This window comes from Pseudomonas monsensis (assembly GCF_014268495.2).
GTDB classification, from domain to species: Bacteria; Pseudomonadota; Gammaproteobacteria; order Pseudomonadales; family Pseudomonadaceae; genus Aquipseudomonas; species Aquipseudomonas monsensis.
This window is the reverse complement of sequence record NZ_CP077087.1, coordinates 1,574,006-1,629,640: the sequence shown is the minus strand read 5'-3', so window position 1 is coordinate 1,629,640 and position 55,635 is coordinate 1,574,006. Positions and strand designations below refer to the sequence as shown.

The 55,635-nt window shown below is 60.2% G+C and carries 61 protein-coding genes and 2 tRNA genes (2 of these 63 only partly in view); 16 read left to right on the top strand and 47 right to left on the bottom strand.

What is annotated here, in order from left to right:
* The 5 genes from HV782_RS07030 to HV782_RS07010 all read left to right on the top strand — a co-directional run.
* Positions 1-7, top strand: a tRNA-Met gene (locus tag HV782_RS07030); it begins 70 nt to the left of the window's first position.
* 221 nt (positions 8-228) lie between these two features.
* A tRNA-Met gene (locus HV782_RS07025) sits at positions 229-305 on the top strand.
* A gap of 279 nt (positions 306-584) precedes the next feature.
* Positions 585-3,224: a bifunctional lysylphosphatidylglycerol flippase/synthetase MprF gene (mprF, locus tag HV782_RS07020; RefSeq protein ID WP_186745210.1), complete on the top strand. Its 2,640-nt coding sequence runs from the start codon at positions 585-587 to the stop codon at positions 3,222-3,224.
* Positions 3,224-4,516, top strand: a complete 1,293-nt coding sequence (locus tag HV782_RS07015) for a virulence factor family protein (RefSeq protein WP_007964390.1) — start codon at positions 3,224-3,226, stop codon at positions 4,514-4,516. Before mprF ends, HV782_RS07015 begins: the two co-directional genes overlap by 1 nt.
* Positions 4,517-5,039: 523 nt before the next feature.
* A complete protein-coding gene (locus tag HV782_RS07010; protein ID WP_123465205.1) occupies positions 5,040-5,363 on the top strand; it encodes a DUF3077 domain-containing protein in 324 nt (107 codons plus the stop codon).
* A gap of 112 nt (positions 5,364-5,475) precedes the next feature.
* Here the strand turns inward: HV782_RS07010 and HV782_RS07005 are convergent, their stop codons facing one another.
* Complete coding sequence (locus HV782_RS07005) at positions 5,476-7,317, bottom strand: potassium transporter Kup (protein ID WP_409202020.1); 1,842 nt, start codon at positions 7,315-7,317, stop codon at positions 5,476-5,478.
* Between the two features lie 350 nt (positions 7,318-7,667).
* Between HV782_RS07005 and rimO the strand changes: the two genes are divergently transcribed.
* The 6 genes from rimO to tsaA all read left to right on the top strand — a co-directional run bounded on the left by rimO (position 7,668) and on the right by tsaA (position 13,060).
* On the top strand, positions 7,668-9,005 hold the full coding sequence (gene rimO / locus HV782_RS07000) for a 30S ribosomal protein S12 methylthiotransferase RimO (RefSeq protein WP_003222282.1): 1,338 nt from the start codon (positions 7,668-7,670) through the stop codon (positions 9,003-9,005).
* Positions 9,006-9,333: 328 nt separating this feature from the next.
* A complete protein-coding gene (locus HV782_RS06995) occupies positions 9,334-9,807 on the top strand; it encodes a GNAT family N-acetyltransferase (protein WP_186745208.1) in 474 nt (157 codons plus the stop codon).
* A gap of 189 nt (positions 9,808-9,996) precedes the next feature.
* Complete coding sequence (locus tag HV782_RS06990; protein WP_128613564.1) at positions 9,997-10,707, top strand: rRNA pseudouridine synthase; 711 nt, start codon at positions 9,997-9,999, stop codon at positions 10,705-10,707.
* A 72-nt stretch (positions 10,708-10,779) separates the two neighbouring features.
* On the top strand, positions 10,780-11,247 hold the full coding sequence (locus HV782_RS06985) for a YehS family protein (protein WP_123465197.1): 468 nt from the start codon (positions 10,780-10,782) through the stop codon (positions 11,245-11,247).
* 175 nt (positions 11,248-11,422) lie between these two features.
* The gene (locus HV782_RS06980) at positions 11,423-12,193 is read left to right on the top strand and encodes an SDR family oxidoreductase (protein WP_128613565.1); all 771 of its coding nucleotides are present in this window, start codon (positions 11,423-11,425) and stop codon (positions 12,191-12,193) included.
* A gap of 168 nt (positions 12,194-12,361) precedes the next feature.
* The gene (gene tsaA / locus HV782_RS06975) at positions 12,362-13,060 is read left to right on the top strand and encodes a tRNA (N6-threonylcarbamoyladenosine(37)-N6)-methyltransferase TrmO (protein WP_186745206.1); all 699 of its coding nucleotides are present in this window, start codon (positions 12,362-12,364) and stop codon (positions 13,058-13,060) included.
* Between the two features lie 87 nt (positions 13,061-13,147).
* Here the strand turns inward: tsaA and fpr are convergent, their stop codons facing one another.
* Positions 13,148-13,927: a ferredoxin-NADP reductase gene (fpr, locus tag HV782_RS06970; protein ID WP_003222277.1), complete on the bottom strand. Its 780-nt coding sequence runs from the start codon at positions 13,925-13,927 to the stop codon at positions 13,148-13,150.
* Between the two features lie 135 nt (positions 13,928-14,062).
* Between fpr and HV782_RS06965 the strand changes: the two genes are divergently transcribed.
* Entirely contained in the window at positions 14,063-14,989 is a 927-nt protein-coding gene (locus tag HV782_RS06965) for a LysR family transcriptional regulator (protein WP_186745204.1), read from the top strand.
* On the opposite strand, the gene HV782_RS06960 is transcribed toward HV782_RS06965, so the two are convergent.
* From HV782_RS06960 to HV782_RS06950, 3 genes are all read right to left on the bottom strand, one after another.
* The gene (locus HV782_RS06960; protein ID WP_042607041.1) at positions 14,986-15,348 is read right to left on the bottom strand and encodes a diacylglycerol kinase; all 363 of its coding nucleotides are present in this window, start codon (positions 15,346-15,348) and stop codon (positions 14,986-14,988) included. The genes HV782_RS06965 and HV782_RS06960 overlap by 4 nt on opposite strands.
* 76 nt (positions 15,349-15,424) lie before the next feature.
* On the bottom strand, positions 15,425-16,072 hold the full coding sequence (gene erdR / locus HV782_RS06955) for a response regulator transcription factor ErdR (protein ID WP_123465189.1): 648 nt from the start codon (positions 16,070-16,072) through the stop codon (positions 15,425-15,427).
* A 223-nt stretch (positions 16,073-16,295) separates the two neighbouring features.
* Complete coding sequence (locus tag HV782_RS06950) at positions 16,296-17,042, bottom strand: tRNA-uridine aminocarboxypropyltransferase (protein WP_123465187.1); 747 nt, start codon at positions 17,040-17,042, stop codon at positions 16,296-16,298.
* A gap of 189 nt (positions 17,043-17,231) precedes the next feature.
* Between HV782_RS06950 and HV782_RS06945 the strand changes: the two genes are divergently transcribed.
* Positions 17,232-17,657, top strand: coding sequence for a PA3611 family quorum-sensing-regulated virulence factor (locus HV782_RS06945; RefSeq protein WP_123465185.1), 426 nt, complete (start codon positions 17,232-17,234; stop codon positions 17,655-17,657).
* Here HV782_RS06945 and HV782_RS06940 read toward each other — a convergent pair whose 3' ends face one another.
* Positions 17,658-17,852 (bottom strand): hypothetical protein, encoded by a 195-nt coding sequence (locus tag HV782_RS06940; RefSeq protein WP_186745202.1) that lies wholly within the window; start codon positions 17,850-17,852, stop codon positions 17,658-17,660.
* Between the two features lie 351 nt (positions 17,853-18,203).
* On the opposite strand from HV782_RS06940, the gene HV782_RS06935 reads away from it, so the two are divergent.
* Positions 18,204-19,322 carry an LOG family protein gene (locus tag HV782_RS06935; RefSeq protein ID WP_123465181.1) on the top strand — a complete coding sequence of 373 codons (1,119 nt, stop codon included), beginning with the start codon at positions 18,204-18,206 and terminating at the stop codon, positions 19,320-19,322.
* Positions 19,323-19,378: 56 nt separating this feature from the next.
* Here the strand turns inward: HV782_RS06935 and recX are convergent, their stop codons facing one another.
* From recX to HV782_RS06745, 38 genes are all read right to left on the bottom strand, one after another.
* Positions 19,379-19,849 carry a recombination regulator RecX gene (recX, locus tag HV782_RS06930; RefSeq protein ID WP_123465179.1) on the bottom strand — a complete coding sequence of 157 codons (471 nt, stop codon included), beginning with the start codon at positions 19,847-19,849 and terminating at the stop codon, positions 19,379-19,381.
* Positions 19,850-19,857: 8 nt separating this feature from the next.
* Positions 19,858-20,916, bottom strand: a complete 1,059-nt coding sequence (gene recA / locus HV782_RS06925) for a recombinase RecA (RefSeq protein WP_003222269.1) — start codon at positions 20,914-20,916, stop codon at positions 19,858-19,860.
* Between the two features lie 83 nt (positions 20,917-20,999).
* The gene (locus HV782_RS06920) at positions 21,000-21,500 is read right to left on the bottom strand and encodes a CinA family protein (protein ID WP_123465177.1); all 501 of its coding nucleotides are present in this window, start codon (positions 21,498-21,500) and stop codon (positions 21,000-21,002) included.
* 68 nt (positions 21,501-21,568) lie between these two features.
* Positions 21,569-22,087 (bottom strand): lysis system i-spanin subunit Rz, encoded by a 519-nt coding sequence (locus HV782_RS06915; RefSeq protein ID WP_186745200.1) that lies wholly within the window; start codon positions 22,085-22,087, stop codon positions 21,569-21,571.
* Positions 22,066-22,632, bottom strand: a complete 567-nt coding sequence (locus HV782_RS06910; RefSeq protein WP_186745198.1) for a glycoside hydrolase family 19 protein — start codon at positions 22,630-22,632, stop codon at positions 22,066-22,068. Before HV782_RS06910 ends, HV782_RS06915 begins: the two co-directional genes overlap by 22 nt.
* A 75-nt stretch (positions 22,633-22,707) precedes the next feature.
* Positions 22,708-23,856: a phage tail protein gene (locus HV782_RS28540; RefSeq protein WP_128615425.1), complete on the bottom strand. Its 1,149-nt coding sequence runs from the start codon at positions 23,854-23,856 to the stop codon at positions 22,708-22,710.
* A 10-nt stretch (positions 23,857-23,866) separates the two neighbouring features.
* On the bottom strand, positions 23,867-24,466 hold the full coding sequence (locus HV782_RS06900; protein WP_123465170.1) for a YmfQ family protein: 600 nt from the start codon (positions 24,464-24,466) through the stop codon (positions 23,867-23,869).
* The gene (locus HV782_RS06895; RefSeq protein WP_186745195.1) at positions 24,454-25,497 is read right to left on the bottom strand and encodes a baseplate J/gp47 family protein; all 1,044 of its coding nucleotides are present in this window, start codon (positions 25,495-25,497) and stop codon (positions 24,454-24,456) included. Before HV782_RS06895 ends, HV782_RS06900 begins: the two co-directional genes overlap by 13 nt.
* On the bottom strand, positions 25,487-25,885 hold the full coding sequence (locus HV782_RS06890) for a phage GP46 family protein (protein ID WP_123465166.1): 399 nt from the start codon (positions 25,883-25,885) through the stop codon (positions 25,487-25,489). Before HV782_RS06890 ends, HV782_RS06895 begins: the two co-directional genes overlap by 11 nt.
* Positions 25,885-26,394, bottom strand: coding sequence for a phage baseplate assembly protein V (locus HV782_RS06885; protein ID WP_123465164.1), 510 nt, complete (start codon positions 26,392-26,394; stop codon positions 25,885-25,887). The genes HV782_RS06890 and HV782_RS06885 overlap by 1 nt, the downstream gene beginning before the upstream one ends.
* Positions 26,395-26,552: 158 nt before the next feature.
* On the bottom strand, positions 26,553-27,596 hold the full coding sequence (locus tag HV782_RS06880) for a phage baseplate assembly protein (RefSeq protein WP_186745193.1): 1,044 nt from the start codon (positions 27,594-27,596) through the stop codon (positions 26,553-26,555).
* Between the two features lie 3 nt (positions 27,597-27,599).
* Positions 27,600-28,838: a DNA circularization protein gene (locus tag HV782_RS06875; RefSeq protein ID WP_186745191.1), complete on the bottom strand. Its 1,239-nt coding sequence runs from the start codon at positions 28,836-28,838 to the stop codon at positions 27,600-27,602.
* Positions 28,825-30,405, bottom strand: coding sequence for a phage tail tape measure protein (locus HV782_RS06870; protein WP_186745188.1), 1,581 nt, complete (start codon positions 30,403-30,405; stop codon positions 28,825-28,827). The genes HV782_RS06875 and HV782_RS06870 overlap by 14 nt, the downstream gene beginning before the upstream one ends.
* A 130-nt stretch (positions 30,406-30,535) precedes the next feature.
* Positions 30,536-30,832 (bottom strand): phage tail assembly protein, encoded by a 297-nt coding sequence (locus HV782_RS06865; protein WP_007908778.1) that lies wholly within the window; start codon positions 30,830-30,832, stop codon positions 30,536-30,538.
* Positions 30,829-31,176 (bottom strand): phage tail tube protein, encoded by a 348-nt coding sequence (locus HV782_RS06860; RefSeq protein WP_007908779.1) that lies wholly within the window; start codon positions 31,174-31,176, stop codon positions 30,829-30,831. The genes HV782_RS06865 and HV782_RS06860 overlap by 4 nt, the downstream gene beginning before the upstream one ends.
* A gap of 67 nt (positions 31,177-31,243) precedes the next feature.
* Entirely contained in the window at positions 31,244-32,740 is a 1,497-nt protein-coding gene (locus HV782_RS06855; protein WP_186745186.1) for a phage tail sheath subtilisin-like domain-containing protein, read from the bottom strand.
* Positions 32,740-32,922: a DUF2635 domain-containing protein gene (locus tag HV782_RS06850; protein WP_123465154.1), complete on the bottom strand. Its 183-nt coding sequence runs from the start codon at positions 32,920-32,922 to the stop codon at positions 32,740-32,742. The genes HV782_RS06855 and HV782_RS06850 overlap by 1 nt, the downstream gene beginning before the upstream one ends.
* Entirely contained in the window at positions 32,919-33,503 is a 585-nt protein-coding gene (locus HV782_RS06845; RefSeq protein WP_186745183.1) for a phage tail terminator protein, read from the bottom strand. The genes HV782_RS06850 and HV782_RS06845 overlap by 4 nt, the downstream gene beginning before the upstream one ends.
* 154 nt (positions 33,504-33,657) lie before the next feature.
* A complete protein-coding gene (locus HV782_RS06840; protein WP_186745181.1) occupies positions 33,658-34,686 on the bottom strand; it encodes a phage late control D family protein in 1,029 nt (342 codons plus the stop codon).
* 9 nt (positions 34,687-34,695) lie between these two features.
* Positions 34,696-34,908 (bottom strand): tail protein X, encoded by a 213-nt coding sequence (locus HV782_RS06835; protein ID WP_007964330.1) that lies wholly within the window; start codon positions 34,906-34,908, stop codon positions 34,696-34,698.
* Positions 34,901-35,284, bottom strand: a complete 384-nt coding sequence (locus tag HV782_RS06830) for a phage tail protein (protein ID WP_186745179.1) — start codon at positions 35,282-35,284, stop codon at positions 34,901-34,903. The genes HV782_RS06835 and HV782_RS06830 overlap by 8 nt, the downstream gene beginning before the upstream one ends.
* Positions 35,281-37,746, bottom strand: coding sequence for a phage tail tape measure protein (locus HV782_RS06825; RefSeq protein ID WP_186745176.1), 2,466 nt, complete (start codon positions 37,744-37,746; stop codon positions 35,281-35,283). The genes HV782_RS06830 and HV782_RS06825 overlap by 4 nt, the downstream gene beginning before the upstream one ends.
* Before the next feature lie 128 nt (positions 37,747-37,874).
* On the bottom strand, positions 37,875-38,456 hold the full coding sequence (locus HV782_RS06820; protein WP_128614953.1) for a phage tail assembly protein: 582 nt from the start codon (positions 38,454-38,456) through the stop codon (positions 37,875-37,877).
* A 151-nt stretch (positions 38,457-38,607) separates the two neighbouring features.
* Positions 38,608-39,114, bottom strand: coding sequence for a phage major tail tube protein (locus HV782_RS06815; protein ID WP_160056265.1), 507 nt, complete (start codon positions 39,112-39,114; stop codon positions 38,608-38,610).
* A complete protein-coding gene (locus tag HV782_RS06810) occupies positions 39,114-40,280 on the bottom strand; it encodes a phage tail sheath protein (protein WP_186745166.1) in 1,167 nt (388 codons plus the stop codon). Before HV782_RS06810 ends, HV782_RS06815 begins: the two co-directional genes overlap by 1 nt.
* A 2-nt stretch (positions 40,281-40,282) precedes the next feature.
* A complete protein-coding gene (locus HV782_RS06805) occupies positions 40,283-40,468 on the bottom strand; it encodes a hypothetical protein (RefSeq protein WP_047291936.1) in 186 nt (61 codons plus the stop codon).
* 102 nt (positions 40,469-40,570) lie between these two features.
* A complete protein-coding gene (locus HV782_RS06800) occupies positions 40,571-40,999 on the bottom strand; it encodes a phage tail assembly chaperone (protein ID WP_186745163.1) in 429 nt (142 codons plus the stop codon).
* A 15-nt stretch (positions 41,000-41,014) separates the two neighbouring features.
* A complete protein-coding gene (locus tag HV782_RS06795; protein ID WP_186745161.1) occupies positions 41,015-42,928 on the bottom strand; it encodes a phage tail-collar fiber domain-containing protein in 1,914 nt (637 codons plus the stop codon).
* Complete coding sequence (locus HV782_RS06790; protein WP_123465136.1) at positions 42,929-43,564, bottom strand: phage tail protein I; 636 nt, start codon at positions 43,562-43,564, stop codon at positions 42,929-42,931.
* On the bottom strand, positions 43,561-44,556 hold the full coding sequence (locus HV782_RS06785) for a baseplate J/gp47 family protein (RefSeq protein WP_128614651.1): 996 nt from the start codon (positions 44,554-44,556) through the stop codon (positions 43,561-43,563). The genes HV782_RS06790 and HV782_RS06785 overlap by 4 nt, the downstream gene beginning before the upstream one ends.
* Positions 44,553-44,885, bottom strand: coding sequence for a phage baseplate protein (locus HV782_RS06780; protein ID WP_123465132.1), 333 nt, complete (start codon positions 44,883-44,885; stop codon positions 44,553-44,555). Before HV782_RS06780 ends, HV782_RS06785 begins: the two co-directional genes overlap by 4 nt.
* A 15-nt stretch (positions 44,886-44,900) precedes the next feature.
* Entirely contained in the window at positions 44,901-45,509 is a 609-nt protein-coding gene (locus HV782_RS06775) for a phage baseplate assembly protein V (protein WP_123465130.1), read from the bottom strand.
* A gap of 1 nt (position 45,510) precedes the next feature.
* Positions 45,511-46,032, bottom strand: a complete 522-nt coding sequence (locus HV782_RS06770) for a hypothetical protein (protein ID WP_186745159.1) — start codon at positions 46,030-46,032, stop codon at positions 45,511-45,513.
* 70 nt (positions 46,033-46,102) lie between these two features.
* Entirely contained in the window at positions 46,103-46,441 is a 339-nt protein-coding gene (locus tag HV782_RS06765) for a phage holin family protein (protein WP_011332709.1), read from the bottom strand.
* A gap of 144 nt (positions 46,442-46,585) precedes the next feature.
* Complete coding sequence (locus tag HV782_RS06760) at positions 46,586-47,026, bottom strand: tail fiber assembly protein (RefSeq protein ID WP_225931062.1); 441 nt, start codon at positions 47,024-47,026, stop codon at positions 46,586-46,588.
* Positions 47,027-47,176: 150 nt separating this feature from the next.
* Positions 47,177-47,593 carry a tail fiber assembly protein gene (locus HV782_RS06755; protein ID WP_186745157.1) on the bottom strand — a complete coding sequence of 139 codons (417 nt, stop codon included), beginning with the start codon at positions 47,591-47,593 and terminating at the stop codon, positions 47,177-47,179.
* Between the two features lie 131 nt (positions 47,594-47,724).
* Positions 47,725-48,150 (bottom strand): tail fiber assembly protein, encoded by a 426-nt coding sequence (locus HV782_RS06750; RefSeq protein ID WP_186745147.1) that lies wholly within the window; start codon positions 48,148-48,150, stop codon positions 47,725-47,727.
* 538 nt (positions 48,151-48,688) lie between these two features.
* Complete coding sequence (locus tag HV782_RS06745; RefSeq protein WP_047291917.1) at positions 48,689-49,423, bottom strand: LexA family transcriptional regulator; 735 nt, start codon at positions 49,421-49,423, stop codon at positions 48,689-48,691.
* A 208-nt stretch (positions 49,424-49,631) separates the two neighbouring features.
* Here HV782_RS06745 and mutS point away from each other — a divergent pair, with 208 nt between their 5' ends.
* The gene (mutS, locus tag HV782_RS06740) at positions 49,632-52,214 is read left to right on the top strand and encodes a DNA mismatch repair protein MutS (protein WP_186745137.1); all 2,583 of its coding nucleotides are present in this window, start codon (positions 49,632-49,634) and stop codon (positions 52,212-52,214) included.
* A gap of 163 nt (positions 52,215-52,377) precedes the next feature.
* Positions 52,378-52,701, top strand: a complete 324-nt coding sequence (gene fdxA / locus HV782_RS06735) for a ferredoxin FdxA (protein ID WP_123465120.1) — start codon at positions 52,378-52,380, stop codon at positions 52,699-52,701.
* 537 nt (positions 52,702-53,238) lie between these two features.
* Here fdxA and rpoS read toward each other — a convergent pair.
* From rpoS to HV782_RS06720, 3 genes are all read right to left on the bottom strand, one after another.
* The gene (gene rpoS, locus HV782_RS06730) at positions 53,239-54,249 is read right to left on the bottom strand and encodes an RNA polymerase sigma factor RpoS (RefSeq protein WP_016985073.1); all 1,011 of its coding nucleotides are present in this window, start codon (positions 54,247-54,249) and stop codon (positions 53,239-53,241) included.
* 106 nt (positions 54,250-54,355) lie between these two features.
* The gene (locus HV782_RS06725; RefSeq protein WP_186745135.1) at positions 54,356-55,237 is read right to left on the bottom strand and encodes a peptidoglycan DD-metalloendopeptidase family protein; all 882 of its coding nucleotides are present in this window, start codon (positions 55,235-55,237) and stop codon (positions 54,356-54,358) included.
* Between the two features lie 212 nt (positions 55,238-55,449).
* Positions 55,450-55,635 carry the 3' end of a protein-L-isoaspartate(D-aspartate) O-methyltransferase gene (locus tag HV782_RS06720; protein ID WP_169841266.1) on the bottom strand. Its footprint extends 450 nt past the window's final position, so only the last 186 of its 636 coding nucleotides appear in the window; its start codon lies beyond the right edge, outside the window; it ends in the stop codon at positions 55,450-55,452.

Sequence of the window (55,635 nt, the reverse complement as noted above, 5' to 3'; positions counted from 1 at the left end):
GCAACCAAACATCAAAAAAGGCTACTCGAAAGAGTGGCCTTTTTTGTGCGCGTGTGTTTTTTTGCAGATCGACCTGCCCACAATGCTGCAGGCAAACAGGAATTCGTTGTATTTCCGAAACTTAACCCATGACCTGCGACCGTTTGCCGCGATTTCACGCTTATTTGACCCTTTTCGGGATTAGCGGTTGACACTCAGCCGTTCGCCTGTAGAATGCCGCCACACAGACGCGGGATGGAGCAGTCTGGTAGCTCGTCGGGCTCATAACCCGAAGGTCGTCGGTTCAAATCCGGCTCCCGCAACCAAACATCAAAAAAGGCTACTCGAAAGAGTGGCCTTTTTTGTATCTGTTGAAAAAGTCCTTTCGCAACAATGATCTGTCACTGTGCAGTGAATCGTCCAGGATCATCAGACCCGCCCACTTGCGACTATGCTTTGCGTCGCGGGCAAGCAGTCTGCAATCCATGACTGCCCTCGCCGATACCCGGTGAGAGGCGTAGTATTTTGTGATTATTTTTTTCTACAGGGATTGGTAACTTGGCTGGATACCCCCATCCTGTCGCGCACAATCCAAGAGGTGATTGATGCGCGCCAACTCGTCTGATCCACAAGACACCGTCACAGCGGAAAATCCGATCAAACCCGAGCGTTTGCGCTTGCTGGATCGGCTGAGCAAATACCGTCAACCCATCGGTCTGGCGGTCACGCTGCTGCTGTTTACGATTGCGCTGATTGCCTGTCGTCATCTGCTCGTCGAACTCGATCTCGACGCGCTGCACGACTCGATTCTCGACGTGCCGAAACCGGCCCTGCTCGGTGCATTCGGTGCCACCGTCGTCGGTTTCATCATTCTGCTGGGCTACGAATGGTCGGCCAGCCGCTACGCCGGGGTCACCTTGCCACCGCGCACACTGGCGCTGGGCGGCTTCACCGCGTTTGCGATCGGCAATGCCATCGGCCTGTCGCTGCTGTCCGGCGGCTCGGTGCGCTACCGTTTATACGCACGACTGGGACTGGGGGCGTCGGAAGTCGCGCACATGACCCTGTTTGCCAGTCTGTCGCTGGGCTGCGCGTTGCCGCCGCTGGCTGCGCTCGCCACGCTGAGCGACCTGCCCGCCGCGTCCCAGGCGCTGGGATTGTCGCAAGGCCTGCTCGGCACCGTCGCGGTGACCGTGTTGCTGGCTGGCGCCATTCTCGCAATCGGCATCTATCGTCGGCGCCTGCCGGAACAACCCTACCGCGACAACCTGTTGGTCAAGGCTGGCCGCCGCACACTGCGCCTGCCGGGCCGTCGCCTGACGTTCCTGCAACTGGTCATCACCGCGCTCGACGTGGCTGCCGCTGCCACCGTTCTGTACCTGTTGCTGCCGGAAGCACCGCCGTTTGGCGCTTTCCTGCTGGTGTACCTGCTGGCCTTGGCGGCGGGTGTACTCAGCCATGTCCCGGGTGGCGTGGGGGTGTTCGAAGCGATTCTGCTCGCCGCCTTCGCCGATAAACTCGGCGCCGCGCCTCTGGCTGCTGCGCTGCTGCTGTATCGGCTGATCTACGTGGTGCTGCCGCTGCTGGTGGCCTGCGTTCTGCTGCTGATCAACGAAGGTCAGCGCCTGTTCCAGACCCAGACCATGCGCGCCGCGTCTGGCCTGGCCGCGCCGATTCTGGCAGTACTGGTGTTCCTGTCCGGCGTCGTGCTGCTGTTCTCCGGCGCCACACCGGAAATCGACACTCGCCTTGAACACATCGGTTTCCTGATCCCGCATCGCCTGGTCGACGCCTCGCACTTCGGCGCCAGCCTGATCGGCGTGCTCTGCCTGTTGCTGGCCCAGGGCCTGCGTCGGCGCCTGTCGGCCGCGTGGATGCTGACCACCATTCTGTTGCTGGTGGGCGCCCTGCTCTCGCTGCTCAAAGGCTTCGACTGGGAAGAAGCGACGCTGATGACGCTGACGGCGGCCCTGCTCGGGGTGTTCCGTCGCTCCTTCTATCGTCCGAGCCGCCTGACCGAACTGCCCTTCTCGCCGCTGTATCTGGTGTCCAGCCTCTGCGTGCTGGGCGCCTCGACCTGGCTGCTGCTGTTCGCCTATCAGGACGTGCCGTACAGCCATCAGCTGTGGTGGCAATTCACCCTCGACGCTGACGCCCCACGGGGTCTGCGTTCGCTGCTCGGTGCCGCCGTGCTGTTGCTGGTGATTTCCCTGACCTGGCTGTTGCGCACCGCACGTCCGGTCATTCATCTGCCGACACCGGACGAACTCGATCGCGCAGCAAAGATCCTCATGGCTTCGGCGCAACCTGACGGCGGCCTCGCGCTGACCGGTGACAAGGCGCTGCTGTTCCACCCCAACGACGAGGCGTTCCTGATGTACGCGCGTCGTGGTCGCAGCCTGGTGGCGCTATACGACCCGATCGGTCCTGGTCAGCAACGCGCTGAAATGATCTGGCAGTTCCGTGACCTGTGCGACATCCATCACACACGGCCGGTGTTCTATCAGGTGCGCGCAGAAAACCTGCCCTACTACATGGACATCGGCCTGACCGCGATCAAGCTCGGCGAAGAGGCCCGCGTCAATCTGCAGCGCTTTGACCTGGAAGCCAAGGGCAAGGAAATGAAGGATCTGCGCTACACCTGGAACCGTGGCACCCGCGATGGCCTGTCGCTGGAAATCCATGAGCCGGGTCAGGCGCCGATGGACGAGCTGAAAGTGATTTCCGATGCGTGGCTGACCGGCAAGAACGTGCGTGAGAAAGGTTTCTCCCTCGGCCGTTTCAGCGACGATTACCTGAAGCATTTCCGCATTGCGGTGATTCGCTTCGAAGGCCGTCCGGTGGCGTTCGCCAACTTGCTCGAGACTTACAGCCACGACCTGGCCAGCCTCGACCTGATGCGCGCGCACCCGGATGCCCCGAAGCTGACCATGGAATTCATGATGGTCGGCCTGATTCAACACTATAAGAGTCACGGATACGCGCGCTTCAGCCTGGGCATGGTGCCGTTGTCAGGGTTGCAACCCCGGCGCGGTGCACCGCTGACCCAGCGTCTGGGCTCGATGGTTTTCCGCCGTGGTGAGCAGTTGTACAACTTCCAAGGCTTGCGCCGCTTCAAAGACAAGTTCCAGCCTGACTGGGAACCCCGTTATATGGCCGTGCCCGCGGGACTTGATCCGCTGGTGGCGCTGGCCGACACTGCCGCCCTGATCGCGGGCGGCTTGACTGGATTGGTGAAACGCTGATGATTCAACGCTCCCTGAAGTACATCCTGGCCGCATTGATTGTGCTGGCCGTGATTGCCGGCGGCGGTTACTGGTACCTCAAACGTCCGGCACCCCAACCGACCCTGCAACCGCTGACGGCCGCCGACGGCACCGTCATGACCCGCGTGATCCCGGGCACCCAGCCCAAGGCGCAGGTGCTGGTGGCGGTCAATGACGACCAGAAGCTGACCGACAACCAACTGAGCACCCTGAGCCGCAGCGCCTCGGCGCAGATCGTTCAGGTGATTCTGCCCAAGGACTGCCTGCAACAGAGCCGCGCCCTGCAGACCGGCCTGCGCGAACTGAACGGCCCCGCTACGCTGGTCAGCGGTATCGGCCCTGGCGCCGTGCTGGCGTGGCGCTGGTTGTCCGAGCAGAAGGACGACAAGGCCCAGGCCATCTCGGTTGACCTGGCGCTGGAAAAACCCGGCTGCACCCACCTGTTGCCAAAATCTGCGGCTCACGGCCACTGGCTGGTGGCGTGGAACGACAACCCGGACGACACCAGCGCCGGTTTCGTGCGCGATCAACCAAACGCCGAAACCAGCATCAGCGACTACGACATCAACCTGCCGCAAGTGCTGAACAACGAACTGCGCAAGATCCTCGTCGGCGGCGACAAGGCAAACGGCGGCCTGGCGATTCCGGTGGTGGAAGTGCCGGCAGGCCAGGCGAAAGACACCGTGACCCTGTTCCTCTCCGGTGACGGCGGCTGGCGCGACCTCGACCGCGATGTGGCCGGCGAGATGGCCAAGATCGGCTACCCGGTGGTCGGCATCGACACCCTGCGCTACTACTGGCAGCACAAGAGCCCGGAGCAAAGCGCGCTGGACCTGACCGAACTGATGCAGCACTACCGGCAGAAATGGGGCACCAAGCGCTTCATCCTGACCGGTTACTCGTTCGGTGCCGATGTCCTGCCGGCGATCTACAACCGCCTGCCGGACACCGAGCAACAGCGCGTCGACGCAATCATCCTGCTGGCCTTCGCCCGCACCGGCAGCTTCGAAATCGAAGTCGAAGGCTGGCTCGGCAACGCCGGCAAGGAAGCCGCCACCGGCCCGGAAATGGCCAAGCTGCCGGCCGCCAAAGTGGTGTGCATCTATGGCGCCGAAGAAACCGATGAAAGCGGCTGCACCGACAAGACTGCCGTCGGCGAAGCGGTGAAATTGCCCGGCGGCCACCACTTCGACGAGAACTACCCGGCGCTGGCCAAGCGTCTGGTGGACTTGATCGAGAAGCGTCAGAGCAAGGATCAGCCGGCAGAGTGATTTGAGCCGGCGACACGAAAAGCCCCCGCAGCCTTACGGTTGCGGGGGCTTTTTGCATACCGCCGAACACCCAAAAACCAATGTCTGAGCGGGCTTGCTCACGAATGAGGTGGATCAACCGGCAGATGCGTAAATCTGACATTGCGCCTTCGCGAGCAAGCCCGCCCCCACTGGGTTCATTTCGTGCCTGACGTTTAGATTCGCTTGCACCTGGTCTCGCAATATCGGATGGCGCCCACAGACCTTGTAGGCAAACTCCGAATCTCATATTTGAACGGCTAGCTGCACTATTGGGCTGTTTTTCGACGGGATACTCTGCGGACGTCGCTGGCTCATTCAGCGATCAGGTGTGGTAACCCGGAGCAACCAGCGCGACAGCGCGTCCATCAAGTCATGGCAGCTGCGCGTGGGACGCCTGCGGGCGTGCCCCTTTCCTCGGTTCCCGGTTTATCACCCTGCGTACAGCTGCCTCCCTTTCGCGAGGTAACGAAAGTCGCGGCACTTCGAACCAAGGAGTAACACGATGACCGAAACTGATCTGTACGGACTCGCACACCTTAAAACCATCGGCTTCACCCCCTTCCTCTACCACTCGGATCAAGCGTTTTTCAACGTCCGCTCCGGCATCCCGATCATTGATGCCTTGTCCCAATCCTCCGACTTGCTATACCTCGCCAAATCCTTCGCCGAGGACGCGGCCTTCATCAAAGACACCGACCGCCATGCCTGGGCTGCGCATTACCTGACGGTGATGGGCAAGGCTTTGCTGGATGATGTGATTCAGACACTGATGCCACGATCTGTGCGGGCCAATGCCGAATCTGAAGACATGCCTGATCGCAGGTAACACCACGGCCCTTTGTGAGAACGGGGTCTTCGGTGAATGTGGGGTTTATACAAAGCCACAAAAAAGCCCCCGCCAGCCACAAGGCTGACGGGGGCTATCAGTAGATGCAGAGCTACATCTCGACCTGCGTCCCCAGTTCAATCACCCGGTTCAACGGCAGATTGAAGAAGCGCAAGTTGCCATTGGCATTCTTCAACATGAACGCAAACAGCGCTTCACGCCAGCGGGCCATGCCTTCGAGTTTCGAGGCGATCACCGTTTCGCGGCTGAGGAAATAGGTGGTGCGCATCGGGCTGAAGTCCAGGTCATCCAGATGGCACAACTTCAGTGCCAGCGGCACGTCCGGCTCATCGGTGAAGCCGAAGTGCAGGATCACCCGGAAGAAGCCTTCGCCGTGGGCCTCGACCTCGAAGCGGCGCGATGGCGGCACACGCGGGATGTCTTCGTAGACCACTGTCAACAGCACCACTTGCTCGTGCAGCACCTGGTTATGCAGCAGGTTGTGCAACAGCGCGTGCGGCACGGCGTCGGAGCGTGCGGTGAGGAACACCGCAGTGCCCTGCACGCGGTGCGGCGGTTGCACGCGGATGCTGCTGATGAAGATCGGCAGCGGCAGCGCGCCTTCGTCGAGACGATCGACCAGCAGCTCCTTGCCGCGTTTCCAGGTGGTCATCAGGACGAACAGCACGATCCCCGCGAGTACCGGGAACGCACCGCCCTGAATGATCTTCGGCACGTTGGCCGCGAAGAACATGCCATCGACCAGCAGGAAGCCGAGCAGAATCGGCACGGCCAGCAGCGGTGGCCATTTCCACAGCAGCAGGATCACCGCCGCCACCAGAATGCTGGTGATCAGCATGGTGCCGGTCACCGCCACTCCGTAGGCAGACGCCAGTGCGCCGGAGGATTCGAAACCGATCACCAGCAGGATCACGCCGACCATCAGCGCCCAGTTCACCGCACCGATGTAGATCTGCCCCTGTTCGGCACTGGAGGTGTGCTGAATGTGCATGCGCGGGATGTAGCCGAGTTGAATCGCCTGGCGGGTCAGCGAGAACGCACCGGAAATCACCGCTTGCGAAGCGATCACCGTGGCCAGGGTGGCCAGCACCACCAACGGCACCAGCGCCCAGTTCGGCGCCAGCAGGTAGAACGGGTTACGCGCCGCTTCCGGGTTCTCCAGCAGCAAGGCGCCCTGGCCGAAGTAGTTCAGCACCAGCGCCGGCAGCACCAGCGCCAGCCAGGCGCGGGCAATCGGCTTGCGACCGAAGTGGCCCATGTCGGCGTACAAAGCTTCGGCGCCGGTCAATGCCAGCACCACCGCGCCGAGAATCGCCACCCCCATGCCCGGATGCACTATGAAGAACCGCACACCCCAGATCGGGTTCAGCGCATTCAGCACTTCAGGGTGTCTGACGATCCCGCTGACACCCAGACCGCCCAGCACCAGAAACCACGCCACCATCACCGGACCAAACAGCTTGCCGATGCGATCGGTGCCATGCTTCTGGATCAGAAACAACCCGACCAGCACCACCAGTGCCATCGGCACCACCCAGCGCTCCAGACCATCAAACGCCAATTCCAGACCCTCGACCGCCGACAACACGGAAATGGCCGGGGTAATCATGCTGTCGCCGTAAAACAGCGCGGCACCGATCAACCCCAGAATCACCAGCACCGCCTGCAATTTCGGGTAGCGGCTCGATGCACGTCGCGCCAGGGCAGTCAGCGCCATGATCCCGCCTTCACCCTGGTTGTCGGCGCGCAGTACGAACAACACGTACTTGATCGTGACTACCCAGATCAGCGACCAGAAAATCAACGCCAGAATCCCGAAGACTCCGTCGTGATTGACCGGCACCCCATAATGACCGGCGAACACTTCTTTGAGGGTGTACAACGGGCTCGTGCCGATGTCGCCGTAAACCACCCCGACTGCCGCGACCAGCATGCTCAGCGGTTTTGCAGCCGAATGCTCGGCGCCCGCCGCCTGACTACTTGCCTGACCCATCCAACACTCCTACTTCTCAGAACCGGCTTCTTTGAATGAAGCACTATGCTTTGTGGTGCAGCATGCGCTGTTTTACCCGTTGTTACAGACGTTTTGTTGACTGTAAAAAATTGGTAAAGCTCAACGGCGCGAAGCATAGCGCAGCACTCGTCGTATTTCTCTGCATAAAGCTGGTCAAGTGCGTTGCTCACCGCTAGAATTGCGCACTTTTTGATCAGAGGCGCCGTTCAAGCGCCCATCCGTCGGCTTCCACACCAGGCAAGCGACGTCACAAAACACCGAGGTTAGACATGTCCACCACTCCTGCGCCGGCCAATCCCAAGGTTGGCTTCGTATCTCTGGGTTGCCCGAAAGCACTGGTCGACTCCGAGCGCATCCTGACCCAGCTGCGCATGGAAGGCTATGACGTGGTGTCCACCTATCAGGACGCCGATGTCGTGGTGGTCAACACCTGCGGTTTCATCGACTCGGCCAAGGCTGAATCGCTGGAAGTGATCGGTGAAGCGATCAAGGAAAACGGCAAGGTGATCGTCACCGGTTGCATGGGCGTGGAAGAAGGCAATATCCGCGACGTACACCCGAGCGTGCTGGCCGTGACCGGTCCGCAGCAGTACGAGCAAGTGGTCAATGCCGTGCACGAAGTCGTGCCGCCGCGTCAGGATCACAATCCGCTGATCGACCTGGTGCCGCCGCAAGGCATCAAGCTGACGCCGCGCCACTACGCCTACCTGAAAATTTCCGAAGGCTGCAACCACAGCTGCAGCTTCTGCATCATCCCGTCGATGCGCGGCAAACTGGTCAGCCGTCCGGTCGGCGACGTGCTCGACGAAGCCCAGCGTCTGGTCAAGTCCGGCGTCAAAGAGCTGCTGGTGATCTCGCAAGACACCAGCGCCTACGGCGTTGATGTGAAATACCGCACCGGTTTCTGGAACGGCGCGCCGGTGAAAACCCGCATGACCGAACTCTGTGAAGCGCTGAGCACCCTCGGCGTCTGGGTGCGTCTGCACTACGTTTACCCGTACCCGCACGTTGACGAGCTGATCCCGCTGATGGCCGCCGGCAAGATCCTGCCGTACCTGGACATCCCGTTCCAGCACGCCAGCCCGAAAGTGCTGAAGGCAATGAAACGCCCGGCGTTCGAAGACAAGACTCTGGCGCGGATCAAGAACTGGCGCGAAATCTGCCCGGACCTGATTATCCGTTCGACCTTCATCGTCGGCTTCCCGGGCGAAACCGAAGAAGACTTCCAGTACCTGTTGAACTGGCTGACCGAAGCCCAGCTCGACCGTGTCGGCTGCTTCCAGTATTCGCCGGTAGACGGCGCACCCGCCAACGATCTGGACCTGGAAGTGGTCCCGGACGACGTCAAGCAGGATCGTTGGGAGCGCTTCATGGCGCACCAGCAAGCGATCAGCTCGGCACGCCTGCAGATGCGCATCGGCCGCGAGATCGAAGTGCTGGTGGACGAAGTCGACGAGCAAGGCGCAGTGGGCCGCTGCTTCTTCGACGCCCCGGAAATCGACGGCAACGTGTTCATCGACAACGGCAGCAACCTCAAGCCGGGCGACAAGGTCTGGTGCAAAGTGACTGACGCTGACGAATACGATTTGTGGGCTGAGCAGATCTGATCTGAACGTCAAAAGCCCCTCACCCTAGCCCTCTCCCAGAGGGAGAGGGGACTGATCGAGGTGCTCTTCAGAATGACAGCGACTTGAAATATCGAGTTGAACTCAGGTTTTGAACAGCATGAAGATCAGCTCCCTTCCCCCTCGCCCCCTCTGGGGGAGAGGGTTGGGGTGAGGGGGAGAGATCTTGCTGGCCACAGAAATCGCCAGCCAGACAGCGCAACAAATACACAAAGCCCCGCTCTTTTTTACGAGATGCGGGGCTTTTTTACGGCTATCGTTTGCTGGGGGAAGGACTCCCGCTTATCCACATTAGAAGAGGCAGACGGGCATGCGTCAGCATTCGGTCATCCATACGCCGAAACTCAGCGATTATCAGGAACTGACCCGGGTCTGGGAGGCCTCGGTCCGCGCGACCCATGATTTTCTGCCGGACAGCTACATCGAGCTGCTGCGCAATCTGGTGCTGACCCGCTACCTCGATGCGGTGATGCTGATCTGCACCAAGGACGCTCAGCAGCGCATCACCGGGTTCGCCGGGGTCGCGGCGGGCAAGATCGAGATGCTGTTCATTGATCCCGCCCATCGGGGCCAGGGCCTGGGCAAAAAACTGCTCACCTACGCCATGCAACACCTGAACGCCGATGAACTCGACGTCAACGAACAGAACCCGCAGGCGCAGGGCTTTTACTTCAAGCAGGGCTTCGAAGTGATCGGCCGCTCGGAAGTCGATGGCATGGGCCAGCCGTATCCGTTGTTGCATATGCGTTTGCGCCAGAACCAGCAGCGCTCCAGTAACGGCTGACACACCATGGCCCCCTGTGGGAGCTGGCTTGCCAGCGATGGCATCACCTCGGTGCATCTGTCAGACCGAGGCGTCTGCATCGCTGGCAAGCCAGCTCCCACAGGGAATACGAACAGCCTGTAAATGGAACCGGACTTAACCGGCACCACACAGGTACAATGCCCACCCCTTTTTTGTTACGGCCCTGTCATGACTGACCCGATTCGCCTCTCCAAACGCCTCATCGAACTGGTGGGTTGCTCCCGCCGCGAGGCCGAGCTGTTCATCGAGGGCGGCTGGGTCACCGTGGACGGCGAAGTCATCGACGAGCCGCAATTCAAGGTGGGCGACCAGAAAGTCGAGCTCGACAAGGACGCCAAGGCCACCGCGCCGGAGCCGGTGACGATTCTGCTGAACGTGCCGGCGGGCATGGATGTCGACACCGCCATGCAATCGCTGAGCGCCGAGACCCTCAGCGAGGAGCACCGCTATGGCAAACGCCCGTTGCGCGGACATTTCCTGCGCCTGACCGCCAGCGCCGACCTGCAGCCCAAGGCCAGCGGCCTGCTGGTGTTCACCCAGGACTGGAAGATCCTGCGCAAGCTCACTGCCGATGCGGCCAAGATCGAGCAGGAATACGTGGTCGAAGTCGAAGGTGACATGGTCGCCCACGGCCTCAACCGCTTGCAGCACGGACTGACTCACAAGGGCAAGGAGCTGCCGCCGGTCAAGGCCAGCTGGCAGAACGAAAACCGCCTGCGCTTCGCTATGAAGAATCCGCAGCCGGGGATCATTGCCCAGTTCTGCGAAGCGGTGGGCCTGAAGGTCATCGGCATCCGCCGCATCCGCATTGGCGGCGTCTCGATCGGCAAAGTCCCGGTCGGCCAGTGGCGCTATCTGTCCGGCAAAGAGAAGTTCTAAGGCTTCCGCTGCCGCCACACATTCCGGCAGTACGCCCGCGTGCTGCCCACAACGCTTATCAGGAATACCGACATGGTTCATAACGACGTACTGCGCAGCGTGCGCTACATGCTCGACATCAGCGACAAGAAAGTGGTCGAGATCATCAAACTCGGCGGCATGGACGTCACCCTTGCCGACGTGGTGACCTGGCTCGACAAGAAAGAAGAAGACGAAGAAGGTTTCGTGCGTTGCCCGGACGAGGTCATCGCGCACTTCCTCGACGGTCTGGTGATCTTCAAGCGTGGCAAGGACGAAAGCCGTCCGCCGCAGCCGATCGAAGTCCCGGTCACCAACAACATCATCCTGAAAAAGCTGCGTGTGGCCTTCGAGCTGAAAGAAGACGACATGCATGCGATCCTCAAGGCCGCCGAGTTTCCGGTGTCCAAGCCTGAGCTGAGCGCGCTGTTCCGCAAGGTCGGCCACACCAACTACCGTCCGTGCGGCGACCAGTTGCTGCGCAATTTCCTCAAAGGGCTCACGCTGCGCGTGAGAGCTTAAAAGCAGCCCCAAGCTGCAAGCTGCAAGCTGCAAGTGGCCACCCTGCTTTTACTTGCCGCTTGCAGCTTGCAACTCGAAGCTGGCCGCATGGCCCCCCATTCCCTGCAAAAATAGTGGCTCCGCTTTTCGTGGCTGACGACTAGGGTGTACTGATCCCTAATCCTCAGGACTCGCCATGCATCCGTACTTCTCCCTGCAAGGCCGCACCGCTCTGGTGACCGGCGGCACCCGTGGAATCGGCAAAATGATCGCCAAGGCTTTTGTCGAGGCCGGCGCCCGTGTTTACGTCTGCTCCCGCGACGCCGAAGCCTGCCATCAAACCGCTGAAGAACTCGGTGCCTTGGGCACTTGTCACGGCGTGGCGGCGAATCTGGCCAGCGAAGACGGCGTGCACGCACTCGCCGCGCGACTGGGCGAGCAGATCACTCACCTGGATATTCTGGTCAACAACGCCGGCACCACTTGGGGCGCGCCACTGGAGAGTTACCCGGTCAAGGGCTGGGAAAAGGTCATGCAGCTCAACGTGACATCAGTGTTCAGTTGCATCCAGCAGTTTCTGCCGTTGTTGCGCAAGGCCGGTTCGGCAGCGAATCCGGCGCGGATCATCAACATCGGCTCGGTGGCGGGGATTTCCTCCTTTGGCGAGCAGGCTTATGCCTACGGGCCGAGTAAAGCCGCCCTGCATCAGTTGTCGCGGATTCTGGCCCGGGAGCTGGTCAGCCAGCACATCAACGTCAACGTGATTGCACCGGGACGGTTTCCGAGCAAGATGACCCGGCATATCGGCAACGATGAGCAGGCGCTGGCTGAGGATACGGCGCTGATCCCGATGAAACGTTGGGGGCGCGAGGAGGAGATGGCGGCGTTGGCGATCAGTCTGGCGAGTACGGCTGGCGCTTATATGACCGGGAATATCATTCCGCTGGATGGTGGGTTCAGCCTCTGACATCGGCGGTGCGGCCTTCGCGAGCAAGCTCGCTCCCACATTAGATCTATGGCGTGCACAAGATCCCTGTGGGAGCGAGCTTGCTCGCGAATAGGCCAGCCCTGCCACCACCAGACTTGAGGTTGGACGGGTTATCATGCCCACCCTGCCCCGCCTCGAATGCAAACCATGACTTACAGCGTCTCTCCCATCGGCTACGTGCGCTCCTGCTTCAAGGAGAAGTTCGCCATCCCCCGCCAACCGCAACTGGCCCCCGCTGCCCGTGGTGTGCTGGAACTGGTGGCGCCGTTCGATCAGGGAGATGCCGTGCAGGGCCTGGAACAGGTAAGCCACGTCTGGTTGCTGTTTCTGTTCCATCAGGCGCTGGAAGACAAACCTCGCCTGAAAGTGCGCCCGCCACGCTTGGGTGGCAACAAATCCATGGGCGTATTCGCCACCCGCGCCACGCACCGACCGAACGGCATCGGCCAATCAGTGGTGAAACTGGACAAGGTCGAAGCCAATCGCCTGTTCATCTCCGGGATCGACTTGCTTGATGGCACGCCGGTTCTCGACATCAAACCCTACGTGCCATACGCCGATATCATCCCCGAAGCCGCCAACAGCATCGCCAGCGCCGCGCCACAGCTGATTGACGTGCAGTGGACGGATTCGGCGCTGCAACAGGCGCACACACACGCTCAGCGCCTCGACGAGCCGTTGGTTGAGCTGATTGACCAGTGTCTGGCTCAGGATCCGCGCCCGGCGTATCAAACCCCGCTGCCCGAGCGCGAGTACGGCGCACAATTCTGGGATCTGGACGTGCGCTGGCATTACCCGACACCGGAGCAGATCCGCGTGCTCGAAGTGATCCCCGCCGAGGCGTAATCCCCGGAAACGAAAAAGCCCGCGCTGCCTTCTCAGGCAACGCGGGCTTTTACTGTGTCACCACAACACCAATTGTAGGCGCGGGGCTTACTTCTCGACGAATGCACGCTCGATCAGGTAATCACCCGGCTCGCGCATCCGCGCCGAGATCTTCAGGCCGAAGCTGTCGAGCACTTCGCTGGTCTCGTCGAGCATGCTCGGGCTGCCGCAGATCATCGCGCGGTCGTCCTGCGGGTTGATCGGTGGCAGACCGATGTCGCTGAACAGCTTGCCGCTGCGCATCAGGTCGGTCAGACGGCCCTGGTTCTCGAACGGCTCACGGGTCACGGTCGGGTAGTAGATCAGCTTGTCACGCAGCGCCTCGCCGAAGAACTCGTTCTGCGGCAGGTGCTCGGTGATGAATTCGCGGTAGGCGACTTCGTTGACGTAACGCACACCGTGCACCAGGATCACTTTTTCAAAGCGTTCGTAGGTTTCCGGGTCCTGGATCACGCTCATGAACGGCGCCAGACCGGTACCGGTGCTCAGCAGATACAGGTGTTTGCCCGGATTCAGGTCGTCCAGTACCAGGGTGCCGGTAGGCTTTTTCGAGATGATGATCTCGTCGCCTTCCTTCAGGTGCTGCAGTTGCGAAGTCAGCGGACCGTCAGGCACTTTGATGCTGAAGAACTCGAGATGCTCTTCCCAGTTCGGGCTGGCAATCGAGTAAGCGCGCATAAGCGGGCGGCCGTTGGGCTGTTGCAGGCCGATCATCACGAACTGACCGTTCTCGAAGCGCAGGCCCGGATCGCGGGTGCACTTGAAGCTGAACAGAGTGTCGTTCCAGTGATGAACACTGAGGACACGCTCGTGGTTCATGTTGCTCATGTACGTGGGACTCCTGGATATTGGGTCTGCGCTTGCCTGGAAACGGCCGACGGTGCGCAATTGCATCGCATTCTAATAGCGACGACAATATCTGTTAACTGGATTATTAAGATAAGGGTTATCGGTTATATAGATATGCGATTTACTCTCCGTCAACTGCAAGTCTTCGTCGCCGTCGCCCAGCAGGAAAGCGTATCCCGTGCTGCGGGTCTGCTCAACCTCTCGCAATCGGCTGCCAGCACCTCGATCACCGAACTGGAGCGCCAGTCCAGCTGCCAGCTGTTCGATCGCGCGGGTAAACGCCTGAGCCTCAACGCCCTTGGCAAACAACTGTTGCCGCAAGCGGTGGCCCTGCTCGATCAGGCCAAGGAAATCGAAGACCTGCTCAACGGCAAATCCGGTTTCGGCTCGCTGTCGGTGGGAGCGACGCTGACCATCGGCAATTATCTGGCAACCCTGCTGATCGGCGGTTTCATGCAGCGCCACCCGGAAAGCCAAGTGAAGCTGCACGTACAGAACACTGCCAATATCGTGCAACAAGTCGCCCATTACGAAATTGATCTGGGTCTAATCGAAGGCGATTGCAGCCATCCGGACATCGAAGTGCAGAGCTGGGTCGAGGATGAGCTGGTGGTGTTCTGCGCGCCGCAACACCCGCTGGCCAAACGCGGCAGTGCAACCATGGAAGAATTGACCCACGAGGCGTGGATTCTGCGGGAACAGGGTTCCGGCACGCGGCTGACCTTCGATCAGGCCATGCGTCATCATCGCAGCGCGCTGAATATCCGGCTGGAGCTGGAACACACCGAAGCGATCAAACGCGCGGTGGAATCGGGGCTGGGGATTGGCTGCATCTCGCGGCTGGCACTGCGCGATGCATTTCGGCGCGGCAGTCTGGTGCCGGTGGAGACACCGGACCTGGACCTGGCCCGGCAGTTCTACTTCATCTGGCACAAGCAGAAATACCAGACTTCGGCCATGCGCGAGTTTCTCGAACTGTGCCGCGCTTTCACCGCCGGGGTGCAGCGCAGCGACGAGATCGTCTTGCCAAATATCGCTTAAAGCAGAATCACTGCCCACACCAGGGCAATCATGCTCAGTGCCACGAATTGCGCGGCGCTGCCCATGTCCTTGGCGTTCTTTGACAGCGGGTGCAATTCCAGCGAGATGCGGTCGATGGCCGCTTCCACTGCCGAGTTCAGCAACTCGACGATCAGCGCCAGCAGGCAGACAGCGATCAACACCGCCTGCTCGACACGGCTGACATTCAGGAAAAACGTCAGTGGGATCAACACCACATTGAGCAGCACCAACTGGCGGAATGCCGCTTCACCGGTGAAGGCTGCGCGCAGACCGTCGAGCGAATAACCGGAAGCGTTGAGGATGCGTTTCAGGCCAGTCTGGCCCTTGAAAGGTGACATAAAGTGAAAACCAACCAAAAAGGAGTGGGAAAGCTAGTTCAACAAAAGTCAAAAAAGCGTGAAGTCGCGCGCTTTATCAGCTCGAAATTGACTCAAGTTGTTGCAGAAGCAAGGCCGCCTGAGTCCGGGTGCGCACATTCAACTTGCGAAAGATCGCTGTCACGTGGGCCTTGATGGTCGCTTCCGACACACTCAGCTCGTAGGCAATCTGCTTGTTCAACAACCCTTCGCAGACCATCGTCAGCACGCGGAACTGTTGCGGCGTCAGGCTGGCGAGGCCATCGCTGGCGGCCTTGGCCTCGTCGGACACGCTGACCGCTTCGAAGGCTTGCGGTGGCCAGAACACATCGCCGTCGAGCACTTTGCGCACCGCTTCCTGAATCACGCTCAGGTCGCTGGACTTGGGAATAAAGCCGCTGGCGCCGAACTCGCGGGACTTGACCATGACCGAGGCTTCTTCCTGCGCCGACACCATCACCACCGGAATCTGCGGGTATTGCCCGCGCAGCAGCACCAGGCCGGAGAAACCGTAGGCGCCGGGCATGTTCAGGTCCAGCAGGACCAGATCCCAGTCAGCCTTTTCGGTCAGACGCGCTTCCAGCTCGGCGATGCTCGCCACTTCCACCAGCCGTACATCCGGGCCGAGGCCCAGCGTCACCGCTTGATGCAGTGCGCTACGAAACAGGGGGTGATCATCGGCAATCAGGATGTCGTATGTGGCCATTTTTCAAATGATCCTGTTTTTGATGGCAGACGCGGTGCATTCCGGCCTGACCCAAGCAACTCAAGATGCCGCTTGAAAGCGGTATCCACAGGGGCACGTTCAACGCCAATAACCAGCAAACACGGCGTTTCAAACCTTGGCCGCACCCTAAACGGCGCCAAGCATGCCCAGCGTTAACCGGGTGGTCAAGCAGCACGGCCCCCGCGCTGTACAGTATGGGCCACTATTGGGCCAACACCGCTTGCGGCTTTCGTATAAAGGGTCGCAACTCGGCATGGGCCGGCGTCGACTCGTTGACGTCCCGTTGCTGTTTGGCGCCCAGGTAATGCTGGCTGAACACGTCGAAATAGGCATCCAGCGCCGAGGCGGCGTCGCTGTCGCCCGCCAGTTCCAGGCACAACGCTGCCACTTCGGCGGTGCACAGATGCTCGCTGCGGGTCGAACGGCGCAAGCGGTAGCGCGACAGTTTGTCGGGCAGCAGGCTCAGGATCGGCAAACGGTCGAAATACGGGCTCTTGCGAAACATCTTGCGCGCTTCGGTCCACGTTGCGTCGAGCAAGATGAACAGCGGGCGCTTATGACTATCGGCGGCAACGGCGTTGGTCACCCGCGACGGTTCGACGTACTCGCCGGGGAACACCAGATACGGCTGCCATTGCGGGTCGTTGAGCAGCGCCAGCATCTGCGGGTCGGGCTCGGTGCGCGACCAGATGAATGCATGGTTGTCCCGCACCACATCGGCAATCAGCCAACCGGTGTTGCTCGGTTTGAACACTTCCTTGCCGGTCATGATCAGGCACACGCCAGAGCGCGTTTCTACACTTGGCCGCCAGGCACACAGGCAATGGCTGCTGATCACCCGACAATCGCGGCAACGTTCGGAACGAAAGCCACGGGCCTGAATCGGTTTGATGCCCTCATCCTCGCGCTGATCGCGCAGGCGGGCTACGGCGTTGGGGGCGTGATTCATCGCAGGCAACGCCGACAGACAGGAAAACTCGACACGAACAGCACTCGGCAAGGCAATAAAGGCCGGCAGTTTACCAGAGCGACGGGCACAAGCCTGTACCGTCCAGACCGGCTCCCCTATAATTCGCCGCCACTGAACGCACAGCCCCTTGGCTGGTCGAACCACCAGTCACCGAATCAGGAGAGTTTCATGCTGCGCCTAATCGTTCCCACCGCTGCCATTCTGCTGGCGTCGTCCTTCACCGCTCAAGCGGCATCCTTGAGTGAGCAGAATCTGAACAGAGAGCTGCGCAACGTCGCCGCCCAAAGCAGCGTCGGCACGCCACGGGCCATCAATGAAGACATTCTCGATCAAGGCTACACCGTCGAAGGCACGCAACTGATCAACCACCTGAGCGTGCAACAAAGCCACGCCGACAAAATGCGCGCCGACCCCAAAGCCGTGTATTTCCAGTTGGGCGCCTCGGTGTGCAACAACCCGTCGTACCGCAAACTGATGGCCAAGGGCGCGATCATGCGTTACGACTTCACGGAAGTGAAAACCAACAAGGCGATCGGCTCCGCGAGCTATCAGGAATCGGATTGCCCGAAAGCGGCCCCGGCGAAGAAGAAGTAATCATCGTGAATTGGCGCGCCGCTGTTCATCCTCGGCGCGCAGTTCGGCCAGCAAGGCCTGTAAATAGCGTGAACGACGCTCCCCGCCTGCCAGTCTGCGGCAGCACTCCTCTTCGAGACTGATTTGATTGGCCTCGGCCGATGCCTTCAACATCCGATACAACTGCGTATCAATCTCCAGAATCACTCTGGCCATGTGTCCCGCCTCCTTGCCAACCGCTAATCCTTGAATAGCGTGCACCTTGCGTACGGTCGTGACGCAAAGTTGTCGTACGGCGCCTTTAAGTTAGTTAATCAGAGCGTTTGGCCGCCGGCGTACGTTCGGACGAGCGGTGACGAGATCGGTCCTACCTCCATTAGCGGTTGCCAGGCACAACGTTGCGGCGCAATGATCAAGTCAGCGTAAATGCTCGCAAGGGTCTAGATTCAGAGTATTCCCGATCACGTGCAAACGGCGGCCAAGGACCTGCCGATCGGAAGTGTTATTGCAGCGCGGCACTGACGCCGCATGTCAGGGCCACTCGCTCTGTGCATAAGGAGACGTTGAATGCCTTACCAACCGAATGACCTGCTCAGTCGTCATTTTCAGGAAAACGGCCCCGACCTCATCAGCAAGGTCGAAGAACAACTCAACCGTGTTTCCCCCAACAGCCCGAACATTCCCATCTACCGCGACATGATCCTGACCGTGCTGCGCATGGCCCAGGAAGACCACAACCGCTGGAACGCCAAAATCACCCTGCAAGCCCTGCGTGAACTGGAGCAGGCGTTTCGGGTGATGGAACAGTTCAAGGGACGACGCAAAGTCACGGTGTTCGGCTCGGCGCGCACGCCAGTCGAACATCCCCTGTACGCCATGGCACGAGAACTCGGCGCCGCCCTGGTTCGCTCGAACATGATGGTCATCACCGGGGCCGGGGGCGGCATCATGGCGGCCGCGCATGAAGGGGCCGGCCGTGATCACAGCCTCGGTTTCAACATCACCCTGCCCTTCGAGCAGCATGCCAACCCCACCGTCAACGGCACCGACAATCTGCTGCCGTTCCACTTTTTCTTCACCCGCAAGCTGTTTTTCGTCAAGGAAGCCGACGCGCTGGTGCTGTGCCCGGGTGGCTTCGGCACGCTGGATGAAGCACTGGAAGTACTGACACTGATCCAGACAGGCAAGAGCCCGCTGGTCCCGGTGGTCTTGCTGGACACACCGGGCGGCACGTTCTGGCAGGGCGCGATGGACTTTATCCGCCAGCAACTGGAGGACAACCACTACATCCTGCCCACCGACATGAAGCTGATGCGTCTGGTCTACAGCGTCGAAGAAGCAGTTGAAGAGATCAATCAGTTTTACAGCAACTTCCACTCCAGCCGCTGGCTCAAGCGTCAGTTCGTGATTCGCATGAATCACAAGCTCAGCGATCAGGCGCTTGAGCACATGCAGTCAGCCTTCGCCGATTTGTGCCTGAGCGACCAGTTTCATCAACACGCCTACAGCGGCGAAGAACACGATGAAGCACAGTTCAGTCATCTGGTGCGGCTTGCCTTCGCCTTCAATGCCCGCAATCACGGACGTTTGCGGGCGTTGGTGGACTACATCAACCTGCCGGAAAACTGGGCACAGTCAGCACCACAAATCGCGCAACGCAGTCGCGAACCGTCGAAGGTTATTTGAAGGCAAAAAAAAGCGGCCCGCTATTTCCATAGCGGGCCGCTTTTTATTTAACCGTGTTAATCGTCCATGTGCCTGCCGCTGAACAAGCGGTTGATCATCTCCATCGAGAACCCCCGATAAGCGAGAAACCGGCCCTGTCTGGCCCGTTCCTTGGCATCGTTGGGTAGCTGCCCGGAGAACTTTCGCTGCCACGTTTCCTGAAGTTGCTCCTGCCAACTGATACCGCTCTCGCGCAGGGCGACTTCGATATCGGCACGTTGCAAGCCACGCTGGCTCAACTCTTCACGAATTCGCAGAGGGCCATAGCCGGAACGGGCACGGTAGGAAACAAAGCTTTCAAGGTAACGGGCTTCGGACAGCAGCCCCTCTTCCGTCAAACGGTCGAGGGCTGTTTCGATCATCTGCGCCTCAGCGCCGCGCTGGCGCAGTTTGCGCGTCAACTCGACTCGACCATGCTCGCGACGTGCGAGCAGGTCCATGGCGGTTCGCCGCACCGCGACGAGGGTATCAAGTACGGCGGTGGTCATCGCTGCAATCAGATATCAGCGTCAGCCAGGTCGTCTTCAGTCTCTTTGACTGCAGAGGCCTTGGAATCGGCGATCACGGCTGGCGACAGCAGTTTGTCACGCAGTTGCTTTTCAAGCTTGGCGGCGACTTCCGGGTTGTCCGCCAGGAACTTGGCCGAGTTGGCCTTGCCCTGACCGATCTTGGTGCCTTCATACGCATACCAGGCGCCGGACTTCTCGACGAAACCGTGCAGCACACCCAGGTCGATCATCTCGCCGTTGAGGTAGATGCCCTTGCCGTAGAGAATCTGGAACTCGGCCTGACGGAACGGCGAAGCGACCTTGTTCTTCACAACCTTGACGCGGGTTTCGCTGCCGACCACTTCGTCGCCTTCCTTCACCGCGCCGGTACGGCGGATGTCGAGACGAACCGAGGCATAGAACTTCAGCGCGTTACCACCGGTAGTGGTTTCCGGGCTGCCGAACATCACGCCGATCTTCATGCGGATCTGGTTGATGAAGATCACCAGGCAGTTGGCGTTCTTGATGTTACCGGTGATTTTACGCAGCGCCTGGGACATCAGGCGGGCTTGCAGGCCCACGTGCATGTCGCCCATTTCGCCTTCGATTTCAGCCTTCGGTACCAGGGCTGCCACGGAGTCGACGATGATCACGTCAACGGCGTTGGAGCGCACCAGCATGTCGGTGATTTCCAGGGCCTGTTCGCCGGTGTCCGGCTGGGACACCAGCAGGTCGTCGACATTGACGCCCAGCTTGCCGGCGTACTCAGGATCGAGGGCGTGTTCGGCGTCGACGAATGCGCAGGTCGCGCCGGCTTTTTGCGCCTGGGCGATCACGGACAGCGTCAGTGTGGTTTTACCGGAAGATTCAGGACCGTAGATTTCAACGATACGGCCTTTTGGCAGACCGCCGATGCCGAGTGCGATGTCCAGACCCAGAGAGCCAGTGGAAATGGCCGGGATCGCCTGACGGTCCTGATCGCCCATACGCATTACGGCACCCTTGCCGAATTGACGTTCGATCTGACCCAGGGCCGCAGCCAAGGCTTTCTTCTTGTTGTCGTCCATTAAAGTCCTCACGTAATCAATAAGGCCTGACGGCCAACACCTGTATAAGTAGCCAGTATTATTCCACAGCGCTCGCGGATCGCCTACCCCTGATTTTCGATTTCTCGTGCCGCTAGTCGCAGGAGCCCCTCTAGCGCGGCCTTCACCGTTTGTCGGCGAACCTCGTCGCGGTTGCCGGGGAAGTGCTGAACTTCACTGCTCAGCGCATCGCCGACACCAAAGGCCAGCCATACGGTACCCACCGGTTTGTTCGGCGAGCCGCCGTCCGGGCCGGCAATCCCGCTGACCGCCACGGCAAACCGCGCCCGGCTGTGTTTCTGTGCGCCGCGCACCATCGCCTCGACTACTTCGCGACTGACCGCGCCCACCGTACCGAACAATTCGGCGGGCACATTCAGTTGCTGGGTTTTCTGTCGGTTGGAGTACGTCACGTAGCCGGCCTCGAACCATGCCGAACTCCCCGGAATGCGGGTGATCGCTTCGGCAATACCGCCGCCGGTGCAGGACTCGGCGGTGGTGACGTGGGCGTTGAGCAATTGCAGGCGTCGGCCAAGTTCGGCAGCCAGTTGAGTGAGGTCTTTCACGGCGCGCTCCGGATCGGGTGGAATGCCTACCACCGTACACGAGCCGGTTGCGCTTTCAATACACAGACTCATTCAAAATGTGCGGGCGCCAGCGCTCTGACATAGGCCTGACACGCCTGCAAGGCAATCAGTCCGCGGTCACCGGTGTCGGTGATGGCGATAATTCGTTGAGCATGCGCCGGGTCAAGTCGGGCGCGTACGGTTGCATGATCCACGCCGCCGGTGCCGGCGGTGGCTGGCACCCCGCAGCCATGGGCAGCGTCGCCGGCGTCGATGAGGACTGACAGGCGCAGATCAGCAGTGGCAAGACGATCGCGCAGGCGATCCTGATCACGTTGGGCATCGCTCAGCGCTCGATAGTGGGTTTGTTCACTGGCCGCGAGGCGTTGCTCGAGGGCCAGACGTTTATCCTGCTCGGCCTGCTGCGCGGTGGCAGCCGTCAACGTCAGTTGATTGAGGGTCTCAGTGTTTAATCGCGCCTGCTCGGCCAATTGTCGCCCGTAACGCCAGTCCTGAAATTGCCAGGCCGCAGCAAACGCGCCAGCGCCCAGCAACAGAACGCCGATCATTCGCCAGGGGATTGGCATAGCACCGCCCTCGCCCGCGCCCAGATGTCGAGGCGATCCTGCAGGCCATTCAACCCGCCGTTGATTCGGCGAGTGATGCTGTTGAACTGATCGCGATCGGCCAGTTCGTTCAGGCCGTTCAGTTCCCAGAACCACGCGGCAGATTCGGCTGCCCACTGCGGTTGTTCGAGCAATTCAGGCAAGGACAGCAGCCGTTCATCGCCAAACAACCCGAGGCTGCATTGGCGGTAGTTGCTGCGCCCGGTGATCTGGATCAGTCCGCGACCACGGTACCTTTGCCCATCGCCGTCAGCGTCGGGGGTGTTGCCCAGACGCAAGGCCAGCGTGCCGGTGTCATATTTGCTCAGGTATTGGTTGTTGCCCAACTCGCGCACGTACTGCAATTGCCCCGATTCATGGCCGACCTGCGCGAGGAACGCGGCGATGCGTTTGGGGCTGTCGATGTGACGCCGGGCCATGGCGGCGTTGAGCGCAGAAACAAAAACGCCCGCTTGGCTGCGGGCGTTGGGGAATATCTTGAGCAGTTGTTGATCGGTCAAATCCATCACTCGCTCCGGTCAATGTGAAAAGAAAAAACCGCGCCCCGCAGGCATGCACGGGCACATTTGCGGGGCCGGGTCTCAGTACTTGATGACGTACAACAAGGCGACGTTACGAGGCCGCGCCTCGTTGCCGCCGTCCGCAGCCACTGATACGGCGTGAGTGTGATCGCCCACGGCGTTCACCGTGATCGTATGGGCGTGATCGCCGGCCGCAATGATATAGAGACCGTGCGCGTGATTGCCGGCCACTGAAGTAACGGCTGCATAGTCGCCAGGACCGCTGCCTGTACCCTGGCGGCCGTAGGAGGTGTTGTTACCGGACGCCAGAATGCCGTGCTGGTGTTCCCCGAACTCGTTGGTGAAACCGCCGTGGCTATGGTTACCGGCAACGGCGGCAGAGGCACCGTGAGTGTGGCTGCCTGCCGCGGCGGCAGAAGCTGCGTGGGTGTGCGAGGCATTCTGCCCTGCCTGGGTGCTGCCCAGCGCCCGGGCATTGTCGACCTTGCGGCCATCGTCCCAGCCGCGAACGAACTCGCCACGCAGATCCGGGAGGGCAAACGTCGTGCTGCCATCACCCACACCGAAGCGCGTGCCGATCGCAGCGAACAGTCCCGCATATTGCGTACGGGAAACCACAGCGCCGTTACATTTCAGCCAGCCCTTGGGGGCGTCCGCCGTGGCCACAGTCTTGATGTCGCCGATGTCACTGCCGGTCTGTTTGACCATCCCGGTGCTGGCAATCATCACCCAGACGCCACCGGCAATCGAGCTGTTCCACTGTACCCAGACATCACCGGCGGCAGTGATTTCGCCTTCCTGCACAGCGTTGTGGTCAACGCCCACAATGGGTTTGGCCGCCAGACCGTTTGCCGAGAAGGTACTGGCACCGGTGTTGGTGTTAAGGGCCTTGAACCGCAAGACCAACCCGTCCACCAGGCTCGGTACCACCGGCGCATAGGTGGCACGGTAAGCGTTGGCCGTACCGGTATCCATGGCGTAATCCACCAACCCGGTCTGACTGATCTTGCGCACAGCCAGAAACAACTGGCCGAGTTCGACTTCATCGGGCGTCAGGCCTGCGCCCTTGATCACGCCCAACAGCTCTTCGGTGACCGAATTGCCCCAGACTGCCGGAATCAGCGAACCCGGCGTTCCCGCTACCGGGTTTTCATCGACAAACTTGCCATTGACCAGCCCGACGCTGGGCACACTCTTTGGATAATCCATTATTCATTCCTTAGTCATAATTGATGTACACCTGGGTATGAGCCGGTGCGCTACGGTGAATCAGGCATTCCAGGGCGGAACCCGGGTTCATGCCAAAACGTTCGCCCCAGTAACTGGCGCCATAACGGCGCCCCAGCGACAGGCGCCCACCGGTGTTGAGAATCCACATGAACTGCGCCTTCCAGGTACCGAAGTGGGCCTGGCCGAAACGCGAACGTCCCATGCGCGGAACGCGCAGTTCGGTGACGGTCGCGTCGGGATAACCCTGACTGCGCGCGATCTGGACGAAGTACGCCGCCGACTGATCGCCCACGGCCAGCAAGCGCCGGCGCACGGCCAGACGTCGGTCGTCATAAAGTGGCGTGGCCCCCAGACATGGATCGGGCAAGTTCATGACTCGCTCCCAGTCCGGCACCAATTCGCTGACACCGGCCGGATCCATCTCGTTGATCAGATCGACCGCACGTGCGTCCAGCCGCGCCAGTTCTGCCGCGACGCCCTGCAGCACCTGATCCAGTTCCGGCAGGCGTTCCAGCTCCCAGGCAGGACCGCTGGGCAGCAGGCTGCGCAGCTGGTTGCGGTATTGCGCGACACCCCTCAAGACAGCCATTCGCAACCTCCAAAGGTCAGCAACTGATTGTTGGCGGCGGTCACATTGGCCGCCGGCGAAACCAGGGTGTGGTCCGTTTCACCGGTCGCACTGCTGATGGCTTCGGCGATATGACTGAGCAACAGGGTTTCACCCAGACCTGCTTCACGGTTGTGCAGATCCCGCAACTGGTTCTCGATGGCGGCGCGCACCGCACTGGTATCGGGGGTGATGCGCAGTCGGTAATTGACCAGCACCTGCACCGGCGCCAGCACACGGACATCGGCCGTCACCGGACGCAGCGGTTCGATGTAAGCCTGAACCTCGGCCAATTGCTCGGCATTGGGAATGGGTTGCGGATCGTCGTCGCGCATGATGAAAACGCCGACGGTGCCCGGGCCGAGAAAGTTGCCTCGGCACCAGGCGCGGCTGACGCCCGGGCATTCCAGCGCCCACGTTTCGTAGTCTTGCGCCGAGCCACCGTGGGGGATCAGGCGATAGGAGCGAATGACCCGCGAACGCAGGGACTCAAGGCTTTCCCGGGCGACACCGCCCGTCATGCCGGGCTCTTGCACCACGAAACTGTTGCTGGTGATCCCCTGGACCGGTTGCACCAGGGTCAGCACCAGGCCCGCGTCGGCGTTGCCCTGACTACCGGCCTCGAGTGCGGCAATGGTCGTGCCGTTGAGGCCATTGCCAGTGGTGCGCGCCGTGGTGACTATATAGGTGCGGCCATCGTTGGACTGCAGCAATGTATCGACATCCAGCACCGCTCCGGCAGACGCGGTAAAGCTGACGCTGCCGGTGGCCGCTTGTGCAGGCTTGCGCGGCTGGTTCAGACGTAAAGTAGCGATGCGCTCCAGCGTCGATTCATCGGCCTTGTCGGGCAAGATCTGTTGGGCAATCCAGTCGAGATATCCGTACAGACCATAAACCGCGCCGCCGAGGGTACGGGCCAGCACTTGCGCATCGGACTGGCGCAGCGAATCGCCGGCCAGGTCGCTTTGGGTGCGTTTGATCAGCACCGGCAGCGAAGGGGTTTCAAACGGCATAGATCACCTGCCAACTGTTATCGGGGTTGATGTCCAGACGTTCGCCGTCGGCCAGGGTCAGGACCGTGCGCAGGTTCAGGCGCTGGGCGTCGAGGCGTTCGCTGATGATGTCGATGGCACGGCAATGCCCGTCGTCGATCAGCCATTGCAGGGCTTCGCGGGCGTAGAACTCGGCGTCCATCTGGGTCTGTCGGCTCAGCTTGACCCGGCGCAACAGCCACAGCCGCGAGCCGATACGGTCATCGGCAACGGTGGGGAAACTGTCGCCCCACCAGCCGAAGCGTTCATCGTCGTCGAGGGCGTCGTCATTGGCGGCACGGCGCCAGGTGAACAGGCTGATGAGCACGGCACGGGTCAGTGCAGCGTGGAGGTTCTGGCTGACAAACATCACTGGCCTCCTGCCGGCGCACCGGTCTTGCCGCTACCGGGCTGCACGTCGACGTGCACATGTTTGATCTGGCTGATGCCACCGGCGAGCTGGTCGCCGGTGGAGACGATCTTGCCGGTCTGGTTGATCACCGGCGTATCGACGTTCACAGCGGTCGTGGCGCGGATGTTCAGCGTGGCGGTTTCGATGTCGATGATCCGCCCGCGCTTGAAGTGAATTTTGTCGCCCTCGTCGGTGTAGATCGCCACTTCGCCGGCCGCCAGCGCTTGCAGGCGATAACGCCGATCGGCGATGACCAGCGCGATGGCATGGGAACGGTCGCCGCCAAGAAAAGTGACGACACCTTCGGCACCCGCCAATGGACGACTGGTGAACCCGTACGGTTCGAAGTGCTCGACGTCGTCGTTCAGTTCACCGGCGGTGAGGCGCATTTGCAGCGATTGCAGCTTGGATGCCGAGTTGGCGAGCACGACGGTGCCGCGCGCCAGCAGGCGTGTCAGTAGGCTCATGATGTTGTCCTCAAGGCTCGGCCAGGCACAGAAAAACCCAGTGGGAGCGGGCTTGCCCGCGTTGGCGGTGAGTCAGGCAAAGATGTGTTGCGGCGACCGTCGCTTTCGCGGGCAAGCCCGCTCCCACAGGGTCCAACGGCGTTTACAACAGTTCAGGCTCAAGCCTGTTTCGGTGGGGTTGGATCAGGATCGAACGTATGCGGTGGCGCCACTTGCAGCGTGGTCACCGAACCCTGTGCCGACAGCGAATACGTCACTTTGGAAATCAGCATGTCGCCATCAAACCCCAGTACCGGATCCTTGACCCGGACCAGGGTGTTGTGGCGCCATAAATCACCATTGGACTGGCGCCAGCCCTGCACCTGATAAGTCGTGGTCTGGGCCCGCCCGACACGGGTGGCGCTTTCCCAGAGGGCACGTTGCAACGACAGGTCAGGATTGATCTGCAGGCCTTCGTTGATCACCGTCACGCGTCGGCGCTTGTACCCCAGATCGGTGGCAATCGACTCGATCTCGCTGACTGCCGCCCCGCTCTTCTGATCGTTGCCTTTTTGTTGGCCAATCACCCGATATTCGGAAAACACCTGGCTGTAATCCATCGCTGCACTGGCCGACAAAATGTTCTTGCCCAGTTCCAGTACATCACTGGCCCGGCCACTGCTGCCAGGCCGGGCCAACAACAGCCGGCCTTGCGCGTCATCGGTGGAGAACACCCGAAACAACGAGAGCAAACGGTCGATGGATTGAAACACCGTCTCGCCCGGCACGATGGTGTAGCTGCCGAGTCGCGCCGTCTCCGCAATCTCGCTGACCACATTGACCTTATAGGAAGACGCCAGCGCTTCGACGATGCTCAGCATCGGCTGGTTTTTCCATTGGTTCGGGCGATTGATCGCGGCGCAATCCACCAGATCCTGGGTACAGGAACTGCCTTCGATGCTCAGACTGATCTGCCGCCCGTCATAGCGGATCGGCGCTTTGAACACATACCCGGTCAAGACCAGATCCTTGCCGATGCGCACCTCGCAGGCATCGCCGGCGGCGATGCGCTGATCCACGGTCTGGCCCGGCCATTGCCAGGTGATATCGAGTTTGAACGTACGAAACTGGCGCTCGAGATCGGCGGTGATTTCAACACTTTTCCAGCCGCCGTATTCCATATCGCCTACGGTCAGCGTGACGCGATTATCCATCTCGCTCATGGCTCACTCCCTGGAGACTTTCACGTCATTGGGCGACAGGAACCCGGGATGGGCAGCCGCATTGCGCTGGATCACTTCAGTGACACGGGTGGCGTCGGTAAATTGTTTGTAGGCCACCACCAGCGCCGGCAGGCTTTCCTGGAAGGACTTGCTGACCAGTCGCACACCAGACGAGGCGACAGCCTTGAGGTGCGCATTCAAGGCATCCTTCACGTCATTGATCGCTTGAAAATGCGCTGGCCCGGCCTTGTCCAGCATCGGATCGAGCGCCACTGCCACTGCATCACGCAACGCCTGCATGTCGTCCGTGACCGGTACTTCCTGACGGCTGACCGGCTGCCTGGATTGATGATCCAGAGACGGTGTCGATGACAGCTTCACCGGTGTCGACGCCACGGGCATGGAAGCTACCCATTGCGCCACCTTGACCAACATCGTGTCCTGCACCAGATCGGCCATGGCTTGCGCCGCTGCCGTGGTGTCCTTGCCGGTGGTGAGCTTCGGCGCATCGGCCTTGCGGATCGCTTCGAGTTGTTGCGACACGTCGGCAATCACGCCACGGTAGCCTTCCCTGGCGAACGCTTTCAGCTCCTTGATATCGCCGAGCAGGCCCTTGAACTCTGCCGCCACTTCCCTGGGCAGCTCCTTGACCGCCTTGACCAGTTCAGTGATCTCTTTGTACTGGTCGATCAGTGGCTGGAGTTGTTCCTTGATCACCTCGTAGACCCCGGTCAGGCTGTTACGCAGATTGGCAATGCCGATCCGCGCTGCCTTGATCAGCGTCATCGCCTGTTCGAAGCGCGCCACCGCCGAACCCAACAGCGTGTCGGCCTTGGCCAACAGGACTTTCTGGGTGCTGACGCTTGCGGTCGGAAACGGCAACGGCTGGTCGGGATAGAACTTCAGCGTGAACGTGACCAGCCCACCGTCCTGGCGGGTGTGGGTCATGTCGCATTCGCCGACCTTGACCTGCAGGCGCCCCAGCCACGGGTGCACCAGCTCGCCACTGCCCTGCTCCAGCGCCTTGAGCAGCTTGTCGCGCTGCTCCAGGCAATCGGCGCCGACGATGAAGGCCGTCAGATCGTGGGTCTTGGCCTGCTGGCCGAGATCCTCGAAAAACGGCAGGTCGCGTTGCGGATATTCGTGCAACTGACCTTTGCGACCGACCGGGGTTTTCGCCTGATCGATCCAGAACCCGACACCGCGAAAGGATGCCGGCAACAAACGGTCACGCCAGTTCATTGGAACCTCCCACGGACAGCGAGCGATAACCGATGCGCGACGACAGCGCCAGGCCCGGTTGATTGGTGTGCGGTTGATCGGTGCGCAGCCCGACCGGTGCATTTTCAAAGCGCACGGTCAGGCCGCCTTCGAGTTGCGTCCGGTTGTTGGCGGCGCTTTGCTGGATCAGGGTGTTTGAGGTTTGCACCAGTGAACCGCCCTGCAACAGCGGTTTCTCTGGCACCGGCACTGCGGCCGGCAGGTTTACCGAAGGCGACAACTCGATCGAGGGCGATTCGCTGTTGCCCTTGAAAAACGCCGGCGCCAGCTCGCCTTTGCCTTCGGCATTGGTTTTCAGCTGAGCCTGAGTGAAGACATCCACCCGGGCCTTGGCGTCGGCAATCAATTCACCGAAACCACCGTTGAAAAACGCCTTGATCGGGGCGATGGCGTCCTGAAACTTCTGCGCCCACTTTTCAATCCAGGCCGTGACGGGGGCCCAGTTCTCGATGATCTTTTCCAGCGGCGACCAGCCCAGTTGCTCACGAATAATCGCGTAGGTCGCGAGGAACGGCAGCTTGATGTAATCCCAGATCGCCGTGAACACGCTGACCACACCGCCCCAGATTGCCTGAATCACTTCAAGCGGCGACCAGTCGAAGAAGCTCTTGAGAAACGCCTGCACGGGGACCGACACCGCCCTGAGCAAATCCCAGATCGAAGAGAACAGACTGACGATCGGTCCCCAGTTGTTCAGAATCAGCCCTTGTGGCGAATAGTTGAACACGGTCTTGTAGAACTCGATCACCGGCGCCGCAACCGCTTTGAGGCCGTCCCACAACGCCGAGAAAAACGCCATGACCGGCCCCCAGTTGCTGATCAATAGCCCCAACGGCGTGTAGCTGAACATCGTTCTGAAGAACTCGGCCATCGGCACCACCACCGGCGCGATGGTCTGCCAGAGCCCGATGAAAAACGTCGAGAGCGGTTTCCAGTAAGCCACGATCAGACCGGCCGCCAGGGCAATACCGGTAGCGATCAACATGACCGGATTGGCTTTCATCACCAGGCTCATCACGTCGAGCACCTGGGTCGCACCGGTCACGGCGGTTTGCATCGCCGAGAAGGCAATCGCGCCTGCCGCCAGGCCTTGCACCAGTTCAGGGTTGTCATTGAGCAAGTTGCCCACCCCGGTCATCAACGGTTCCAGCCCGACCACCACCGCCCCCACCGCCGGCACCAGCGCGGCATTCACTGCCGTGGACACCTTTTCCATCGACGCACTGAACACGTTCATGTTCTGCGCAGCGACTTTCGGCGCGGCGGGCAGGTCGACGGTTTTCGCCGTCTCGCTGACCTCGGTCAATTTGCCTTGAAAGGCTGCCGCCGATTTGATGCCGTCCACGAACGGCGTGATCACGCTGCCGCCCTTGAACAGCCCGCTGATATCCAGCTTGCCGAGGCCGGTCTGTTCGAGGTTTTTCTTGAAACTCTCGACCCTGGCCCGGAGGGCGCCGAGTTTGGGCGACAGCTCATCAATGCCCGTGATCAGCACCGGCGTTTTCACTTTCTTGTCTTCGTCTGCCATCACTGCACCTGCTGCATCGCATTGATCCGTTGCGCGTGCTCCAGCGATTCGCGGAGCACATCCAGTGGCCTGGCCATCATCTGTTCGGGGTCAACCTTCCAGAACCAGGCCAGGTCATAGGCGACGGCGATCAGGTCGGTGATGGCGCCGACGCCGCACTCATGAAAAAACTCGCGACGGCCCAGCTCAGCGCGTTGAGGTCAGCCAGATCGAGCTGGTTGACCGACGACGGCGGAATGCCGGCGCACACGGCGATGTACTTGGCCGCCACATCCATGTCGAGGCTGACTTCTTCGCTCTTGTCGATCTTGTACGGCAGCGCCTTGATCGCTCGTACTTCCTGCACCGTCGGACGGCGCAGGACGAGTTCGGTCAGGGGCTCGCCGTGAGCTTCGATCGCAACCTGAAGCTTCACGGCGCCGCTCATTGCCAGGTCCCCTTGATGCCTTCGAATTTCAGTTCGATGGTGGCGTCATCGCCCTTGGAAACCGGCTCTTCGACCAGGTAGGCGCCGGCCAGTACGTAGACTTTGCCGTTGCTGAATTCGCAGGTGACGGTGATGTCGGTGCCTTCGATCAGCTTCTTCAGCGGGAAGTCGGCGGTGTGCAGCGCGGTCACTTTGAACGACGGCGCAATGTCGGTTTCCTTGTAGAAGCCGGGTACGACGGTTTCGCGTTTGACCGCCATCAGCGGGGCTTCGCAGCCGCCGTTGATGGTCAGTTGTGCGCCGTCGACTTTGACGTAGCAGGTGCCTGCAATCAGTTGACCCATGGTGTTACTCCCTTCAATAAAAAAGCCCACGCGAGGTGGGCTGAAATCGCACGTTCAGACGCTGTTTTTAAGCGGCGGCGTCGTACTGCAGACGGAATTGGTTGAGCAGTGCGAACACGCGCAGACCGTTGATGTAGTCCGGTGGGAACAGCACGTTCACGCGGCTCGGATCCTGCACGTCGCGCTCGACGATCAGGTGCTCGGCGAACAGCTCAGCGTTCTCCACGTGGCCTTCCAGTTCCAGCTTGGCGTACTGGGCGATCAGCTCGCCGCGAATGGTCGCCGGAGTGACGATCGGCTGGCCGGCGCCGAAACGGGTGCCGTCGGAAGCCAGTTTGTGGCGACCGTATTTGCTGGTGATCACGCTCTGCAGACGACGCACGATGAACGCCGACTGGTGCATGGTTTCGCTGTCCAGATAGGAGTTGTCGGCCTGGCCGTAAGCATTTTTCTGGTAGGTGGTAATCGAACGCTGGATGCGCACGTAACCGCCTTCGTAGTAGGCCGTGGCGATGCCGTAGTTGAGCAGCGACTGACGCTCGGTCAGGGTGAAACGCTCGCTGGCCGGCGCCGGATCAACGCCCGGCAGGCTGCCGCTTTGGGTCGGGCGGCTGGCATCGGCGGAGATGAACACCGCGGTGCGGGCAGCCAGTGCAGCGGCCTGTACCCAGACCGGTTGCGGCACGCCCGGCTCCAGCGCCTGAATGGTCATGTGCTGATCGTTGCGTGCCTGGCCTGCAGCGACCAGGGTCCCCACAGTGCCGCGCTTGGCACTGTAGACGTGACCGAACAGTTGCTTGGCCCAGGACCAGCGACCGGTGCTGTCATCCATGACCGCTTGCCAGGTGTTGAGGGTCGACAGATCGGACCACGGCAGTGCGATGAACTCGAACGGCTCGTCGCCCAGTGCTGCCACAGCAGCGATTTGATCCGGCACGCCAACGCCACCGGTCATCGGGGTAATGGCCGTGACCAGACCCGCCGGCGTTTCTTCGCCGTTGCTCTTGCCCAGACGGTTGAATTGCAGGCTGATGTCGTTACCGCTATCGCCGGTCCATTTGGCGCTCAGGGTCACCACGCCTTCGGCGGCCACGGCACTCACTGGCAAATCCGCCGTGGCATTGACTTTGAGCGCCAGCGCGGTGGCGGCCTGTGCGGCAGTCGCGCCGGTGACGACGCTACTCTGAACGCGCACGCCGCCGACGTACAGATTGAGCACCCCCGCCTGCGTAGCGGCACCGGTCAGGGTCAGTACGCCTTTGGCGATGCTGCCTTCGCTGTTGTGCAGCGGCAGGCACCAGATTTCACCGACCGGATCGGACTTGCGGAAGGTCTCGTACATCGAGGCGAGCATCGAGCCCTGTCCACCGATGCTTTTGGCCAGCGCCACGCTGGAAACCAGCACCAGTTTGCCAGCATCGGCCGGCGCAATATTGTCGTTGACCTGAGCCACGATCAAACGACGCATGCTCGAACTCGCGGTATTGGCGGCCGAGTTGTCCATCTCGGCGTAGAACAGCGGTACACGAATGTCCGCGGGGATGTTGCTGAATCCGATCGCCATTATTTGGCTCCCTGTGGTTTAGCCGCTTTTGCGGTTTTGAGTGTGATGTCGCCGTCGGCCAGACGCCGGCGCCACCAGGCGCTGTCCAGCACTTCACGGCCTTCGAGCGGGAGCAGATCGCCCGCCTCCGGGTCAGGTACGGCACGGCCAATGACCGGCAGCACAGTGATGCGTTTGCTCATGGGGTTACGTCTCCAGAGAAAGTCAGTTCCACGCGCCCATCGGGGCCCGGGCGTTTCAGGTTGGGGTCGGCCGGGTCGATCGCATCGACCCGAACCGTGGCCCCGGTAAAGGACGACAAACCGTCCAGTTCGCGTTCGTGCCAACTCTCCGCAGGCTGACTCGGCAGATTGCGGCCGAGCTGGAACTCGGCAAAAAAGCGCAGCCGGTAGAACCCGCGACTGCTGTTGATCGAGACCATTTCGCCGCCGTCATAGACGATGGCGCCGTAACCGTCGCCCGGCTTGAACCCGACCAGTGCGCGCCACAGCTCGGCGCGCAGGTCATGCAACAGATCCAGCGCTTTTGTAGCGTCGGTTGCGTCAAGCGCGAGGACGATTTCGAAGCGGTCGCGGATTGGTTGGGCGATGAGGTTTTGCGCGGTGCTGTTGCTGGCCACATCGGCGATTGGCAGCACGTGGGCCGAAGGTGTTGGCAGATCGGCGTTGCCTTGCAGCGAGGCCAGATCGACACCAACGGCAATGTGGCTGGCAAGGCCAGGGCATTGCGCACGCAGCTGCGTGAGGATCGGGGTGATCTTCATGGTGGTGTTCCAGAGTTGAGTGAAATGCGGTCTGCAGAACACTGCAAAAACCTGTGAGAGCGAGCTTGCTCGCGAAAGCGGTGTTTCAGTCGATGACTCTTTGAATGTCAGATTGCATTCGCGAGCAAGCTCGCTCCCACAGGGCTATGTGTGGTCAGTCCTTGGCTTCAGCCTTGGGATCGAGACAGCTGGCATCAATCACGCAGCGATAGCTTTCCTCGCGCTTGCCGCTGGCGGTGACCTTTTTGATCGACCAGCGACCGCGCATGAAGTCCGGCCAGGTGTCATCGAGCACCAACAGGCCTTCGGCGGCCAGCAGCGGATCGCCCGGGCAGGTGACCTTCAGCGTGTATTTTTCGCGCAGCATCTTGCGCACTTCGGCTTCGCCGATGGCTTTGGCTTCTTCTTCACTCGCCTGTTTCTGGCGAATGACCTTGTAGGGTGCGGAACCGGTGATCACCTCCTGCAGCTTGCCAAGAGCACCGTCCCAGAAGCTGGTCTTGCAACCCTGATTCTGGGTGCGGGCAGTCTCTTCCAGTGTGGCGCTGATAAAGGCGTGATCACCCGGTCGATTGTTGCTGGTCACCGACAGCCTGACGTCCGGTATCACCTGGCCCGAGAGGTTTTTCAGCTGCGCCGGTTTCGCCAGCACGTAGAGGTTGTTGAACGGTTTGGCCACCGCGTCATACTTCTTTGCCAGTCGCGTGATAAAGCTCATGTCGGTCTCGTTCGACTGGTCGACATGAGCAATCCGGATCAGCGCCAGTTCAGGATCGACGCGCGGCGAAAAACCGTGCCGCGAGACCAGTTCGCGAAACAGTGCGCCAAGGGTGGTGGGGCCATGACTGGCCGTACGCCGTTCCTTGAATCCGGTTTCGTCCTTGCCGCTGAATGGCGCGGCCGTAGCGACCAGCGTCAGGCGCAGCGGGAACAGCGTTGGTGTCAGTCTAGTCACCTTGAACTGGCCCTTTTCGACCAGCCCGGACTCCAGATAACCCACCCGCAGGCCGATGGTTCCGCCCAGGGTCGGCAAGCCTTCGAGGCCTTCCAGGTCGATCACCAGTGTCAGTTGATCGGACTCCATCCCGGCAGCATCAACGTGCTCCCAACTGATCAGACGCTGGTTCAGCAGGTCCTTGTTGGCCCCGTAGATTTCGATCGCCGGGGTAAATCCCTGTGTCATGCAACCTCCTTAGTCCCAGGCCAGAACCGGTTTGATCGCAGCGGGTTTGCTGTCGAGTTCCGGCAGCGTCACCCATACACCTGCCGGGAGAATCGGACCACGTTCGGCCAGGGTCGGGTTGAGTTTCCACAGGGCTTCTTCGGCGCTGTCATCGCTGCGACCGGTTTCGCGGTACAGCAACAGATTCACCGAATCACCGGCCATGCTTCGTACCTTACGCATTGTTGAACTCCGCCAGTTCAAGGGTCCAGTCGACCACCATCGCCGTACCATCATCGATGACGCAGGTCTGGGTTTCCTGAACCATGGTGATTCGCCACAGGCCCCAATTACGGCCGATGCCATCAATCAGCGGTAGCGGCACTCGAAGGGCTTGCAGCGCCCGCAGCTCATCCAGCCGATCCATGGCCACCGCGTACATTGATTTACCGGTGATGGTCAGGGTTTCGGGTTTCTGGCCAATTTGATGGGACTTGGGTTTGCTGGTGAGAATCTGCAGTTCCGTCCAGCCGCCGTCGGACTTGCGCAGAAAACTGCTGTAGGCAAAGCCGCGTGACAGGCCAAAGATGAAACTGCCCAAGGCCATTTGTTGTTTCATGTGGCGACTCCATCGGTCAGGGCTGCGTCACGTCGAGTGGCGAGGGGATTGATCGGCATGATCTGGCCCAATTGCCCCATGGTTGTTTGCACCACCAGATTGGCCAGTGCCTGGGCGCTGGTCTGGTCCTGACCATTGATGTTAATGGTTGAGTTGAACGTGACCGGCTGGCTGGCGGCTGTGGTGGCAGATGCCCCGGGGATCGTGGAAATCGCCGAGGTCGCGATAAGGTCTTTGCTGACCTGTGCAGGTGAGCCGAGACGATCGACTTGTGTCCCTAGCTTGTCGCCCAGGGAATCACCGATCGCGCCCCCCGCCATGCTTCCGAGCCACCCGCCAATTGCCGTGCCCACACCGGGCAAAATCAACGTGCCAAGTGCTGCACCGACGGCGGCCCCAGCAGAAGACCCTGCCAACGAGGCACCGGACGACACGACGGCACGCTTATCGCCCTTCATGACGCCGGTGACCATTTCATATCCGGCACTGAGCAACCGCAGCGGCGGTGCCCGTTTGGCAAGCAGTCTGCCTGCCCTGGCGTAAGAACCGGACAGTGAAGCGGCCGGTGCAGGACTGACGGCTGATGAGCCTGCAAATGCCGTCATGGTTCCCGGCCAGTACGTGCCGGACATGCGGGGCAGAACGGGTGGTGCCAATGGTGCACTGATCCGTGGTGGCCGAGGGGTCACCGTACGGGGGCTTTTCGCACCTTGACCGGTTTGTTCACGTCGGACTCGAGGCTTGATGCTTGACCGGCGAGGCTTGAGTCTGTCACCCGTCCCGCCGCCCAGCGGTTTGCAGCAGCAGTCATGGCCCGCGCCATTTCCGGCAGACGTTTTCTTGGCTTTCGGGTCTTCAATATCGGCAATCAAACCGCCAAGACCGAGCGGCAATTTTGAAGCGACACCCTTGAGCAGTTTGTCGGTGAAGTTGCCGAATGCCTTGGCCATCACCGCCACCACGATGGCCGACAGTCCAACGCCCGCAAGGGCCAACGCCGTCGAGGTCTTGGGATGGGCTTCAGCCATATCGGCCACGCCATTAGTCATATTCGTCAGCGAGTCCAGCGTGCCGGTCGCATCCGGCGCTAACGCCGTGATCAGACGATTGAGACTGGCATCGAACGCATTCCAGCTTCGCTGAGGATCTTTGCCCGCAGGCTCGGCGCTGCGTTCAATCGCGCCGCTGTAAGCCGGTGTCAGTGGATCATTGGGCTTGAGCAATGAAAGCGGCGTCTGTGCCTCGCCGGGTTTGCCCATCCACTGGAGCACGCCCCCCTCACCCTTGAATGGCGATACGAGGCTGCTCCGGGTCGCTTGCGAGGACACAAGCGTCGACGTTCCTTCCAGTGTGGCCGGCGCGACCAGCGAAAACGCTTTTTGCAGGTCTTCGGGTTTCGCCAGCAGTTTGCGTACACCGTCGTCGCCACTGAAAAGTGTCTTGATCAGTGCTGCTTGCTGCTGTGCCGGTTGTTGCTTCAATGCCACCAACGCTTTGACAAGGTTGTCCGGTACGTTTTCGGTCAACTTGCCGGGATCAAGGCCCAACGCCTTCCACGCCGACTGCTCGGCCGCCGAGCCTTGGGTACCTTTGCCCAGGGCTGCGCTGATACTTTTCACCGTCGCGCCGGCACCGGCCTTGTCGACATCAGCGTTGAGCAACGCGGCTGACAGCGCCGCCAACTGCTCGGGCAGGATCCCCACTGCAACGGCCGACTCGCCGGTTTGCTGCACGACCGAGCCGATGTCGGCAGCCGTCGCATTCAGTCCGCTGTTGCCCAGATGCTGAGTCGCATCGGCCAGCTGCTGACCTTGAGTGCGATCCAGTTTCATCGACACTTGCCAGGCCGACAGCATTTCACCGGCCGACTTCAGGCTGATGCCGAATGCCGCCGCATTGACCGCTGCATCCTGGGCAAAGTCCAGCAGCACCTGTTCCTTGTCGGTGCCCTTGAGACCCGCGCCAATCCCGGATCGGCCAGCCGCGACTTCGACCTGCACCAGATCCACGACCGTCGCCCCACTGCCGGCAACTCGTTTGTCGGTGGCCAGTTTGAGGTTGGCTTTCGACATTGTGTCGAGGTCGCCAGTCAGGCCTTGAACCTGCTTGATCTGGGCCATGGCGGTTTCCAGGGCCATGGCCGATTGCAGGTAGGCCGGAGGCGAGCGTTGTTCAATCTCAGCCTTGAGCTTTGACTTGCTCTCGCCGCCAGCCGCCGGCGCGGCAGTTACCATTGGCACCTTGAACGATGCCAGGGCCGTGTTCAGCCCCCGGACAACGGCGCCGAGTTTGATCTGTTCACGCACCAGACTGCGGATGTCCAGGCTGGCCGTGAGCAGCGCCTCTTTCAGTTCGGACAGTGGTTTGATCAGGCTGTCTGTGGCCGATCCCCCTGCCGACAACCCGGAACCCGCGCCGCCCGTTTGCGCGGCGTACATCAGCGAAAACGATGTGTTTGCCATGCCGCTCTACTCCTGTTTCACGCCAAGGCGAGTGATCGCTATGTCGTAGCGGCGCAACGCCTTTTCGGCGTCCCATTCCAGAATCTCCGCTTCACTTACCGGGTAAATGAGCGGGACGATATCGAGGATTACTTCGATGTCGCGTTCCGAAAGTAGGCCGCCGGCTGGTTTAAAAAATCGTCGATGCGCACCTGCAATTGCGTCCAGTCAGGGACGCTCAAGTGGGCCAGATCGGGGATCATCAGACCGGTGCAGTGGGCGGTGATGAACTCGGCGCGTTCCTTGGCCGTTTTCAGTTTTTTCATCACTTTGGTGGCGCGCAGCGCGGGCATTTCCAGCGACAGCGAGGTCACGGTGCGGCCGGTCACGGCAAGCGGTTGCAGCAGTTGCACCTGGTCAGGATCGGCGGACTTTTCCGCGTCCTCGACCTGCTCCAGAAAGTACGACGCCGGACGAGTCGACATCTCGTGCACGTACTGGGCAATGCTCACGTAATCCGGGCGTTTGAGCTGATCGAGTTCCTTGACCGACAGGCCAGTGGCGAGCAGCGCCAGTTCGAAGAACTGATCGTCTTCATCATCGCCGGCGCGTTCCAGTGCTTCTTTTTGTGCGGCGTAGAACAGTGGCTTGAGCTGGATCTGCTCGATCTGCGCGCCGTCATCGCCGGTGATCGGCGACAGCAGGTCATGCTGGGGTGGCATCCACGACATGTATGAATTCCTTGGTGATTCGTAAAGATCCACTGTGGGAGCGAGCTTGCTCGCGAAAGCGGAGTGGCATGCAACATTGCTGTCGACTGACTTGACGCCTTCGCGAGCAAGCTCGCTCCCACAGGGTTTGGTGATTGCCTTCAGCCGTGGCTTACGGCATCAGCACCGCACGACGGGCATCACCGAGGATGTCGACGCCGTTGAGCACGAACTTCTGGGTGCGCACGTCGATGTCGATCACCGGGATGCCGTTTTCCAGGCGGTTGTAGGTACGGCAGGAGAAGTCCAGCGTCGTCAGGGCTTTGCCACCCATTTTGATGGCGTCCTCACCCATGGTTTTGAGCTTGCCGCCGATGGTGTGATAGGTGAACCAGGTGTTGCCGTCCTGATCCTGACCGGCTTCACGCACGTTCAGCAGAATGTCGTCGCCCAATTTCACACCCATGGCGAGCAACACTTCGGCGCCCGTGCCCTGCAGCTTGATCTGAGCATTCAGTGGCTTGGCGCTCTTGGCCATTTCCTCAACGATGAAGCGCCCGCCCGTCATGCTCTCCATGTCGAAGTCGATTTTCGGCGGGGTGAATTCCTCCACGGTCGCCGACAGCGGCAGGCCTTGCAGGGTGGCCGCGATGGCCTGTCTTACGCGGTTGGTAAACATTAGAGAACGTCCTCCAGGAACTGCTCGATGATTTCATCGCGGGCGTTGAGTTGATAAACCATGTGTTCGTTCGGCGCGTAACGGCCGTAGTCGATGACCACGTACCAGGTGCCGTTCTTGTACTTCTCGACGCTGTTGAGTTCCGGGTGCAGATAGACGCGGCCGCCAGGAATGGTTTCGTCGGCGACCAGGGTTTGCAGCCAGTCGTTGATGCGCTTGACCTCTTGATCCATGAAGGACTTGGTCAGGTTCTTGGCCATGGCTTTCTGGCCGGCCTTGACCAGCTTGCGGCTGATCGCATCTTCGAGGCCGACGTAGCTGATGAACTTGCCGGTGATCGAGCGGTTACCCAGCAGCGAGAAGCCGCCAAGCACGGTGCGGGCGTAGTAGCTGACGCCGTAGCGGTTGAGCAGATCGCCTTCGGTGGAGGTGTCGAGGATGTTGTATTCAACGACCCGCGACACGTCTTCGGCGTAGGTCACCTGGTTGCCCGGGCTCTCCCACTGCTTGACCTTGGCCAGCGCGGCAATCGCCAGGCTGGATGGTGCGAGGAAGACATTTTTCTTCGCTGCTTTCGAGTACACGGCCGGCATGTTGTGCACCACCAGGCAACGGTCGAAACCGAGATCCGCACCGCCCAGTTCCTGGCTGTAGGTCACTTGATCGGCGACCGAGGCATCCTTGCCATCCAGCACCACACGGGCCTTGATGCGCTTGCCGAACGAGGCGAACTCGCTGGCCACCGCTTTGGTGCCGGTGAAGCCCGGCGCGCCGATGATGGTCAGGTCTTCCGGGACACTGCCCAGCGCGGCCAGACCGAGCTTGCGGCCGGTGGCTGGATCGACGCCGCCGATCACCGCGTTAACGGTGTCAGCCGGGGTCGCGCCCGCTTCGACAATCACCACGTACACCGGCACCTTGACCACTTTGAGGATCTGGTAAACCGCGTGGTACAGGGTGCCCTCTTCCGAACCGGTCGGATCGAGCAGCGCATGGGTGGTGAAGCTGTTGATGCGGAACGGAGCGTTACGCGGAATCAGCGGATCGGCTTTCGGCGCGGTGCCGACCAGACCGATGACGTTGTCACCCAGGCCACCCATGGCCTCGGGGGATTCGGTGGCATTGACGGTAATGCCGTTGTGCTCGAAGTTCAGAACCTCAGCCATAGTTAGTCAGCCTTCTTGGCAGCGGCCTTTTTGGCCTGGGTGGTGGGGGTTTTCAGTTCCAGTCGACCGGCGCTGTGCAAGGCACTGGCCTCGACGTCGAGCAGATCAAGGTCTTGACCGACGCTCGACCAGTGCCCACCGCCGGTGGGGAATGGGACAAGCACGGTGTAGGTTTGGCGGGTTGCCATTTTTCGTTTCTCCATAAACGGGAAAGCCCCTCGTGGGGAGGGGCTTTGGCGGGTGTTGAGTTGTATTAAGCGGATAAGAAAACGCCCCGGGATTCGGGGCGTTCAACGTACTTGCAAAGCGATCCAATCAGGTTGTTCTGGACGGGCCTGCTCATTCGGAAACTGTTCTGACTGTGGCCAATCACGCAAGTCCTTCAGATAAGTCAGCAACGCCTGATATTGCTCGTTGGTCAGTGTTGTATCGCTGGACATTTCGAGTTCATCGCGATGTCGCTCACGCAGCCACTTCACGTCTTCAATTTCGCCATCACGCCACATGCGTTCTCGGTGGGCTTGGGACTCAAGATCAATCTCGGGTGCCTCAAGCACCGGGTTGCCGTCTGCGTCCGCAACGATTACTAATGACCGGGTCTCGCCCAGCAACAGGTCCGAGCGCATTTGCGCAGTGATTTTTACTACATCATCCGGCATCACGCTGTGTACAGCGTCATCGTAAAAACCACCTGTAGAGGCAGCGTAAAAAAGTGACATAAATTGATCTCCTGATTACCAGCCTATCGAAATCCACGGTCCATTCGGTTGACCACTGTTACCAAGGACTGAAACCGTGAATTTTGTCGCTCCGCCATACATGACGCACAGGGTTGAAGTGACTCCAGTCGAGCTCATCGAAGAGCTGTTGCCTATCAACGTCATGAACGGATTATTTGGAAAAGCAATCGGATAGGTGACGCTCATTTGGGCACCGGCGGCAATGCTACCGATGGTCCCCCATTGAATGACAAAGCCGCCCAGCCAGCTTGGCAGCATTAGATATCCATTCGCGGCCTTGAGGGCGGAAAAACCCCAGCGAAGCTTCTTCGGAGTAACGATGGTTTGATCATCGTTACCCGCATCTGTCTGCGCCTGGGTGGCTATTTTTGCAGTGCCTTGATTCGGTTCCGAAGCTTGTTGTGCGAGAACGGTCAACGCACCGATATCGATGCTTCCCTGATTGACCGGGGCGTTCCAGGCTTTGATGCACCACATGACGGCGATGTTGCGGGGGCGGGTTTCATTTCCCCCCGAGTTTACGGTTGTGGTGGGGGATGTCAGGTTGTTGGAATCAGGTCCGGAAGTTGCCAGAAATCCGCCCCCAGCAGGAGGCGTGACGACCCCGTTCACAATGCCAGTGGCGGTCCCACCAAATGGGTCAAGATTTGCAGCAACGCTGTCAAAATACCTATGACTGTGACTCTTGTATTCATCAGGTTGAAAGCTGCCGACTTGGCGACCCGAGTCCGCGCCGCGCCCATGATCCCAACCACGCAAGAACTCCCCACGCGCCTCAGGCAGCCGAAAATTCCCGACGCCCTCATCACCCTTGTTGAACTTGCCACCCAGATAAGCGCTCAAGTCCGGGTAAGTCGCGCTGCTCTTGACGCTGCTATCCAGCTCCAGAAAACCCGGCGGCGGCGAATCAACCGGGAAGGCAACAATCGAGCCCACCGGCAACGCCGAGGCCTTGGCGATCAGCGCTTCAACTTCGGCCTTGGTGTAGGAATCCTTGATTCCGAACCCGGCCAACGTTTCAGGATTGGCCCCGGCAGTCGCCCGGCCATATTCATCAACCGTCAGACTCTTGTAAGTCCCGGCCGCAATCCCGGTTCGCCCCGCGAGCATCTTGAACGTCAGCACAGTCGTGCCGAGGGTGATCGGCGCATTGGTCGTCAGGTGCCACAGCGAATCACCGTTCGCCGTGCCCTCCTCCACCATGACCGTCAGACCAGGCGTGACCTTGGCGCTGCTGTTGGCATCGGTCGCCCGCACCCAGTCGCCGTTGGCGACGATCCACAGGCCGTTATCCTTGGCCAGGGTCTGGTTCGTCAGCAACACGCGGTCGCCAGCAATCACGGCCACGCCGTCGATCTGCTGCGCACCGTTCAACACGATGTTGGTAGAAGCCGCGACGCGCACCGATTGCTTGCCATCGAGTTTGCCGAGTTCTTCGGCGAGGTAACTCATGACCCAGGCACGAGTGGCCTTTACCACGGTGTCGTCGATCAGCAACGTCACCAGCGACGCATTGCTGGTCTCGAAAATCGAGCGAATGTAGAACTCTTTACCCGAACCGGACGTGGCCAACACCGGTTTGAACGACTCCGGATATTTGACGATGGCGTAAAGAACGCCGGTGTCAGTCCACAGCCCTGCTTCCCGTACATACCAGCCGCCAACATCCGGCGGAATGGTCACTTCAGCGAGCAGCCAGCTCGGATTCTTCTCGTCCTGGAACAGTGCGTTGAGTGGCCCGCGCCAGACTTCGCGTTTCAGCGCGGTGGCGGTCGCGGCCGGGTTGTAGACCGCGCCGCCGCCGTCGCCGACGGACATCTGCGTCAGCTTGATCGGTGTGCCCGCGGCCTTGCACGCCGTTTCGTAGGCAATCCCTGCATTGGTGAGCAGGGTGTAATAGTCAGCCATTCAGGCCCCCTGAGGATAAATTGTGGATGTTTCGACGGTGTACAACGCAGCGGCCATGAACGCCTCGCCAGAGGTTTCAAGCCCTTCGATGAACACCGGATAAACCGTGGTCAGTTCGCCGCAGAAAGTCGCAGCTGCGATGGAATGGCTGCCGAACGCGCTCAAGCCAACGGTTACCGAAAGAATGTCCCGCTCGCTCTTGGCATCCGCCAGGCGGCGGTCGAGACGAGCGTCGATTTCTGCGCTGTAGGGTTGCTCGCTGAAGGCGCGCACGGTGAAGCTGTAAGGCACGCCGGGCGGCGATTGTTCGTACCAGGCGCGGACTTCGGGGCGCAGTTGTAAACCCTTCGCCGCGTTTTCCAGCGCCTTGCGAGTGCCGGCTTGGCGCGCGGTGGGCCAGGCCAGTTCGACGGTCAGGCGTTTTTCCGCTTCCGGTGCGCGGGTGCTCCATTCGGCGACGCCGCGATCCGCCGCCAGATACGGCAGGAACGCCACTGGCGTTTCGCTTGGATTCATCAGTTCAGGGAACGGCGGCGCGATGCGATCAAGCAGTGTGCCGAAGCCCAGATCCAACCCCCGTTCGAGTGCCGAGCTGTTGGCCGGCAGCAGCGTCCGGCGATGCGTTGGCTCACTCATAGCGTCAGCACCTCGACCTCGACCGCCGTGCAGTAAGGCGCCTGAAACGCAGTGGTCACGACCGGCGCCAGCGGTTCGAGAATCTGCAGTTGCACGGCGCCGGCGCTGTGCAGCGTGTAGTCGATCCAGCTCGGATCGACCCGCCCTTCGAGGCGATGGCAACTGTCGGCGTAGGCCTGCAACTGCTGCTGCGCGGCGACTTTGGTCAGGCCTGAATCCGGTCCCGAATTGATCTTGGCGACGACGCGGATCTTGTAGCGCTGAATGTCGGCAGCCTTCACGGTGACGAGGTCGGTTTCCGGTCGTACATCCGGCCGGGCGAAGTGTTGACGCACGCCTTCCAGCAACGCCGCGGAAGGCGTGCCATCGCCGTCTCGCGACAACACGGTGACCTGCACTTCCCCCGGCGCGGTACGACGACCATTACCATCCTTGACCTGTGCAGCGAGGCCGTCGGGGTTGAAGGTGTAAGTGACGTTGACCACTCCCGCATCAGTGGATTCGACCTTCACCGACGGCCGTTCGCCGAGGGTGAATACCTCACGGCGATACTGCATCCGTGAACCCGCCGCCGGGGCATGCGGCGCCAGGTAATAACGCAGGCGTGCATCGTCATCGCTTTCGTAAATCGCGGGCACCGGCGGGAACGCTGTCGGGTCGCCCGGGTCGAGCAACTGCCGCTCCAGGCCCATGTCCGCCAACCGCGCATCGAGGTTGCTGCCGGTCGCCCACCACGCCAGCATCTGCTTGATGCGGGCGTTGTATTTGCGTTCGTGGGTTTGCAGCCGAACGCAGAAGGCTTCGAGCGCCATCGTCAGCAATTCGCTCTCGTTTTCCAGGCTGGTCTTGAGCTTTGCGGCACTCTCGGGCGAACGCGCACCGACGTATTCGACGACGAAGGTCTTGAACTCGGCGAGCAGTTCTTCGAACGCTTCGACAGTGATCAGCGCGGGTTCGGCCAACTGGTTCTGGCCGGGGATCAACATACTCATGTCACGACCTCGAAGGTTTGTTGACGGTTTTTCCAGGTGCCGGCGAAGCGCAGCAGCAAGCCGGCGCCCTGGCGGGTGGCGACGATCACTTGCGGCTGAAAATCGCTGATCCCGTTCTGCGTGTTGTAGAACGCCTGAGCCGCGTGGCTCTGGGCCAGAAGCAGAACGTCGTCACCGAGGTTCTGCCCCAGCAGCGTGGGGATCAGCGAGCCATAAAGGGGCCTTTTTTGCCGGGTGCCCAGCGGCGTGGTCAGGGCCCGGGTCGCGCGCTGCACAAACTGCAGCCAGTCGTCGACCGTGGCCCCGTTGTCTCTATCAATTCCGATCATGTTCAGGCTCTTGAATCAGGGGCTGATGACGCGGCCCTGGTGATCGACCAACGGGCCGCTGAAGTGCACGCCCGAGGCGTCGATGGTCAGGCCGACGGCGCCCAGTTGCAGGCTGATCGCTTGCGGCGTCATCGCCAGTTGCGCCGGGCCGATGCTCAGTTGCAGCGCCTGGCGAGAGCCAGTGAAGGCCGCCGGCCCGTTCTGCCAGTGCAGGGTGTGACTGGCGTCGTCGTAACCGCTTTCGCTGCCGTCGACATGCACCCGTCGCGTCAGCGTCGGTACCGTTGCCGTCGGCGGAAACCGGTCACTGTTCAGGCCGAACAGCGCCACACTTTGCGCGCCGCTTTCACCACTGCCGTAGTTAAACAACAGACACTGTTCGCCGACGCTCGGAATCCGCGATTCGCTCTGGGCGCCGGCACTCGGATTGAAGAATTTGATGGCCGGCGTGAGCAAACCACCGTGGCTGACCTGGCAGGTGTTGCTCGCAGCATCGACGGTCTGGCAAATGCCGATGCGGCAGAAGCTTTCGGCGCGGCGGTGCAGGTCGTCGATCTCCGCTTCCATCTCGGCCAGGCGCTCGATGATCGGGCCGAGTTGCATGCGCAATAGTCCGTCGAACATCTCAGGCCTCCAGCGCGGTGTATTGGTCGGGGTCGTCGATGTTGCTGACTTCCCAGGTACGGGCGAATTTCGGCGTGCCGAGCGGATCGTCGAGCAAGGTCGGGCCGAGGTAGAGGGTCTGATTGAACGACAGCGTCCAGGCTTTGTATTGCTGATCGCCGCGGATGAGCAATGACGGCAGGCCATCAATGTTCATTGGCAGATCGCATTGATCGCCGGGCAAGCTCCAGCGGTTGTCGGTGATCAGGTTTTTCAGCACCGCGATCAAATCGCACGCTGCAAATGCGCTGGCGGCAAGGACCGGGATGACGTGCAGGGACACCGTCATGACATGAGCAATGCGTCCGTCCGCGGCGCGCTCTCCCGGTCCATTCCGCTCGAAGTTGATCAACACCCAGGCCTGATCGCCCGGCGCAGTGAAATCATCGTGATTGCCAACGTTGAGGTTGAGTCCGGCAGTGTTGCGCAGTGTCGTCGCGATGGCTGTGAACAGTTGCGACGGCTGCTGGATCGGTGTGGGCATACATGACCTCCTTTTCAATCGTCCACGCGCAGCCCTGCCGCCAAAATGGCGGCACGGAGAAGTACTAAAGTTAAGGTTGGTCGCGAGGCGGAACTTCGCAGACGCCGATGCGCTTGGCGGCCCAGCGTTCGTACAACCCGATGGCGACGTCGGCGCCGGCCATCGCTGTCAGGCAACCGAATGCGCCGGCGGCCCAGATCGAAAGACCGGCGGCGTACAGCAGCATGATTGCCGAGACGCCGCAGATCATGCAGGCGCCGGAGCGCAAGGCAAGGCGTCGCAGCAGTGACCAGCCACGGGCGCCCTCCTTGTCGGCGCGCCACATTTCGCCGGACACCCCGCCGACGACGGCGAGGAGGATGACCAGCCAGATCGGCATGTCCGCCAACGCTTGTTGCTCGTTTGTCATGTCACGCCTCCGGAAGTATTGGGTGAGTGTTGTGTGTTGGGATCAATCGCGTTCTCTTGAGGCAGGCATTCCAAAAAGCCCGGCGCTGAGGCTGGGCTTTTCAGTAATGCGCTCTCGATAGAGGGTGTGACGGTCATGACCGAATCAGAAAGGAGCGACCGGCCAGTTGACGGTGGATGGATAGCCGGATTGTTTGTTCATGTCGCTGAGACCAACGCAGTACTGTTTGTAAGCGAGCAACAGCGCTTGTTCTTCAGGTGTGGCAACACCAAGGTCGACCTTGTAGTGCAGGGAATTCAACATCAACCACTGCCCTGCCGCAGAAAGAAGCTCCAGAGCTTCCTGCGCTACATCTTTCTCCATTTCTTGAGAGGTGGGTTCACTGAACTCCCAATCAACATAATTTGTCGTCGTCCCCTTCCATCCCACCTGGACTGCCGGGTTTGCTGTGATATCCACCCAAAAACCATTCGACAACTTTGCTTCTACTGGCATGGCCGTAGGCTTCTCGACAGCGTCGACAATCACCAGAACTTTGTTGAAGGGTTTGGAATAGTTGAAGCGAACAAAAGCATAGCGGTTCATTTGTTTCTCCTGCTGGCACTCATTGCGAAGATTGGCTTGAGGCTCTGAGTAAACATCGCAGGCACTGTTGAATCGCCCGGTTATGCACCGGGCTCTTCAGCGTCGCACTGCGGATTTCAAATAGTGATGTTGCGGTGCAAGAAGCGCTGTTTATGGAACTTCAGGCCAGTTGACCGTCAGCGGATAACCAGGCTGTTTGTTGACGTTGCTCAGATCAATGAAGAACTGCTTGTATTCCAGTAGCGCAGCTTTCTCAGCCGGCGTGGCCAGCCCCAGTTCAACCTTTTGCACCAAGGCCGACGTCGCCAGCGTGGTGTTGGCTTTATCGAGACGATTGGTTCTTGCGTTACGCAATTGCATAGCCAGCAAGGACGGCTGGCCCCACATATCGCTGTCGGTAAATGTCCAGACGCCGTTGGTGTTTACCGCGTTCCAGGAGTAATCGATCTTCGGCAGTGCGCTGACATCCACCCAGACTTGATCTGCCGGAAACTCATCGGTGATCGGGTTAGCGGTTTCAAAAATGTTGTCGACCTTGCCAGCAACGACACGTGCGTACTTCTTCATGTTCATCTTCCTTTTTGATTGCCGGCATTGCGGCATTTCAGATCCTGCCCAGGTAGGCAGTCCAAAAAGCCCGGCAATCTGCCGGGCTTTTCAGTAATGTCGTTCCGATGCGTTTTTGAACGGGATGACACTTAGAAGGGAGCAATCGGCCAGATGATCTGGGTCGGATAACCCGCCTGGTTTTTCACTTCGTCGAGCGCAATGACGTACTGTTTGAAAGCAAGCAGCAGGGCCTGATCGGCAGAAGTGGCAACCCCCAAGTCCACTTTGTATTGCAGTGCGTGGCGTGGGGTCCAATCGAGAGCGGCAAGAAGCAGCGCTCTCGTGCGGAAGACGGCGATAGCGATTTGTTCCTCAGCCGTTGGCGCATTAAACGTGGTTCCGGTTGCGCCGTTGTGGGCTATCCAGCCCAGTTGCACGGTTGTATTTTCCGGCACCCACAACCAAAAACCATTGGACCCTTTTGGCACTGCGGGCGCCGAGTAGCTCTCGGTATCAATTACCTGTGCGACATAAGGGAAGGCACCGGTGGATTCAAGCAACACATATCGATTCATTCATTTTTCCCTGATTGACTTCAGCAAACTGTTTCGCGGTTCTGCGCGCCTTTCATCGGCATTGATGAACAAGGCAGGCATTCCAAAAAGCCCGGCAGCAAAGCCGGGCTTTTCAGTAATGCGCTCCTTCGCCTTCCTTCAAATCCTGTGTTCAAGAAGGAAGCTGACTTTTCGGCGCTACTGGCGCGGTACGAGTCCATTCAGATTGTTTTTCCGACCGCGGTCCCTGCCCGCCGGATAACTGCTTCTGGTGCTTTACGCTGCACACCCGGGTCAGTTGCCAACCCTCTGAACCGTTGAGGCCGGTTCATCGCTGCCTGTTCTTGTGGAACTAAAGAGCTGTCTTGCCCAGCCGCTTTGTCGAGCGGCTTGGTGGCAAGGATATGCACTCATGCATATGCAGTCAATGCGTAAATGCATTTATTTATGCGCGAGAAATGCACAGACGCATGAAACCCTCGTCTGGCAAGGCTTCTACGGTTTTCTCGAAGGCGAAAAAAAACCCGCCGATGGGCGGGTTTTGTCTGAGCCGGTGGCTTTATCGGGCGTACATGCCCCACCAGAAGACGTGACCGAGGATGACGATCTGCTCGTCCTGCATATCCTGGAAGCTGTAGTCCTCGTCCGGATGCTCGTCACGGTTGAAGCTGCGCAGACGGATACCGGTCGGCAGACGGTAGAGCTGCTTCACGCGCAACTGACCGTTGTGGTTGATCGCATACAGGTCGCCATCAATGATGTCGCCGATGCCACACTTGCCGGCATTCACACCGACGGTGGCGCCGTCACGCAGCACCGGCAACATGCTGTTGCCGCGGACTGTCACGCATTTGGCCTGGTCGAACTGCACACCGTTATGGCGCAGGCTACGCTTGCCGAAGCGCAGGCTGGAGCGTTCGCTCTCTTCGATGACGAATCTTCCTGATCCAGCAGCCAATTCAACCTCGCGAAGAAAGGGCACCGACACCTCGTCGTCATCGACAGGGGTATCGTCGTCCCACAGGCTTATGTCCTTGAGTTCCGCATGCACGTCATCACGCGCACCACCGGTCGCGGTCGCGACATCGGCGCGGCCGCGCAATTGATCGGTGCTCACATTGAAGTACTCGGCGATCTTCGAGATATGTTTATCCGAGGGATCGACGATCTTCCCGCTGAGAATCCGCGAGAGAGTGGATTGAGGCACGCCGGTGCGACGGTGGAGCTCCGTAGGGGAGATCCCGTGCTGGTCGAGCAGTGCTCTTAAGACGGAGGATACGTTGCGTTTTTGCATAACGCGCATAGTGCTTGAAGTTTTTCGCGAAGACAAATGCTGATTTGCATAAATCGTGCATAATTCTCAATTTTCTGAGAAAACTGCCAGTGAGCCGTCATGCCTGCGTCGAGCGGACTGCCCATGGTAACCTTGCGCCCATCGCGGAAAAGCCTGGGCCTTGCCCCGCTTCTACCCCACATCTTTTAACGAGTTGCCCGACAATCCGATGAATAAAGCCGTCTCCGACCTGTCCTCCCACACTCCGATGATGCAGCAATACTGGCGCCTGAAGAACCAGCACCCGGATCAGCTGATGTTCTATCGCATGGGCGACTTCTACGAGATCTTCTATGAAGATGCGAAGAAGGCCGCCAAGCTGCTCGACATCACGCTGACCGCCCGTGGGCAGTCGGCAGGACAGGCGATTCCGATGTGCGGGATTCCTTATCACGCAGCGGAAGGTTACCTGGCGAAACTGGTCAAGCTCGGCGAGTCGGTGGTGATCTGCGAGCAGGTCGGCGACCCGGCCACCAGCAAAGGGCCGGTGGAACGTCAGGTAGTGCGAATCATCACGCCGGGCACAGTCAGCGATGAAGCGCTGCTGGATGAGCGTCGCGACAACCTGATCGCCGCCGTGCTGGGTGACGAGCGCCTGTTCGGTCTGGCGGTGCTGGACATCACCAGCGGCAACTTCACCGTGCTGGAGATCAAGGGCTGGGAGAACCTGCTGGCGGAGCTGGAGCGGGTCAATCCGGTGGAGCTGTTGATCCCGGATGACTGGCCGAAAGACCTGCCGGCGGAAAAACGCCGTGGGGTACGGCGTCGTGCACCGTGGGATTTCGAGCGCGATTCGGCGCTGAAAAGTCTCTGCCAGCAATTCTCCACTCAGGATCTGAAAGGCTTCGGCTGCGAAACCCTGACGCTGGCCATCGGCGCCGCCGGTTGCCTGCTGGCCTACGCCAAAGAAACCCAGCGCACCGCCCTGCCCCACTTGCGCAGCCTGCGTCACGAACGTCTTGATGACACCGTCGTGCTCGATGGCGCGAGCCGGCGCAATCTGGAGCTGGACACGAACCTTGCCGGTGGCCGCGACAACACCCTGCAATCGGTGGTCGATCGCTGCCAGACCGCGATGGGCAGCCGCTTGCTGACCCGCTGGCTGAACCGTCCGCTGCGCGATCTCAGCGTGCTGCTGGCGCGACAGACTTCGATCACTTGCCTGCTCGACGGCTACCGCTTCGAAAAGCTGCAACCACAGCTCAAGGAAATCGGCGACATCGAGCGGATTCTCGCGCGGATCGGGCTGCGCAATGCCCGTCCCCGTGACCTCGCCCGTCTGCGCGATGCGCTCGGCGCGTTGCCGCAACTGCAAGTGGCGATGACCGATCTGCAAGCGCCACACCTGCAAGGTCTGGCTACCACCACCAGCACCTACCCGGAACTGGCGGCGCTGCTGGAAAAAGCCATCATCGACAACCCGCCTGCGGTGATCCGCGACGGCGGCGTGCTGAAAACCGGTTACGACAGTGAACTCGACGAACTGCAATCGCTGAGCGAGAACGCCGGCCAGTTCCTGATCGACCTGGAAGCCCGGGAAAAGGCCCGTACCGGCCTGGCCAACCTGAAAGTCGGCTACAACCGTATTCACGGCTACTTTATCGAGCTCCCGAGCAAGCAGGCAGAATCCGCTCCGGCGGACTACATTCGTCGCCAGACCCTCAAGGGCGCCGAGCGCTTCATCACGCCGGAACTGAAAGAATTCGAAGACAAGGCGCTGTCCGCCAAGAGCCGTGCCCTCGCCCGCGAGAAGATGCTCTACGAGGCCCTGCTGGAAGACCTGATCAGCCAGTTGCCACCGCTGCAGGACACTGCCGGCGCTCTGGCCGAGCTGGACGTGCTGAGCAACCTCGCCGAGCGTGCGCTGAACCTTGACCTGAACTGCCCGCGCTTCGTCAGCGAGCCGTGCATGCGCATCACCCAGGGCCGTCACCCGGTGGTCGAGCAAGTGCTGACCACGCCGTTCGTGGCCAACGACCTGAGCCTGGATGACAACACGCGGATGCTGGTAATCACCGGCCCGAACATGGGTGGTAAATCCACCTACATGCGCCAAACCGCGTTGATCGTGCTGCTGGCACACATCGGCAGCTTCGTACCGGCGGCCAGTTGCGAATTGTCGCTGGTGGACCGGATCTTCACCCGGATCGGCTCCAGCGATGACCTCGCCGGTGGCCGCTCGACCTTCATGGTCGAGATGAGCGAAACCGCCAATATCCTGCACAACGCCACCGAACGCAGCCTGGTGCTGATGGACGAAGTCGGTCGCGGTACCAGCACCTTCGATGGTCTGTCCCTGGCATGGGCCGCCGCCGAGCGTCTGGCGCATCTGCGTGCCTATACTCTATTTGCCACGCACTATTTCGAACTGACTGTGTTGCCGGAAGCCGAGCCGTTGGTGGCCAACGTGCACCTGAACGCCACCGAGCACAACGAGCGCATCGTGTTCCTGCACCACGTGTTGCCGGGGCCAGCCAGCCAGAGCTACGGCCTGGCGGTGGCGCAACTGGCGGGTGTACCGAGTGAAGTGATCGTGCGTGCCCGTGAGCACCTGAGCCGACTGGAAGACACCGCATTGCCGCACGAAGCGCCAAAGCCTGCCGTCAAAGGCAAGCCGGCCGCTCCGCAGCAAAGCGACATGTTTGCCAGCCTGCCGCATCCGGTGCTCGATGAGTTGGCCAAAGTGGATCTGGATGACCTGACCCCGCGGCAGGCGCTCGAATTGTTATATGCACTTAAGAACCGGATCTAAGCACCAGCGAACCGGATATAACGCAAACGGCTTCAAGCTGTTAGAATCTCGCGCGGTTTGGGATGCTGCTGGCTAATAGCCTGGCCAGCAGACATCGCTCCCGAACCTGGCGACCCCAACCGTGAAGGGGCAACGCTGCCGCCGCCTGAGGAGAAAATTAGAAATGACCTTCGTCGTCACCGACAACTGCATCAAGTGCAAGTACACCGACTGCGTAGAAGTCTGTCCGGTGGACTGCTTTTACGAAGGCCCGAACTTCCTGGTGATTCACCCGGATGAGTGCATCGACTGCGCCCTGTGCGAACCCGAGTGCCCTGCCGTGGCCATTTTCTCCGAGGACGAAGTTCCGGAAGATATGCAGGAGTTCATTCAGTTGAACGTTGAGCTGGCTGAAGTCTGGCCAAACATCACCGAGAAGAAAGAATCGCTGCCGGATGCCGAAGAGTGGGATGGCGTCAAAGGCAAGATCAAAGACCTCGAACGCTGATCTGTCGCGCGTTACCAAAAGGCCCCTTGCGGGCCTTTTTGCTTTTCTGCAGGCATAAAAAAGGGGCGGTTTGACCCGCCCACATTTTTTCCCTATTCCCTGTGTTCCTTTTCATCGTCCTGATGAATCGCGTCCTGCGATGTCCATTCCCCTCATCCTTGAAGGGCGTGTCTGTCCGTCGACACAGTGCTGATACTAAAGAGTTCCCTGCCGAGAGCAATCGGCCCTGAGGGCAGAAAAACGCTGTAATAAGCACTTCACATTAAAAAATAAACATATAAATCATATAGTTAACAAATAACACCGAAGGTAATCGACGTCTGCCGTCTTGCAAAAATAGGGAACACTTACGAAAGAGTAAGCCGAGGCTTACACCGCGAGACTACAAACGATGGAAATGCCGACCGTATGTCTGGTGATGAATGGTGTGGCGAGGCTGCTTGCTCCCTCGCCACAGGACATTCCATTCCGTACTCGAGCAGGCAACAAAAAGCCCCGAACCAGTCGGGGCTTTTTGTGGGCGATCAATCGAAGCGCTTACTGGAACAGCGACTCGCTCGACAGGCCATTCTTCTCGAGGATTTCACGAAGGCGCTTGAGGCCTTCTACCTGAATCTGCCGCACCCGTTCCCGGGTCAGGCCGATCTCCAGGCCTACGTCCTCCAGCGTGCTGCTCTCGTGACCGCGCAGGCCGAAGCGGCGGACGACCACCTCGCGCTGCTTGTCGGTCAGTTCGGACAGCCATTGATCGATGCTCTGTGACAGGTCATCGTCCTGCAGCAGTTCGCAGGGATCGGTCGGACGATCATCAGTGAGGGTGTCGAGCAGGGTTTTATCCGAATCCGGACCCAGCGACACATCGACCGAAGAAACCCGCTCGTTCAGGCCGAGCATGCGCTTGACTTCGCCCACCGGTTTTTCCAGCAGGTTGGCGATCTCTTCGGGTGAAGGTTCATGGTCGAGCTTTTGCGTCAGCTCCCGTGCAGCCCGCAGGTACACGTTGAGCTCCTTGACCACATGGATCGGCAACCGGATGGTCCGGGTCTGATTCATGATCGCGCGCTCGATGGTCTGACGGATCCACCAGGTTGCGTAGGTCGAAAAGCGGAAGCCGCGCTCGGGATCGAACTTTTCCACCGCCCGGATCAGCCCGAGGTTGCCCTCTTCGATGAGATCCAGCAGCGACAGCCCCCGATTGACGTAACGCCGGGCGATTTTGACCACCAGCCGCAGGTTACTTTCAATCATGCGCTTGCGCCCGGCCGGATCACCACTCTGCGACAAACGCGCAAAATGAACCTCTTCTTCCGGGGAGAGCAATGGGGAAAAGCCGATTTCGTTGAGATACAACTGCGTGGCATCAAGTGCACGCGTGTAGTCGATGTACTTATGTTGTTTAAGTGAAGCGGAGTGTTTGGATTTGGAACGAACGGAAGGTGGAGCAGCCCCTTCATCATTCGACATCGAAGATTCCGAATCGATGCCGGCCTCCATAAGGAGAACCTCATCGTCGATGTCAAACTCCGGCACTTCTTTACTGAGAGCCATTGTTATAGTCCTTTGGTGAGTTCGACCCCAAGCTCAAGCGACGCCTTTATCCTTGGCAGCGCTGGAGCCTGTCCCCTCTACGCGACGGAACAGGCTGGCTTACAAATCAACGTCTTGGCAGGAACTGCAGCGGATCTACAGGTTTACCTTGTCGGCGAATCTCAAAATGCAGTTTCACCCGGTCTGTACCCGTTGACCCCATTTCGGCAATTGTCTGTCCGACCTTGACCTGCTGTCCCTCCCGAACCAACAGCCGACGGTTGTGACCGTAAGCACTGACGTAGGTTTCGCTGTGTTTGATGATGACTAATTCGCCGTAGCCCCTTAAGCCACTCCCGGCGTATACCACCGTCCCATCAGACGCAGCTAAAACAGGCTGTCCCAAATCTCCGGCGATATCAATTCCTTTATTCAAACTACCGTTTGAAGAGAATTTTCCAATGAGAATGCCATTAGATGGCCATCCCCAGCCGGTCGGGGCCGGACCCGGCGGAGGCAGTGGAGTCGGGGCCGATTTGCTGGCGACGGACGGTGCAGCCCCCGTAGAACCGGCACCGGACCCGGTCACGGTCGTGGTCGTCGTGCCATTCGCCTGGCGCCGGATTACCGTGGTTTTGCTCGACGATGAAGGCGAAGAACTGCTGTTGCTGACCACTGCCGTCGGCGTTGAACCTGTGCGCCCATCGAAGCGAATTGTCTGACCCGGGTGGATCGTATAGGGCGTAGGAATATTGTTCCGCGCCGCGAGGGCTTTGTAGTCCCAGCCGTAGCGAAAGGCGATGGAGAACATCGTATCGCCTGGACGAACTACGTACTGTCCGGTCGTCACTGTAGGACGCTGCGCAACCGCATTGTTACGATCGACCACCCGCACGTTGCTCGATTTGGTGCTGGAGCAACCCACCAGCAAGGTGCTCAAGACAAGGCCAGTCACCAGGCGCTGAAAGCTCGTGTTACCCATACGCTGCGCAATGACTGTGAGACTCACCCGCCGCTCCCTTTTGTGGTGGCTGAAAAAGTTGGCATGCCGGATTCGGCACGAAGTGTCGCAAGTATAACGGGCCGCACCGGCTTTACCTTTAATGAAGCGAAATCACTGCGCGCACACGTTTGCAAGTGACCAGTCTGCTGCGTTTAATCTCTCGTCGCTGGAGTAAGACCGAGGCGAACGAAAGGAATTCAGCACCCGTGAATAAATGCTCAGGCCAGCGGACCATTGAGCAAAGGCACGAAACGCACGGCCCCCAGAACGTGTCGCGAAAAGCCGTGCTCTTCACGCACGATCAGCATCAGTTGCTGCACTTCACCCGAGCCCACCGGAATCACCATGCGCCCGCCCGGTGCCAGTTGATCAAGCAGCGCCTGCGGGACATCGGTGGCCACGGC

Coding starts and splice junctions, on each gene's coding strand:
- mprF (WP_186745210.1), top strand. CDS start 585: ATGCGCGCCAACTCGTCTGATCCACAAGACACCGTCACAGCGGAAAAT.
- HV782_RS07015 (WP_007964390.1), top strand. CDS start 3,224: ATGATTCAACGCTCCCTGAAGTACATCCTGGCCGCATTGATTGTGCTG.
- HV782_RS07010 (WP_123465205.1), top strand. CDS start 5,040: ATGACCGAAACTGATCTGTACGGACTCGCACACCTTAAAACCATCGGC.
- HV782_RS07005 (WP_409202020.1), bottom strand. CDS start 7,317: ATGCTGGTCGCGGCAGTCGGGGTGGTTTACGGCGACATCGGCACGAGC.
- rimO (WP_003222282.1), top strand. CDS start 7,668: ATGTCCACCACTCCTGCGCCGGCCAATCCCAAGGTTGGCTTCGTATCT.
- HV782_RS06995 (WP_186745208.1), top strand. CDS start 9,334: ATGCGTCAGCATTCGGTCATCCATACGCCGAAACTCAGCGATTATCAG.
- HV782_RS06990 (WP_128613564.1), top strand. CDS start 9,997: ATGACTGACCCGATTCGCCTCTCCAAACGCCTCATCGAACTGGTGGGT.
- HV782_RS06985 (WP_123465197.1), top strand. CDS start 10,780: ATGGTTCATAACGACGTACTGCGCAGCGTGCGCTACATGCTCGACATC.
- HV782_RS06980 (WP_128613565.1), top strand. CDS start 11,423: ATGCATCCGTACTTCTCCCTGCAAGGCCGCACCGCTCTGGTGACCGGC.
- tsaA (WP_186745206.1), top strand. CDS start 12,362: ATGACTTACAGCGTCTCTCCCATCGGCTACGTGCGCTCCTGCTTCAAG.
- fpr (WP_003222277.1), bottom strand. CDS start 13,927: ATGAGCAACATGAACCACGAGCGTGTCCTCAGTGTTCATCACTGGAAC.
- HV782_RS06965 (WP_186745204.1), top strand. CDS start 14,063: ATGCGATTTACTCTCCGTCAACTGCAAGTCTTCGTCGCCGTCGCCCAG.
- HV782_RS06960 (WP_042607041.1), bottom strand. CDS start 15,348: ATGTCACCTTTCAAGGGCCAGACTGGCCTGAAACGCATCCTCAACGCT.
- erdR (WP_123465189.1), bottom strand. CDS start 16,072: ATGGCCACATACGACATCCTGATTGCCGATGATCACCCCCTGTTTCGT.
- HV782_RS06950 (WP_123465187.1), bottom strand. CDS start 17,042: ATGAATCACGCCCCCAACGCCGTAGCCCGCCTGCGCGATCAGCGCGAG.
- HV782_RS06945 (WP_123465185.1), top strand. CDS start 17,232: ATGCTGCGCCTAATCGTTCCCACCGCTGCCATTCTGCTGGCGTCGTCC.
- HV782_RS06940 (WP_186745202.1), bottom strand. CDS start 17,852: ATGGCCAGAGTGATTCTGGAGATTGATACGCAGTTGTATCGGATGTTG.
- HV782_RS06935 (WP_123465181.1), top strand. CDS start 18,204: ATGCCTTACCAACCGAATGACCTGCTCAGTCGTCATTTTCAGGAAAAC.
- recX (WP_123465179.1), bottom strand. CDS start 19,849: ATGACCACCGCCGTACTTGATACCCTCGTCGCGGTGCGGCGAACCGCC.
- recA (WP_003222269.1), bottom strand. CDS start 20,916: ATGGACGACAACAAGAAGAAAGCCTTGGCTGCGGCCCTGGGTCAGATC.
- HV782_RS06915 (WP_186745200.1), bottom strand. CDS start 22,087: ATGCCAATCCCCTGGCGAATGATCGGCGTTCTGTTGCTGGGCGCTGGC.
- HV782_RS06910 (WP_186745198.1), bottom strand. CDS start 22,632: ATGGATTTGACCGATCAACAACTGCTCAAGATATTCCCCAACGCCCGC.
- HV782_RS28540 (WP_128615425.1), bottom strand. CDS start 23,856: ATGGATTATCCAAAGAGTGTGCCCAGCGTCGGGCTGGTCAATGGCAAG.
- HV782_RS06900 (WP_123465170.1), bottom strand. CDS start 24,466: ATGGCTGTCTTGAGGGGTGTCGCGCAATACCGCAACCAGCTGCGCAGC.
- HV782_RS06895 (WP_186745195.1), bottom strand. CDS start 25,497: ATGCCGTTTGAAACCCCTTCGCTGCCGGTGCTGATCAAACGCACCCAA.
- HV782_RS06890 (WP_123465166.1), bottom strand. CDS start 25,885: ATGTTTGTCAGCCAGAACCTCCACGCTGCACTGACCCGTGCCGTGCTC.
- HV782_RS06885 (WP_123465164.1), bottom strand. CDS start 26,394: ATGAGCCTACTGACACGCCTGCTGGCGCGCGGCACCGTCGTGCTCGCC.
- HV782_RS06880 (WP_186745193.1), bottom strand. CDS start 27,596: ATGAGCGAGATGGATAATCGCGTCACGCTGACCGTAGGCGATATGGAA.
- HV782_RS06875 (WP_186745191.1), bottom strand. CDS start 28,838: ATGAACTGGCGTGACCGTTTGTTGCCGGCATCCTTTCGCGGTGTCGGG.
- HV782_RS06870 (WP_186745188.1), bottom strand. CDS start 30,405: ATGGCAGACGAAGACAAGAAAGTGAAAACGCCGGTGCTGATCACGGGC.
- HV782_RS06865 (WP_007908778.1), bottom strand. CDS start 30,832: ATGAGCGGCGCCGTGAAGCTTCAGGTTGCGATCGAAGCTCACGGCGAG.
- HV782_RS06860 (WP_007908779.1), bottom strand. CDS start 31,176: ATGGGTCAACTGATTGCAGGCACCTGCTACGTCAAAGTCGACGGCGCA.
- HV782_RS06855 (WP_186745186.1), bottom strand. CDS start 32,740: ATGGCGATCGGATTCAGCAACATCCCCGCGGACATTCGTGTACCGCTG.
- HV782_RS06850 (WP_123465154.1), bottom strand. CDS start 32,922: ATGAGCAAACGCATCACTGTGCTGCCGGTCATTGGCCGTGCCGTACCT.
- HV782_RS06845 (WP_186745183.1), bottom strand. CDS start 33,503: ATGAAGATCACCCCGATCCTCACGCAGCTGCGTGCGCAATGCCCTGGC.
- HV782_RS06840 (WP_186745181.1), bottom strand. CDS start 34,686: ATGACACAGGGATTTACCCCGGCGATCGAAATCTACGGGGCCAACAAG.
- HV782_RS06835 (WP_007964330.1), bottom strand. CDS start 34,908: ATGCGTAAGGTACGAAGCATGGCCGGTGATTCGGTGAATCTGTTGCTG.
- HV782_RS06830 (WP_186745179.1), bottom strand. CDS start 35,284: ATGAAACAACAAATGGCCTTGGGCAGTTTCATCTTTGGCCTGTCACGC.
- HV782_RS06825 (WP_186745176.1), bottom strand. CDS start 37,746: ATGGCAAACACATCGTTTTCGCTGATGTACGCCGCGCAAACGGGCGGC.
- HV782_RS06820 (WP_128614953.1), bottom strand. CDS start 38,456: ATGTCGTGGATGCCACCCCAGCATGACCTGCTGTCGCCGATCACCGGC.
- HV782_RS06815 (WP_160056265.1), bottom strand. CDS start 39,114: ATGTTTACCAACCGCGTAAGACAGGCCATCGCGGCCACCCTGCAAGGC.
- HV782_RS06810 (WP_186745166.1), bottom strand. CDS start 40,280: ATGGCTGAGGTTCTGAACTTCGAGCACAACGGCATTACCGTCAATGCC.
- HV782_RS06805 (WP_047291936.1), bottom strand. CDS start 40,468: ATGGCAACCCGCCAAACCTACACCGTGCTTGTCCCATTCCCCACCGGC.
- HV782_RS06800 (WP_186745163.1), bottom strand. CDS start 40,999: ATGTCACTTTTTTACGCTGCCTCTACAGGTGGTTTTTACGATGACGCT.
- HV782_RS06795 (WP_186745161.1), bottom strand. CDS start 42,928: ATGGCTGACTATTACACCCTGCTCACCAATGCAGGGATTGCCTACGAA.
- HV782_RS06790 (WP_123465136.1), bottom strand. CDS start 43,564: ATGAGTGAGCCAACGCATCGCCGGACGCTGCTGCCGGCCAACAGCTCG.
- HV782_RS06785 (WP_128614651.1), bottom strand. CDS start 44,556: ATGAGTATGTTGATCCCCGGCCAGAACCAGTTGGCCGAACCCGCGCTG.
- HV782_RS06780 (WP_123465132.1), bottom strand. CDS start 44,885: ATGATCGGAATTGATAGAGACAACGGGGCCACGGTCGACGACTGGCTG.
- HV782_RS06775 (WP_123465130.1), bottom strand. CDS start 45,509: ATGTTCGACGGACTATTGCGCATGCAACTCGGCCCGATCATCGAGCGC.
- HV782_RS06770 (WP_186745159.1), bottom strand. CDS start 46,032: ATGCCCACACCGATCCAGCAGCCGTCGCAACTGTTCACAGCCATCGCG.
- HV782_RS06765 (WP_011332709.1), bottom strand. CDS start 46,441: ATGACAAACGAGCAACAAGCGTTGGCGGACATGCCGATCTGGCTGGTC.
- HV782_RS06760 (WP_225931062.1), bottom strand. CDS start 47,026: ATGAACCGCTATGCTTTTGTTCGCTTCAACTATTCCAAACCCTTCAAC.
- HV782_RS06755 (WP_186745157.1), bottom strand. CDS start 47,593: ATGAAGAAGTACGCACGTGTCGTTGCTGGCAAGGTCGACAACATTTTT.
- HV782_RS06750 (WP_186745147.1), bottom strand. CDS start 48,150: ATGAATCGATATGTGTTGCTTGAATCCACCGGTGCCTTCCCTTATGTC.
- HV782_RS06745 (WP_047291917.1), bottom strand. CDS start 49,423: ATGCAAAAACGCAACGTATCCTCCGTCTTAAGAGCACTGCTCGACCAG.
- mutS (WP_186745137.1), top strand. CDS start 49,632: ATGAATAAAGCCGTCTCCGACCTGTCCTCCCACACTCCGATGATGCAG.
- fdxA (WP_123465120.1), top strand. CDS start 52,378: ATGACCTTCGTCGTCACCGACAACTGCATCAAGTGCAAGTACACCGAC.
- rpoS (WP_016985073.1), bottom strand. CDS start 54,249: ATGGCTCTCAGTAAAGAAGTGCCGGAGTTTGACATCGACGATGAGGTT.